At 67.6% G+C, this 55,554-nt stretch carries 56 protein-coding genes, 1 other RNA gene and 1 pseudogene (2 of these 58 only partly in view); 40 read left to right on the plus strand and 18 right to left on the minus strand.

Features of this window, described 5'->3' with window-relative positions; all coding sequences use genetic code 11:
• A protein-coding gene (locus tag D893_RS01355) for an FAD-binding oxidoreductase (protein ID WP_110618976.1) crosses the window boundary here: on the plus strand, positions 1-651 show its 3' portion. 81 nt of this gene lie to the left of the window's left edge; 651 of the gene's 732 nt are visible here — the last part of the coding sequence; its start codon lies off the left edge, out of view; the stop codon is at positions 649-651.
• Between the two features lie 4 nt (positions 652-655).
• Here D893_RS01355 and nadC read toward each other — a convergent pair whose 3' ends face one another.
• The 3 genes from nadC to D893_RS01370 are packed head-to-tail and all read right to left on the minus strand — an operon-like array spanning position 656 to position 3,806.
• A complete protein-coding gene (nadC, locus tag D893_RS01360; protein ID WP_018947005.1) occupies positions 656-1,549 on the minus strand; it encodes a carboxylating nicotinate-nucleotide diphosphorylase in 894 nt (297 codons plus the stop codon).
• A complete protein-coding gene (xseA, locus tag D893_RS01365; RefSeq protein WP_110618977.1) occupies positions 1,546-3,045 on the minus strand; it encodes an exodeoxyribonuclease VII large subunit in 1,500 nt (499 codons plus the stop codon). The genes nadC and xseA overlap by 4 nt, the downstream gene beginning before the upstream one ends.
• On the minus strand, positions 3,042-3,806 hold the full coding sequence (locus D893_RS01370; protein WP_018947007.1) for a DUF4197 domain-containing protein: 765 nt from the start codon (positions 3,804-3,806) through the stop codon (positions 3,042-3,044). The genes xseA and D893_RS01370 overlap by 4 nt, the downstream gene beginning before the upstream one ends.
• Before the next feature lie 152 nt (positions 3,807-3,958).
• Here D893_RS01370 and guaB point away from each other — a divergent pair, with 152 nt between their 5' ends.
• Together guaB and guaA are read left to right on the plus strand one after the other, a co-directional pair.
• Complete coding sequence (guaB, locus tag D893_RS01375; protein WP_110618978.1) at positions 3,959-5,419, plus strand: IMP dehydrogenase; 1,461 nt, start codon at positions 3,959-3,961, stop codon at positions 5,417-5,419.
• A 65-nt stretch (positions 5,420-5,484) separates the two neighbouring features.
• Positions 5,485-7,062 carry a glutamine-hydrolyzing GMP synthase gene (gene guaA / locus D893_RS01380; protein WP_018947009.1) on the plus strand — a complete coding sequence of 526 codons (1,578 nt, stop codon included), beginning with the start codon at positions 5,485-5,487 and terminating at the stop codon, positions 7,060-7,062.
• An 85-nt stretch (positions 7,063-7,147) separates the two neighbouring features.
• On the opposite strand, the gene D893_RS01385 is transcribed toward guaA, so the two are convergent.
• From D893_RS01385 to D893_RS01400, 4 genes are all read right to left on the minus strand, one after another.
• Positions 7,148-9,277 (minus strand): hypothetical protein, encoded by a 2,130-nt coding sequence (locus D893_RS01385; protein ID WP_110618979.1) that lies wholly within the window; start codon positions 9,275-9,277, stop codon positions 7,148-7,150.
• A 242-nt stretch (positions 9,278-9,519) separates the two neighbouring features.
• On the minus strand, positions 9,520-10,371 hold the full coding sequence (locus D893_RS01390) for an HDOD domain-containing protein (RefSeq protein ID WP_018947011.1): 852 nt from the start codon (positions 10,369-10,371) through the stop codon (positions 9,520-9,522).
• 124 nt (positions 10,372-10,495) lie between these two features.
• A complete protein-coding gene (gorA, locus tag D893_RS01395) occupies positions 10,496-11,890 on the minus strand; it encodes a glutathione-disulfide reductase (protein ID WP_110618980.1) in 1,395 nt (464 codons plus the stop codon).
• A 184-nt stretch (positions 11,891-12,074) separates the two neighbouring features.
• The gene (locus D893_RS01400; RefSeq protein WP_018947013.1) at positions 12,075-12,824 is read right to left on the minus strand and encodes a glutathione peroxidase; all 750 of its coding nucleotides are present in this window, start codon (positions 12,822-12,824) and stop codon (positions 12,075-12,077) included.
• Between the two features lie 305 nt (positions 12,825-13,129).
• Between D893_RS01400 and ffs the strand changes: the two genes are divergently transcribed.
• The 6 genes from ffs to D893_RS01430 all read left to right on the plus strand — a co-directional run bounded on the left by ffs (position 13,130) and on the right by D893_RS01430 (position 17,380).
• Positions 13,130-13,226, plus strand: an RNA gene (gene ffs / locus D893_RS01405) — signal recognition particle sRNA small type.
• Between the two features lie 95 nt (positions 13,227-13,321).
• Complete coding sequence (gene dnaX, locus D893_RS01410; RefSeq protein ID WP_110618981.1) at positions 13,322-15,205, plus strand: DNA polymerase III subunit gamma/tau; 1,884 nt, start codon at positions 13,322-13,324, stop codon at positions 15,203-15,205.
• Entirely contained in the window at positions 15,202-15,528 is a 327-nt protein-coding gene (locus tag D893_RS01415) for a YbaB/EbfC family nucleoid-associated protein (protein ID WP_018870167.1), read from the plus strand. Before dnaX ends, D893_RS01415 begins: the two co-directional genes overlap by 4 nt.
• Positions 15,529-15,539: 11 nt before the next feature.
• The gene (recR, locus tag D893_RS01420) at positions 15,540-16,130 is read left to right on the plus strand and encodes a recombination mediator RecR (protein WP_018947015.1); all 591 of its coding nucleotides are present in this window, start codon (positions 15,540-15,542) and stop codon (positions 16,128-16,130) included.
• Between the two features lie 35 nt (positions 16,131-16,165).
• Entirely contained in the window at positions 16,166-16,510 is a 345-nt protein-coding gene (locus tag D893_RS01425) for a histidine triad nucleotide-binding protein (RefSeq protein ID WP_077243849.1), read from the plus strand.
• Between the two features lie 87 nt (positions 16,511-16,597).
• Positions 16,598-17,380 carry a hypothetical protein gene (locus tag D893_RS01430; protein ID WP_077243850.1) on the plus strand — a complete coding sequence of 261 codons (783 nt, stop codon included), beginning with the start codon at positions 16,598-16,600 and terminating at the stop codon, positions 17,378-17,380.
• A 36-nt stretch (positions 17,381-17,416) separates the two neighbouring features.
• Here the strand turns inward: D893_RS01430 and rsgA are convergent, their stop codons facing one another.
• Genes rsgA through D893_RS01445 form a run of 3 tightly spaced genes read right to left on the minus strand, consistent with a single transcriptional unit; the run spans position 17,417 to position 19,015 of the window.
• A complete protein-coding gene (gene rsgA / locus D893_RS01435; RefSeq protein WP_110618982.1) occupies positions 17,417-18,349 on the minus strand; it encodes a ribosome small subunit-dependent GTPase A in 933 nt (310 codons plus the stop codon).
• A gap of 18 nt (positions 18,350-18,367) precedes the next feature.
• Positions 18,368-18,703 (minus strand): 4a-hydroxytetrahydrobiopterin dehydratase, encoded by a 336-nt coding sequence (locus tag D893_RS01440; RefSeq protein WP_018947019.1) that lies wholly within the window; start codon positions 18,701-18,703, stop codon positions 18,368-18,370.
• Positions 18,704-18,709: 6 nt separating this feature from the next.
• Positions 18,710-19,015, minus strand: coding sequence for a cytochrome c (locus D893_RS01445; protein ID WP_018947020.1), 306 nt, complete (start codon positions 19,013-19,015; stop codon positions 18,710-18,712).
• Between the two features lie 131 nt (positions 19,016-19,146).
• Here D893_RS01445 and orn point away from each other — a divergent pair, with 131 nt between their 5' ends.
• Entirely contained in the window at positions 19,147-19,716 is a 570-nt protein-coding gene (gene orn / locus D893_RS01450) for an oligoribonuclease (protein ID WP_018947021.1), read from the plus strand.
• On the opposite strand, the gene nadB is transcribed toward orn, so the two are convergent.
• Positions 19,683-21,332, minus strand: a complete 1,650-nt coding sequence (nadB, locus tag D893_RS01455) for an L-aspartate oxidase (RefSeq protein ID WP_024329067.1) — start codon at positions 21,330-21,332, stop codon at positions 19,683-19,685. The genes orn and nadB overlap by 34 nt on opposite strands.
• 144 nt (positions 21,333-21,476) lie before the next feature.
• Between nadB and rpoE the strand changes: the two genes are divergently transcribed.
• From rpoE to D893_RS01565, 22 genes are all read left to right on the plus strand, one after another.
• Entirely contained in the window at positions 21,477-22,055 is a 579-nt protein-coding gene (gene rpoE / locus D893_RS01460) for an RNA polymerase sigma factor RpoE (RefSeq protein WP_018870158.1), read from the plus strand.
• A gap of 14 nt (positions 22,056-22,069) precedes the next feature.
• Positions 22,070-22,675 carry a sigma-E factor negative regulatory protein gene (locus D893_RS01465; protein ID WP_024329068.1) on the plus strand — a complete coding sequence of 202 codons (606 nt, stop codon included), beginning with the start codon at positions 22,070-22,072 and terminating at the stop codon, positions 22,673-22,675.
• Between the two features lie 3 nt (positions 22,676-22,678).
• Positions 22,679-23,674: a MucB/RseB C-terminal domain-containing protein gene (locus D893_RS01470; protein WP_110618983.1), complete on the plus strand. Its 996-nt coding sequence runs from the start codon at positions 22,679-22,681 to the stop codon at positions 23,672-23,674.
• Positions 23,667-24,146 (plus strand): SoxR reducing system RseC family protein, encoded by a 480-nt coding sequence (locus tag D893_RS01475; protein ID WP_110618984.1) that lies wholly within the window; start codon positions 23,667-23,669, stop codon positions 24,144-24,146. Before D893_RS01470 ends, D893_RS01475 begins: the two co-directional genes overlap by 8 nt.
• An 82-nt stretch (positions 24,147-24,228) precedes the next feature.
• The gene (locus tag D893_RS01480) at positions 24,229-25,650 is read left to right on the plus strand and encodes a DegQ family serine endoprotease (protein ID WP_110618985.1); all 1,422 of its coding nucleotides are present in this window, start codon (positions 24,229-24,231) and stop codon (positions 25,648-25,650) included.
• Between the two features lie 49 nt (positions 25,651-25,699).
• Positions 25,700-25,939, plus strand: coding sequence for a glutaredoxin family protein (locus D893_RS01485; protein WP_026288980.1), 240 nt, complete (start codon positions 25,700-25,702; stop codon positions 25,937-25,939).
• Positions 25,936-27,738, plus strand: coding sequence for a translation elongation factor 4 (lepA, locus tag D893_RS01490; RefSeq protein WP_018947027.1), 1,803 nt, complete (start codon positions 25,936-25,938; stop codon positions 27,736-27,738). Before D893_RS01485 ends, lepA begins: the two co-directional genes overlap by 4 nt.
• A gap of 47 nt (positions 27,739-27,785) precedes the next feature.
• On the plus strand, positions 27,786-28,556 hold the full coding sequence (gene lepB, locus D893_RS01495) for a signal peptidase I (RefSeq protein ID WP_110618986.1): 771 nt from the start codon (positions 27,786-27,788) through the stop codon (positions 28,554-28,556).
• 42 nt (positions 28,557-28,598) lie between these two features.
• Positions 28,599-28,955, plus strand: a complete 357-nt coding sequence (locus D893_RS01500; RefSeq protein WP_018947029.1) for a DUF4845 domain-containing protein — start codon at positions 28,599-28,601, stop codon at positions 28,953-28,955.
• 41 nt (positions 28,956-28,996) lie between these two features.
• Positions 28,997-29,677 carry a ribonuclease III gene (gene rnc, locus D893_RS01505; RefSeq protein ID WP_018947030.1) on the plus strand — a complete coding sequence of 227 codons (681 nt, stop codon included), beginning with the start codon at positions 28,997-28,999 and terminating at the stop codon, positions 29,675-29,677.
• On the plus strand, positions 29,674-30,594 hold the full coding sequence (gene era / locus D893_RS01510; protein ID WP_110618987.1) for a GTPase Era: 921 nt from the start codon (positions 29,674-29,676) through the stop codon (positions 30,592-30,594). The genes rnc and era overlap by 4 nt, the downstream gene beginning before the upstream one ends.
• Positions 30,595-30,610: 16 nt before the next feature.
• A complete protein-coding gene (locus D893_RS01515) occupies positions 30,611-31,270 on the plus strand; it encodes a recombination protein O N-terminal domain-containing protein (protein ID WP_110618988.1) in 660 nt (219 codons plus the stop codon).
• A 16-nt stretch (positions 31,271-31,286) separates the two neighbouring features.
• Positions 31,287-32,063 carry a pyridoxine 5'-phosphate synthase gene (locus tag D893_RS01520; RefSeq protein WP_110618989.1) on the plus strand — a complete coding sequence of 259 codons (777 nt, stop codon included), beginning with the start codon at positions 31,287-31,289 and terminating at the stop codon, positions 32,061-32,063.
• Between the two features lie 19 nt (positions 32,064-32,082).
• Positions 32,083-32,460 (plus strand): holo-ACP synthase, encoded by a 378-nt coding sequence (gene acpS, locus D893_RS01525; protein WP_018947034.1) that lies wholly within the window; start codon positions 32,083-32,085, stop codon positions 32,458-32,460.
• Positions 32,461-32,507: 47 nt separating this feature from the next.
• A complete protein-coding gene (locus D893_RS01530) occupies positions 32,508-32,918 on the plus strand; it encodes a nucleotidyltransferase domain-containing protein (protein WP_110618990.1) in 411 nt (136 codons plus the stop codon).
• Between the two features lie 367 nt (positions 32,919-33,285).
• A complete protein-coding gene (gene sufB / locus D893_RS01535; RefSeq protein WP_110618991.1) occupies positions 33,286-34,734 on the plus strand; it encodes a Fe-S cluster assembly protein SufB in 1,449 nt (482 codons plus the stop codon).
• Between the two features lie 51 nt (positions 34,735-34,785).
• Positions 34,786-35,208, plus strand: coding sequence for a SufE family protein (locus D893_RS01540; protein WP_019589665.1), 423 nt, complete (start codon positions 34,786-34,788; stop codon positions 35,206-35,208).
• A 49-nt stretch (positions 35,209-35,257) separates the two neighbouring features.
• Positions 35,258-36,007, plus strand: coding sequence for a Fe-S cluster assembly ATPase SufC (gene sufC / locus D893_RS01545; RefSeq protein ID WP_110618992.1), 750 nt, complete (start codon positions 35,258-35,260; stop codon positions 36,005-36,007).
• Positions 36,004-37,344, plus strand: a complete 1,341-nt coding sequence (sufD, locus tag D893_RS01550; RefSeq protein WP_110618993.1) for a Fe-S cluster assembly protein SufD — start codon at positions 36,004-36,006, stop codon at positions 37,342-37,344. The genes sufC and sufD overlap by 4 nt, the downstream gene beginning before the upstream one ends.
• A 28-nt stretch (positions 37,345-37,372) precedes the next feature.
• Entirely contained in the window at positions 37,373-37,918 is a 546-nt protein-coding gene (gene sufT / locus D893_RS01555) for a putative Fe-S cluster assembly protein SufT (protein WP_018870138.1), read from the plus strand.
• Positions 37,918-38,238, plus strand: coding sequence for a non-heme iron oxygenase ferredoxin subunit (locus tag D893_RS01560; protein ID WP_019021928.1), 321 nt, complete (start codon positions 37,918-37,920; stop codon positions 38,236-38,238). Before sufT ends, D893_RS01560 begins: the two co-directional genes overlap by 1 nt.
• Positions 38,239-38,265: 27 nt before the next feature.
• The gene (locus tag D893_RS01565) at positions 38,266-38,661 is read left to right on the plus strand and encodes an iron-sulfur cluster assembly accessory protein (RefSeq protein ID WP_018870136.1); all 396 of its coding nucleotides are present in this window, start codon (positions 38,266-38,268) and stop codon (positions 38,659-38,661) included.
• A gap of 10 nt (positions 38,662-38,671) precedes the next feature.
• On the opposite strand, the gene D893_RS01570 is transcribed toward D893_RS01565, so the two are convergent.
• The 6 genes from D893_RS01570 to trxB form a co-directional block, all read right to left on the minus strand.
• Positions 38,672-41,890 carry an error-prone DNA polymerase gene (locus tag D893_RS01570; protein WP_110618994.1) on the minus strand — a complete coding sequence of 1,073 codons (3,219 nt, stop codon included), beginning with the start codon at positions 41,888-41,890 and terminating at the stop codon, positions 38,672-38,674.
• Between the two features lie 98 nt (positions 41,891-41,988).
• Entirely contained in the window at positions 41,989-42,489 is a 501-nt protein-coding gene (gene gloA, locus D893_RS01575; protein WP_018870134.1) for a lactoylglutathione lyase, read from the minus strand.
• Between the two features lie 76 nt (positions 42,490-42,565).
• On the minus strand, positions 42,566-43,195 hold the full coding sequence (locus tag D893_RS01580; protein WP_018947037.1) for a hypothetical protein: 630 nt from the start codon (positions 43,193-43,195) through the stop codon (positions 42,566-42,568).
• A 117-nt stretch (positions 43,196-43,312) separates the two neighbouring features.
• A complete protein-coding gene (gene aat, locus D893_RS01585; protein ID WP_110618995.1) occupies positions 43,313-44,092 on the minus strand; it encodes a leucyl/phenylalanyl-tRNA--protein transferase in 780 nt (259 codons plus the stop codon).
• A 186-nt stretch (positions 44,093-44,278) separates the two neighbouring features.
• Positions 44,279-45,568: a GNAT family N-acetyltransferase gene (locus D893_RS01590; protein WP_110618996.1), complete on the minus strand. Its 1,290-nt coding sequence runs from the start codon at positions 45,566-45,568 to the stop codon at positions 44,279-44,281.
• A gap of 13 nt (positions 45,569-45,581) precedes the next feature.
• Positions 45,582-46,622, minus strand: coding sequence for a thioredoxin-disulfide reductase (gene trxB / locus D893_RS01595; protein ID WP_018947840.1), 1,041 nt, complete (start codon positions 46,620-46,622; stop codon positions 45,582-45,584).
• A 377-nt stretch (positions 46,623-46,999) separates the two neighbouring features.
• Here trxB and D893_RS01600 point away from each other — a divergent pair, with 377 nt between their 5' ends.
• A complete protein-coding gene (locus D893_RS01600) occupies positions 47,000-49,900 on the plus strand; it encodes a ribonucleoside-diphosphate reductase subunit alpha (RefSeq protein WP_110618997.1) in 2,901 nt (966 codons plus the stop codon).
• Positions 49,901-49,956: 56 nt separating this feature from the next.
• Complete coding sequence (locus tag D893_RS01605) at positions 49,957-51,195, plus strand: ribonucleotide-diphosphate reductase subunit beta (RefSeq protein ID WP_110618998.1); 1,239 nt, start codon at positions 49,957-49,959, stop codon at positions 51,193-51,195.
• 96 nt (positions 51,196-51,291) lie between these two features.
• On the opposite strand, the gene D893_RS01610 is transcribed toward D893_RS01605, so the two are convergent.
• Entirely contained in the window at positions 51,292-51,594 is a 303-nt protein-coding gene (locus D893_RS01610) for an integrase (protein WP_110618999.1), read from the minus strand.
• A 33-nt stretch (positions 51,595-51,627) separates the two neighbouring features.
• Between D893_RS01610 and D893_RS01615 the strand changes: the two genes are divergently transcribed.
• From D893_RS01615 to D893_RS01645, 6 genes and pseudogenes are all read left to right on the plus strand, one after another.
• Positions 51,628-52,500 (plus strand): lipase family protein, encoded by an 873-nt coding sequence (locus D893_RS01615; RefSeq protein WP_246863861.1) that lies wholly within the window; start codon positions 51,628-51,630, stop codon positions 52,498-52,500.
• Between the two features lie 80 nt (positions 52,501-52,580).
• Positions 52,581-52,892, plus strand: coding sequence for a type II toxin-antitoxin system Phd/YefM family antitoxin (locus D893_RS01620; RefSeq protein ID WP_231363083.1), 312 nt, complete (start codon positions 52,581-52,583; stop codon positions 52,890-52,892).
• Positions 52,889-53,191, plus strand: a complete 303-nt coding sequence (locus tag D893_RS01625) for a type II toxin-antitoxin system RelE/ParE family toxin (protein WP_110619000.1) — start codon at positions 52,889-52,891, stop codon at positions 53,189-53,191. Before D893_RS01620 ends, D893_RS01625 begins: the two co-directional genes overlap by 4 nt.
• 412 nt (positions 53,192-53,603) lie before the next feature.
• Positions 53,604-54,617: a virulence RhuM family protein gene (locus D893_RS01635; RefSeq protein ID WP_024329711.1), complete on the plus strand. Its 1,014-nt coding sequence runs from the start codon at positions 53,604-53,606 to the stop codon at positions 54,615-54,617.
• Positions 54,618-54,839: 222 nt separating this feature from the next.
• Positions 54,840-54,974 (plus strand): annotated as a pseudogene (locus tag D893_RS01640) (CopG family antitoxin); the annotation flags it as partial.
• 81 nt (positions 54,975-55,055) lie between these two features.
• Positions 55,056-55,554, plus strand: partial view of an NERD domain-containing protein gene (locus D893_RS01645; protein ID WP_024329710.1) — the 5' portion only. The gene runs 281 nt beyond the window's last position; 499 of the gene's 780 nt are visible here — the first part of the coding sequence; its start codon is at positions 55,056-55,058; its stop codon lies beyond the right edge, outside the window.

Consider the following 55,554-nt stretch of genomic DNA (forward strand, 5'->3'; position numbering starts at 1 on the left):
CGCAGCTTCACCCTGGCGGCGGACCCGCAGCGCTTCGTGTCGCGCGCCGGCCAGTGGCTGGACCTGGTGATCCCGCAGGGCGATGCCAAACCCTTCGTCGGCGGCTATTCGGTGGTCTCCGCGCCGCGCGATGACGGCCGCCTGGAGCTGGCCATCAAGTACGCCGATCACCATGCGGCTACCCATCACCTGCATACCGCGGCGCGCGAGGGCGACACCGTCTACATCACGCCGGGGCAGGGGGGGTTCTTCTTCGAGCGCGGCATGGCCGACAACGTGGTGCTGCTGGGGGCCGGCATCGGGGTGACGCCGCTGTTCAGCATCCTGCGCTACGTGCACGAATCGGCCCCCGACGTGAATGCGCACCTGGTCTACAGCGTGGCGCGTCAGGACGAGGTCCTGTTCCCCGAGGAGCTGGAGCGCCTGGCGCAGGCCGACAACATCGACGTGACCCTGACCGTGACCCGCGAGGCGGAGGACTGGCTGGGGCACACCGGGCGGATCTCGCATTCGTTGCTGGAGTCGCTAAAGCTGCCGCGCGATGCGCTGTTCTATTTCTGCGGCTCGCGCGAGTTCATCGAGGACATGGCCACGCTGCTCGGCGAGTGGGGCATCCCCGAGGCGCAGCTGAAATACGAGAAGTGGTGGTAGGGCGTCAGACGTCGCTGTCGAGACGCAGCGACAGGTCCACCGCCCGCAGGTGCTTGGTCAGCGCCCCTACCGAGATGTAGTCCACCCCCGAGTCGGCCACTTCCAGCAGGGTCGCGGCGGAGACCCCGCCGGAGGCCTCGGAGATCGCACGCCCGCGGATGCGCCGCACCGCTTCGGCGCGATCCGCGGGTTCCAGCTCGTCCAGCATGATCACGTCGGCCCCGGCGGCCAGCGCCTGGTCGACCTCGTCGAGGTTTTCGGTCTCCACCTCCACCCAGCGCCCGGCGCCCAGCGTGCGCGCCTGCTGCACCGCGGCGGCGATGGAGCCGCAGGCGGCGATGTGGTTTTCCTTGATCAGCACCGCGTCCCACAGGCCCAGGCGGTGGTTGTGGCCGCCGCCGATGCGCACCGCGTACTTCTGCGCGTGGCGCAGGCCGGGCAGGGTCTTGCGGGTGTCGAGGATGCGCGCATGGTGGTCCTGCAGGCGCGCGACCCAGCGGGCGGTTTCGGTCGCGGTGCCGGACAGGGTCTGCAGCAGGTTGAGGGCGGCGCGCTCGCCGGCCAGCAGCGCGCGGGCCGGGCCCTCGATGCGGGCGATCCGGGTCTCGGCCGCGCAGGCCTCGCCCTCGGCGACCGCCCATTCGATGCGCAGGTTCGGGTCCAGGCGGGCAAGCACGCGTTCCGCCCAGGGCTGGCCGCAGATGACGGCGTCCTCGCGCAGCCACAGCGAGGCGCGCGCATGGCGCCCGGCCGGCACCAGCGCTGCGGTCACGTCGGCGGCCATGCCTCCGGGGCCGAGATCCTCCTCCAGTGCCGCGGCCACCTCGCGTTCCAGTGCGGCGGGGTCGGGTGCGGCAGGGCCGCGGACGAACGGGTCGCGGGGGGCGGTGTCGGTCATGACGGGTCTCCGTCGGAGCGGGATGCCGGGCGGTTGCTGGCGGTCCCGGGGGCTGCCTTGCGGTCTGACTCGGCGCCGGCATCCGTTCCCTGCGGATGTGTACCCGTTACGGCCAGCTCCAGCGAGCCGCGGGACAGGCGGGCATGGACCGCGCTGCCGGTGGAGACCGCCGCGGCATCGCGCAGGAGCTCGCCGGCCTCGGTGGCGAGGATGGCGTAGCCGCGTTGCAGCACCGCGGTCGGGTCCAGGGAGCGCAGCTGGCGCCGGCTGGCCTCGAACTGGCGTCGTTGCGCGTCCAGTTGCCGGCGGGTCGTCCCCTCGAGACGTGCCTGCAGGCGTCGCAGGTGTTCGCGCCGCGCGGCCAGATCCCGATCGGGCCGCTGGTGCTGCAGGCGGTTGTGCAGGTGCTCCAGGCGCAGCCGGGCCTGCTGCAGGCGCGCCCCGGGGGAGGCGCCGGCCAGCCGCAGCCGAGCCCGATGCACCCGTTGCTCGGCCCGTTCATGGTTCAGGCGCCAGGCTCTTTGCAGGCGTTCGCGCTGTTCATCCAGGCGCTGGTCGTGGCGCTCGAGGAGCTGGCGCGGATGGCGGCGCTGCAGCCGTGTGGCCAGGGCCTCCAGGCGCGCGCGGTCGGTGGTGATGCGGCGCTCCAGGCGTTGTTCCAGGCGGGCGCGGATCTCGCCGAGCTGCTGGCGCAGGGCCGGGCCGTCGGGGCTGACCGCCTCGGCCGCGGCAGTGGGGGTGGAGGCGCGCAGGTCGGCGACGAAATCGGCGATGGTCACGTCGCTTTCGTGGCCCACGCCGGTCACCACGGGGATCGGACAGGCGGCGATCGCGCGCGCCACGTTCTCCTCGTTGAATGCCTGCAGATCCTCCAGCGAGCCGCCGCCGCGGGCCAGCAGTAGTACGTCCACTGCCTGCTCCGCGCCGGCGCGTTCCAGCGCGGCGACGATCTGGTCGGCGGCGGCCGCGCCCTGCACCGCGGTGGGGTAGAGGGTGACCGGCAGCAGCAGCGGGAAGCGCCGCGCCAGGGTGCGTTCGATGTCGTGGCGCACGTCGCCCTGGGCGGAGGTGATGACCCCCAGGCGGTGGGTCCAGGCGGGCAGCGGGCGCTTGCGCGCCGGGTCGAACAGGCCCTCGGCTTCGAGCTGCTTCTTAAGCCGCTGGAAGGCGGCCAGCAGCCGGCCCTCGCCGGCTGGCTCCAGGCGTTCGACCACGATCTGGAACTGCCCGCGGGCCGGGTAGATGCCGGCGCGCCCGCCGACCTGCACCGCGTCGCCGTCGGCGAAGGGCGCCGCGCGCCGGGCGTTGCCGCGGAACAGCACGCAGTTGACGCTGGCGTTCTCGTCCTTCAGCGAGAAGTACTGGTGGCCCGACGGGTAGCGGCGCAGGTTGGAGACCTCGCCCTCGACCCGCACCGATCCCAGCCCGTCGCGCAGCAGTCCGTCCGCGCACTGGTTCAGCTGGGCCACGGTCAGGACCGCGGCGGTATCGCTCATTCGCCGCCTCCGAATACGCGTTCCAGCAGTTCGGTGCCGCGCCCGACGGGATCGGCGCGCAGCGCCGCCTCTTCCTTCGCCAGGGTGTCGAACAGACCGGACATCGCGTAGCCCAGTACGTGGTCCACCGGATCGAAGGCGATGTCGGCGACGAACGGGATGTCCTCGACCTCGGCCAGCAGGTCGTTGTAGGCGCTGATGGCACCGGATTCGCGCAGGGCCTCGTCGATGACCGGCTCCATGCGCGCGGCCAGCGGGTCGCTCATGCGGGTCTCGAAGTGGCGGGTGGCGGCATCGTCGGGGCCCCGGATGATCTCGCGGGCCTCGTCCAGGGTCAGGTCCTCGATGGCGTCCAGGAACAGCTCACGGGCCTGCGGGGCGGCATCCTCGGCGGCGCGGTTCATGCGTTCGTGCAGGTCGTCGACCGGGCCCGCCGCACCGAAGCGGTCGAGGGTGTCGCGCGTGGACTGCACCAGCCCGGGCAGCGGGATGCGCACCTCCGGATTTCCCCAGAAGCCGTCGTGGCGCGCCAGTTCGCCGGTGGCGTTGCGGGTGGCGATGGACAGCGCCTCGCGCAGGGCGTCGATGCGCTCGTCCTGGCTTAGAGCGCTGCCATTGTCGCCCCCGGTCAGGCTTCCCAGGGCCTCGCGGCCGCGTTCCCACCAGTCGGCGCCGGCGGGTGCGGCGGCCAGCAGCGCGGTTGCCGGCAGGAGGCGGAACAGGAACCGGCGGCGGCCGGCAAGACGGGATGTCGATGACATGTCTGGACCCTTCGGAATGCGGAGATACAAGGGTAACTTCGCAGCGCTGCGGATGCGACGCACCTGCCCGATCCGCCTTTACCCGTCAAGCCCCGGATTCTATACTGTTCGGCTCTTTCCTCCCGGTCCCCGGGCCCTGTCTGGAGTGGTGCATGCGGATACTCGGTGAAGCCCTGACCTTCGATGACGTTCTGCTGATTCCCGGGCACTCGAACGTCATCCCGCGCGACGTCGATATCTCCACCCGGATCAGTCGCGGCATCACCCTCAGCGCGCCGCTGGTCTCCGCGGCCATGGATACGGTGACCGAGGCCAGCCTGGCGATCGCCATGGCGCAGGAGGGTGGCATCGGCATCGTGCACAAGAACATGCCGGCCGAGGCCCAGGCCCGCGAGGTCTGGCAGGTGAAGAAGTACGAGAGCGGGGTGATCAGCGAGCCGATCACCGTGGGGCCCGACGCTTCCATCGGCGACGTGGTGCGGCTGACCCGGGACAGCCACATCTCCGGCGTGCCGGTGGTGGACGGCACCGATCTGCGCGGCATCGTGACCTCGCGCGACCTGCGCTTCGAGACCCGCATGGAGGCCCCGGTCTCCGAGATCATGACCCCGCGCGAACGGCTGGTGACGGTGCGCGAGGGTGCCGGGCGCGAAGAAATCCTTGGTCTGCTGCACAAGCACCGCATCGAGAAGGTGCTGGTGGTCAACGACGCCTTCGAGCTGCGCGGCATGATCACCGTGAAGGATATCCAGAAGTCCACCGAACACCCGTATGCCAGCAAGGACGAGCGCGGCCGCCTGCGCGTGGGCGCTGCGGTGGGCGTGGGCGAGGGCACCGACGAGCGCGTCGCCGCGCTGGTCGAGGCCGGCGTGGACCTGATCGTGGTGGATACCGCGCATGGCCACTCGCAGGGCGTGCTCGACCGCGTGGCCTGGGTGAAGAAACACTACCCGGACGTGCAGGTGGTGGGCGGCAACATCGCCACCGCCGATGCGGCGAAGGACCTGGTGGCCGCCGGTGCCGACGGGGTCAAGGTCGGCATCGGCCCGGGCTCGATCTGCACCACCCGCGTGGTGGCCGGGGTCGGCGTGCCGCAGATCACCGCGATCTCCGAGGTGGCCGGGGCCCTGGAAGGGACCGACGTGCCGCTGATCGCCGATGGTGGCGTGCGCTTCTCCGGCGATCTCGCCAAGGCGGTGGCCGCCGGCGCCCATTGCGTGATGCTGGGCTCGATGTTCGCCGGCACCGAGGAGGCGCCGGGCGAGGTCGAGCTCTACCAGGGGCGCTCGTACAAGATCTACCGTGGCATGGGTTCGCTGGGGGCGATGCAGCAGGGTTCCTCCGACCGCTACTTCCAGGATCCGAACGCCCCGGCCGACAAGTTCGTCCCCGAAGGCATCGAGGGCCGGGTGCCGTACAAGGGCTCGATCGTCGCCATCATCTATCAGCTGATGGGCGGCCTGCGCTCCTCGATGGGCTACGTGGGCGCGCAGAACATCGCCGAAATGCGCAGCAAGCCACAGTTCGTGCGCGTGACGGCCGCCGGCATGCGCGAGAGCCACGTGCACGACGTGGCGATCACCAAGGAAGCCCCGAACTATCGCATGGACTGATTCGGCCCGCCGGCCGGATCCCCGACACAGACCCCGGCCACCCGGCCGGGGCAGTGGATGACCTCATGACCCAGGATCTGCACGCCCACCGCATTCTGGTACTGGACTTCGGTTCCCAGTACACCCAGCTGATCGCCCGTCGCGTCCGCGAGACCGGAGTCTATTCCGAGGTCCATGCCTGGGACATGCCGGCGGAGGACATCCGCGCGTTCGCGCCCACCGGCATCATCCTTTCGGGCGGGCCCGAATCGGTGAACGTCGAGGCACCGCCGCGCGCCGAGGACGTGGTGTTCGAGCTGGGCGCGCCGGTGCTGGGCATCTGCTACGGCATGCAGACCATGGCCGCACAGCTGGGCGGGCGCGTCGAACCCTCCGAACGCCGCGAGTTCGGCTATGCCCAGGTGCGTGCCCGCGGCCATACCCCGCTGCTGCGCAATATCGAGGACCACACCACGCCCGAGGGCTACGGGATGCTCGACGTGTGGATGTCGCACGGCGATCACGTGACCGAGCTGCCGGAAGGCTTCCGCCTGATGGCCTCCACCGACTCCGCGCCGATCGCCGGCATGGCCGACCCGGACCGCGGCTTCTACGGCGTGCAGTTCCACCCCGAGGTCACGCATACCACCCAGGGGCAGCGGATCCTCGAACGCTTCATCTACGAGATCTGCGGCTGCGAGGCGCTGTGGACCGCCGACAACATCATCGAGGACATGGCCGCGCGGGTGCGCGAGCAGGTCGGCGACCAGCGCGTGGTGCTGGGCCTGTCCGGCGGGGTGGATTCCTCGGTGGTCGGCGCGTTGCTGCACAAGGCGATCGGTGATCAGCTCACGTGCGTGTTCGTGGACACCGGCCTGCTGCGCGAGGGCGAGGGCGACCAGGTGATGGCGACCTTTGCCCGTCATCTGGGCGTGAACGTGATCCGCGTGGATGCCGAGGACCGCTTCATGAGCGCCCTGGCCGGTATCGAGGACCCCGAGGCCAAGCGCAAGATCATCGGCGGGCTGTTCATCGACGTCTTCGACGAAGAGGCGGGCAAGCTCGAGAACGTGAAGTGGCTGGCCCAGGGCACGATCTACCCGGACGTGATCGAGTCGGCCGACTCCAAGACCGGCAAGGCCCACGTGATCAAGTCGCATCACAACGTGGGCGGCCTGCCGGAGAACATGAAGCTGGGGCTGGTCGAGCCGCTGCGTGAGCTGTTCAAGGACGAGGTGCGCAAGATCGGTGTCGAGCTGGGCCTGCCCACCGAGATGGTCTATCGCCATCCGTTCCCCGGGCCGGGTCTGGGCGTGCGCATCCTCGGCGAGGTGAAGAAGGAATACGCCGACCTGCTGCGTCGGGCGGACGCGATCTTCATCGAGGAACTGCGCAAGGCCGACCTGTACGACAAGACCTCGCAGGCGTTTGCGGTCTTCCTGCCGGTCAAGTCGGTGGGGGTGATGGGCGACGGCCGGCGCTACGACTACGTGGTCGCGCTGCGCGCGGTGGAGACCATCGACTTCATGACCGCCCGCTGGGCTCATCTGCCGTACGAATTCCTCGACCACGTCTCGCGGCGCATCATCAACGAGATCCCCGGGATCTCGCGCGTCACCTACGACATCTCCGGCAAGCCCCCCGCTACCATCGAGTGGGAGTGACCGGAACGGGCGGGCATCGCAGCCGGGGCTTCATGATCCGGCAGTCGAGCGATGCCCATGCCGCAGGTGACGGCCAGGACAGCCATTACCGGCTCGTCCCGTCTTGCTCTCCCTCCTCCTTCTCGGGCTCTGGTTCGCCCGGCTGCGGGTCGGGCCAGGGCGGGGCAACCGGGACGGCGACCTCGACGTCCTCGGCCATGCCCTTGCCGGTCGCCGATTCCATCGCGATGTAGTAGTACAGGTCGTCGAATTCGTCGCCCTGTATGTCCCGCCGGCCCTGCGCATCCAGCCACTTGCGGAACGCCTGCTCGTCCATGGCCCCCAGGTCGTCGATGGTCTCCCGGCCGAAATGCCCGTTGCCGCGCGGCCCGTGGACCAGCTCCAGCGCCGGGCGGTACGGGGACGGCGCACGCCGGAAGGCACGGCGACCGCGCTTGTACCTGGCGTTGTTGATCTTTGGGTCGCTCTCGCGTTTGCGAGTGACACGCATGAGGCCGGTATTGCCCCCGTACCACATGGCGCCGCGCCCGACGATGCACAGGTTGTTGTATTTCATCCGGCTGGCGCGGTTCCAGTCGCGGTCATAGCCCCCGCCGTCCGGAAAGAAGCTGGGGATGCCGAGGTTCTCCCCGTCTACGCTGAACAGCACGTCGGAACGGTCGTCGCCGGCGGTGACGATGAAGTCGTCCACCGCGTACAGCGAACCCTCCCGGTCCACCGAGACGGTCATGTACTCCTTCCGGTAGTACTGGACGTCGCCCAGGTGCTCGATCGTCACGGGATCGCCCAGGCGGATCCTGGAGATCGAGAATTGCAGGTCGTGCGTGCAGATCAGGTCGCCGGTGGAGGTGAAGTCGATCTGCGTCGGGTACAGGAACGCGGCCTTGCCGGCTTCGCCCCACACCGCCCGCTCGCGCATCACTTCGACGTCCTGGTCGAAATGTACGTCGATCTCCTGGGTGCCGTCCCAAAAGGGGAAGTCCTGTCTCCGCGACAGGCCGCTCGGACGCATGCTGGCAATGACTTCCTCGAGGTCTCCGCTGCCGTCCAGGGGCGTCCGGACGATACGCAGGTTGCGGTAGTCGCTGATGTAGAGCCAGCCGTCGCGGGCGGCGACGCCGCGAGGCTCGGACAGGCCGCGCTGGTAGCCCTTTTCGTGCTCGGTCCCGGCGAACACCTCGATCTCGCCCGTGCGCCGGTCGCCCCGATAGATGCAGTGATGGTGGGACGCCGCGATGAACACGATCCCCTCGTCGTCCGGGTGCGGGCAGATCTGCCAGCAGTGCCCGATGTCCTTGCGAACCGTCTCGAAATGGTCGGGGTGGTGCACCGTCCAGACATGCGGGTTGCCCGGCGCCGGAGTGATCAGGTCTTTCTTGTTCCGGACCCCCCACAGGGTTTTCATCGTGCCGTGGACGTCCACCTCCACCACACGCCCCGGGGCGCTCAGGATCACGGCGGTCTGGTCCTCGTCGATGAATCCGGAGCAGGTGGACTGGATCGTGCTTTGATTCCGGTGGCCGTCGCGGAACAGGCCTACTTGCAGGTGCAGGGGTTTGAAGTAGTCGTGCCGGCGGTACTCGTGCTTGAAGTGACTCGCGACGTGGCCCTTGTCGGTATACTGGAATTCCGAGCGCTGATAGACGGTGCAGAACGTCATGCGCTGCGCCCACAGGTCGTGCTCGCCCGGCCGGCCCCGGACAATCAGGGGGTCACGGCGCTTGTGGTAGCTGGGGGTGATGTCGGGGAACCGCCCCGGATACCAGACGTAGCCGACACCGCGCCAGATGTCTCCGTCGCCCGGATTCCGGGTAAAGCGCACGGCTACCCAGCGCGGGGTTTCCAGCGACGCAGGCGCCCCGATGTAGACCGGCTCGCAGCGCGGCCAGACGGCAAAGTCGCCGTTGTCGCGGATCTCGGTCGTCAGGATGAGGGCATCGGTCGGCTCGAACTCCAGGTCGGCAGGGAGCGTCCCGGTAAAGGTCGTCCCGGTCTGCCACTCGCCTGCCCAGATGCGCTCCTGTTCGGGGCCCTTGTAGAGGACGACACGCCCCGTGCGGGCTTCGTCGACATTCTGTCCGCGCTCCCGCGTGATGCGGGCCTCGATGTCGTAGGGAAGGTCGATCTCGGTGGCGCGCCCGCGACGCTGCGTTTGTCGATAGGACCTGGTCCCGGTTTCGGGGCTGTAGAACTGAACAAGATGGCGTTCACTCATGGGGATCTCCGGACGGCGCTGGCAAACCGGATCCGCTTACCCGCGCGTTACCTCCGAACAGAGAGCTGGCCGGAGCGATTCGGGCGTCGATCTCCCTTATGTAGCCCGGGCTCGCGCGCGAGCGTGCGCATTCATCCGTGTTTCCTTAGACCAATTCGGGGCGATTTTCCGCTGTCGGCGGATTTGACGTTGTGGGTGGCCTGCCGGAGAACCTGTAGCCAGGGCGGGACGAGCGCGCTGCGCTACTCGAAGATCTGGTTGATGTGCTTGAGCCCGGCCTCGTCGGTGTCCCAGTCCAGGGTCAGACGGTCGGGATCGCCGGTCAGCCGGCGGAAGGCCGGGATTTCGTGGCGGTCCACCGCCGCCAGGCGGTGCCCGGTAGCGCCGTAGGATTCGACGTTGGCGGCCTGCAGGATGTCGGTGTAGGAGACGGGTTCGCTGTCTCCGGGATCCTGGCGGATCTTTTCGTGGTCCCCGACCGCGCGCACGATCTCCGGGTCGAAGTTCCAGCTCTTGAGCATGGCACGGCCCATCGCGACGTGGGCCGCGTCGATGGCCGCCTGCACCGCGCGCGGGTCCTCGTAGATGACTTCCACCTTCTCCGCGCGCCGCAGGATCGGAACCGCGCCGATGTCGTGGACCAGTCCCGCGAGCAGCGCGATGTCCGGGTCGAGGTGCCGCTGCTTGCGCGCCAGCAGGTAGCTGAGTATGGCGACCTCCAGGCTGTGTTCCCACAGCTGCTCCATGCGCTCGCGGATCGCCTCGTTGCCGGTCTGGAAGACCTCTTTCATGGAATGGGTCAGCACGACCTGCCGCACCCGCTCCATGCCCAGGCGGGTGACCGCCGAGTGGATGGTGGAGCAGCGATGGAGTCCGCGGTAGGCGGGGCTGTTGGCCTGACGTACCAGGCGGGAGGCGAGTGCGGTGTCGCGCGAGATCAGGTTGACCAGATCGGCGATCGTGCTGTTGTCGTCCTGCACGATGAACAACGCCTGGACCGAGATGTCCGGCAGGGTTGGAATATCCACCAGCTGCCGGTCCAGGTCCCCGCGCAGTTTTTCAAGGAAGTTTTCGACGTCCGTGCGGGTAGCCAAAAGATGCACTCCGGGCGGCTTTTTCCGTAGCGCGGAGTATGCCACAGGCGTGCGCGTTCGGGGGGTCCCGGGCCTGCCGGACGTCTGTCCGGGCGCGACCCGCGACCCTGTGGCGCGGGGGAGCTCAGGCGGCTTCGGCCAGACCCTCGGCGCGACCGGGACGGCCCTGCTTGAGGGTCACCAGTTCCTCGGCGCTGGTCGGGTGCAGCGGGATGGTCAGGTCGAGGTCGCGCTTGGTGGCGCCCATGCGCACCGCGACCGCGAAGCCCTGCAGCATCTCGTCAACGTGGGGGCCGATCATGTGGATGCCGACCACCCGTTCGTCGTCCCCGGCGCACACCAGTTTCATCACCACCGGCGGGACCTCGCCCTCGGCAAACGCCCGGTCCAGCCCCCCGAAGCTCGTCTCGTAGACCCGCACCGAGTCGCCGTGGCGCTCCACCGCCTGTGGCTCGGTCAGACCGACCATGCCGGCGGTCGGGTGGGTGAAGGTCACCGTGGGGATCTGTTCGTAGTCCACCGGCACCGGGTCGTTTTCGGGGGCATACCAGTGCTCGGCCAGACGCCGCCCGGCGGCGATCGCCACCGGGGTCAGCGGGGCCTTGCCGATGATGTCGCCCAGGGCGTAGATCCCCTCGACATTGGTGGCCTGCCACTCGTCCACCGGGGTGGTGCCGTCGCGTGCGAGCTCGACCCCGGCTTCTTCCAGCCCCATGTCCGCGGTGGCCGGTTTGCGGCCGACGGCCCACAGCACCTGCTCGAACGGGCCCAGTTCCTGTCCGCCTTCCAGCTGCACGGTGACCGCGCCCGGTTCGCCGCCCAGCCCGGCCACCTTCACCCCGAGGTGACGGCCGATGCCCTGGTGCTCCATGTGCTGGTCCAGGGCCGCGCTGATGGCGGGATCGAACATCTCCAGCACGCGGTCCTCCATGGCGACCACGTCGGTCTTCACGCCCATGGAGCGCAGCATCCCGGCCATCTCCAGGCCGATGTAGCCGGCCCCGATCACTGCGATGGATTCCGGCAGTTCGGTCCACTGGAAGAAGTCGTCCGAGGTCGCGCCCAGTTCGGCCCCCTCCAGCGGCGGCACCACCGGCGCGCCGCCCATGGCCAGCACGATGCGGTCGGCCCGGTATTCGGCCCCGCTTTCGCTGATCACGCGGTCGCTTCCGTTCAGCCGGGCACGCTCGGCGATGTGGGTCACGCCCAGCTTCTCCAGGTGGCCAGCCCAGAAGTCGTTGAGGTTGCCGAGCAGCTTTTGCCGACGCTCGGCCAGCTCGCCGTAGCGAATGCCCCGGATGTCCACGTCGACGGCAAATTCGCCGGCCTGGCGGGCCTGGCCCATGTGTTCCGCGGCGTACCAGGTGAGCTTTTTGGGCACGCAGCCCTCGTTCACGCAGGTCCCGCCCAGCGGCTTCGGGTCGAACACGGCGACGCGGGCGCCATGGGGCGCGGCGCGCTCGGCCACCGCCAGGCCGCCGCTGCCGCCGCCGATCACGATGATGTCGTAGTGTTCCATGCTCTGTTCCCTGTTCGTTGTCGGTCTGATTCGAAGTCTGCCACGGCGAGCGCTCAAGGAGCGGTCGCCGGGGTCCGCCATCCGTGTCCGCACGTCCGGCGAACCGTCGTGAAACCTGCGGACACGGATGGCCACCCGGGGTGGCCGGGGCCGGAACGGGCGCGGGCCCGTCCCGGCCGGGGGGTTACGCTGCCCGGCGCTCGCGGTGGATCCACTGCTCCAGATCTTCGGAGCCGCCGATGCGGTGGCCGCCGACGAACACCTGGGGCACGGTCATCGCGCCGGTGGCGGCGCGCAGGCTGCGCAGACTGGCGTCACGGCCGAGGACGATCTCCTCATAGTCCAGGTCCGCGTCCTCCAGCATCTGCTTGGCGCTGGCGCAGTAGGGGCAGCCCGGCTTGGTGAAGACCACCACGTCCTCGGGGCAGGCCGCATCCGGCGCCACGTGCGACAGCATGGTGTCGGCATCGGAGACTACGAAGGGGTCGCCCGGTTCATCCGGCTCGATGAACTGTTTCTCGATCACGCCGTCGCGCACCAGCATGGAATAGCGCCAGGAACGCTCGCCGAAGCCCAGGTCGCTCTTGTCCACCAGCATGCCCATCTTCTCGGTGAACTCGCCGTTGCCGTCCGCCAGGAAGGTGATGCGGTCGGCCTCCTGGTCGGCCTGCCAGGCTTCCATCACGAAGCCGTCGTTCACCGAGATGCAGACGATCTCGTCGATGCCGTGTTTCTTCAGCACCGGTGCCAGCTCGTTGTAGCGCGGCACGTGGGCCGAGGAGCAGGTCGGGGTGAACGCGCCCGGCAGGGCGAACACCACCACGTTGCGGCCGCTGAAGATGTCCGCGCTGCGGACGTCGTTCCAGTCGTTGTCCTTGCGGCAGCGGAAGGTGACTTCCGGGACGCGCTGACCTTCGCGATTTTCCAGTTCCATGTTCTCTCTCTCCTGTTGCAGATTGCGGTTACGGAAACGGGTGAAAAGTCATGTGCCGGCCTGTGGCCGACGACAGGTGCAAGATTAAGGGCGCTCGATTGGTAAATCCAATCTTGATTAGTTAATTGATAGTTAGGCTCATCCTATCGTCGCGGCTCCGCCCGGCTTGTGCCCATGATGCCGGGGTCGGCGTTCGGGCGGAATCCTCTCCGGAGTGGAGGTCCACGGAACTTGACGCAATGGCCCGAAACCCGGACCCTTGCGCATCTGGCCGGACTCGCGGCCAACAGCGTTATGGTGGTCCGTATCAGTCCCCTCGCGACGACAGGTTGTGAACCCCGCCAGGCCCGGAAGGGAGCAACGGTAGCAACTGCGTCGGGCGCCGGGGTGTGGCGGGTGCGGGCCACCTCCCTTCCAGTTTCGCTTTCCGGTGGGGCCGTGTGCCCGGAGGTCACGGTGACTGCTCCATTAATCAGCGTTTCCTTAATGGGGGAGGCATGAGTCACCAGGTTCTGGCCCGCAAGTGGCGGCCCGCGCGTTTCGGGGATCTCGTCGGTCAGCCGCATGTGGTGCGCGCACTCACTAACGCCCTGTCCGGGGAGCGGCTGCATCACGCCTATCTGTTCGCCGGCACCCGCGGGGTGGGGAAGACTACCGTCGCGCGGATTCTCGCGCGCTGTCTCAACTGCGAGACCGGGGTCACCGCCGAGCCCTGTGGTCAGTGCCGTTCCTGCGTGGAGATCGCCGAGGGGCGGCACCTTGACCTGATCGAGGTCGACGCCGCCTCGCGCACCCGGGTGGACGACACCCGTGAGCTGCTGGACAACGTGTCCTACGCCCCCACCACCGGCCGCTTCAAGGTGTACCTCATCGACGAGGTGCACATGCTGTCGGAGAAGAGCTTCAACGCGCTGCTCAAGACCCTGGAGGAACCGCCGGAACACGTGAAGTTCCTGCTGGCGACCACGGATCCGCAGAAGCTGCCGGTGACGGTGCTGTCGCGCTGCCTTCAGTTCAATCTCAAGCCGATGCCGGCGCCCCTGATCGCCGAATACCTGACCGGGGTGCTGGAGACCGAGGGCGTGACCGCCGAATCCGGCGCCCTGCTGCGTCTGGCCGAGGCGGCCGAGGGCTCGATGCGCGACGCCCTCAGTCTTACCGATCAGGCGATTGCCTACGCGGGCGAGGAGCTGACCGAGGGCGCGACCTGCGACATGCTGGGGCTGCTGCCGCGCACCCGACTTACGGGGCTGCTGGATGCGGTGTTCGCCGGTGACGGCGCGGCCCTCGTCCACGGTCTTGCCGAGCTGGATGCCCTGGGGCCGGACTGGTCTCGCCTGCTGGACGAACTGGCCGCGCTGCTGCACCGGGTGGCGGTGCTGCAGGTGGCGGGCGAGGTGGCCGACAGTGGCGAGGCGGGGCTGGATTGGGTCCGGGATGCCGCCGGCCGCGAGGATCCCGAGCTGATCCAGCTCGCCTATCAGATCCTGATCCACGGCGTCCGTGACCTGCCGTATGCCCCGGACCCGCGAATGGGGGTCGAGATGACCCTGCTGCGGCTGCTGGCCTTCCGCCCCGAGGGGGCGCCGGACACGGAGCCCGGGGGCGCCCCGTCGGGAGGTACGACTGCCGGCCGGAGCGCGGGCACGGGGAGCTCCCCGGCTGCAGCGCCGGTATCCCCCTCGGGATCGGGATCGGGATCGGGGTCGGCGGTCGCATCGCGCCCGGTCCCGCCGGCGGAGGAAGAGGAAAAGGCCGGAGATGCGGCCGTGGCTCCGGACCGGGATTCGGTGCCCGCGGCGTCGCGCGCCAGCCCCCGGTCGGAATCCGGGGGGGCGGCCGCGGTACGGGAACCGCGGGCCGAAGCGAAGCCGGAACCGGCCGCGGGCGCCGGTGCCGTGCCACCGTCGTCGGAGCCCGTCGGGGATCCCGACGGTCCGGCCGTGCCTGCCGGCGAGTTCGACTGGCATGCGTTCGCTGCACGTCTTCCCGCAGGCACCGCGCGCGAGCTCGCGTTGCAGGCCGAATTTCGTTCGCTGGACACGGAGCGGCTGACCCTCGCCCTGCCACCCGACTACCGCATGCTGTGTACGGAACGGGCCAGGGAACGCTTGTCCAGGTCCCTGGAGGCGCATCTCGGTCGCAGTGTGCGTCTGGAGATCGTGGACCAGGAAGAAGCCGGCGGCGACACGCCGGCCGCGCGTCTTGCGGCAAATGCCGAGGCGCGTCAGGCTGAGGCCGAGTCCGCCATGCGGCAGGATCCGGTGGTGCAGGCGCTGCATGAACGCTTCGGCGCCGAGCTTGGCCCGGTGCGCCTGCACGATGACGACCCGACACTTAATCAGGACCCCGGAGCAGCGGGACAGGAGAACCGAAAATGATGAAAGGCGGCATGGGCAACATGATGAAGCAGGCCCAGAAAATGCAGGAAGAAATGCAGCGCGTGCAGGCCGAGCTGGCCGAGATGGAGGTCGAGGGTCAGGCTGGCGGCGGGCTGGTGAGCGTGACCCTGACCGGCAAGCACGAGGCGCGCAAGGTTCGGATTGATCCGAGCCTGTTTCAGGATGATCCGGACATGATCGAGGACCTGGTGGCCGCGGCGATCAACGATGCGGTGCACAAGGTGGACACCACCAGCCAGGAACGCATGAGTGAACTGACCAGCGGCATGGGCCTGCCGGCGGGCATGAAGCTGCCTTTCTGAGCCGGGTCGCGGTGGATACCGAACTCGACGATCTGGTGCAGGCGCTGCGCTGTCTGCCGGGCGTGGGCGGCAAGTCCGCCCGGCGCATGGCGCTGCACCTGCTGGAACGCGACCGCGAGGGCGCGCGGCGCCTGGCGCGGGCAGTGGACGCCGCGGTGGAGAACATCGGCCACTGCTCGGTGTGCCGGACGCTGACCTCGGCCGAGACCTGCGAACGCTGCCTCGATCCCGATCGCGACGACCAGGTCCTGTGCGTGGTCGAGAGCCCCGGCGACGTGATGGCGATCGAGGCGGCCACCGATTTCAACGGTCGCTTCCACGTGCTGCTCGGACGGCTCTCGCCGCTGGACGGGATCGGCCCGGAGGAGCTGGGGCTGGACCGGCTGGAGGAACGTCTGCGCCAGCAGGGCACCGAGGAGCTGATTCTCGCCACGAACACCTCGGTGGAGGGTGAGGTTACCGCTCACTATCTGGCCGAGATGGCCGGGCGCCTGGGAATCCGCGCCACGCGCATCGCGCAGGGGATCCCCAGCGGCGGGGAGCTGGAATACACGGATGCGGGGACCCTGGCGCACGCCTTGTCGGGGCGCCGCGATTACTGATATAAACCGCGCCGGCCGGGCGCGGTGGAGGCACCATGGAAGACTGTATCTTCTGCAAGATCGTCGCCGGGGAGATCCCCGCGACCATCGTCCGCGAGACCGATGACGTGATCGCCTTCGAGGATCTGCATCCCCAGGCGCCGCACCATGTGCTGGTGATTCCGCGGCGGCACATCGCAACCCTGAACGACCTTACCGCCGAGGATGCCGTGACGGTGGGCAACATGGCCCGGGTTGCGGCGGAGGTCGCGGCCGAACGCGGCTTTGCGGAGGCCGGATACCGGACTGTGATGAATTGCAACCAGCAGGGCGGTCAGACGGTCTATCATATACATATGCACCTGCTCGGCGGTCGGCCCCTCGGCTGGCCCCCGGGCTAGCGAACGCGACGGTCCGGGGAGGCCGGCGCGGTAACAAACGGGGGAACGGGCGTGACACAACGCGGATATCATGACGGGACAACGGCCATGGGCGGGGGGGGGAATGCCCCGGGCCGCGCGCGCGTCGTTGCCCGGCTGGCGGTGCCGCTGATGCTGGTCGTGGTTTTCGCGACGCCGATGGTTGCGGCGGCCGAAGACGACACCACCCGCTATTCTCTGACCCGCACCCTGAATCTCGACGGCGGCGATCAGGTTGCGGCCGTGGGCGACCTGTCCTCCTTTTCCGGCGCGGCGGGTGCGGGCGGGGAGGCGCGGCCCGACCCGCGTTACCGCCTGATGCTGGATGCCGACGCGGTGTCGCGTCCGGCGGACGACATCACCGGCCTGGGCGATCGTTTCGAGGCGACCGGGGCTTTCCGTCAGCGCCTGGGGGCCAGTGGCCTGGGGTACGGGATCGATCTGGGCTTCGGCATGGAGTCGCGCAGTGCGCCGGGGCAGCTGCGGGAGGATGCGGGTACCACTTCCTATTTCACCGACTTCAGTTTCGGACCCACCTTCGAGTCGGGCGGTTTTGACAGCCAGCTGCGGGTCGGCGTGCGTCAGCCGCTGGCGGGCGATTCGCGGGAAACGGTCGGTGCGGGGACTGGCCTGCAACCGCGCGACCACACGCGCGGCGCCAGCTATCTGAGCCTGGACGGCAGCCTCCGCCTGCGCAACGACAGCGAGCTGTCGATGAGCCTGTTCTACGATGACTATTCGCTGGAATCGTCCGAAGGCTGGATGGAGGAGCGGCTGGAATTCGACGGCATGCGTCCCGAATCCGGCGGTTCCTCGTCGGTGTTCGGCGTGGAGATGGGCCTGACCTTCTGATTCGTTCTGAATCGTGCCGCGGGGCCGCTGCCGGGCTCAGTCCCGGCGCCGGGTCTCCGCCCGCAGCTCCTGCCAGGCCTCCAGCCGTTCCCGCGGCAGCTCGCAGGCGGCGACCGCCGCTCCCACCGCACACCCCGGTTCGGCCGCGTGCCGGCAGTCGCGAAAGCGGCATTCCCGGGCCCGTTCGGCGATGTCCGGGAAGCCGCGCTCGAGCGCGTCAGCGTCGTCCAGCTCCGGTGTGAAGTCGCGCACCCCGGGGGAATCGATCCACGCGCCATTGCCCGCCAGCGGATACCAGCGCGCCGTGGTCGTGGTGTGACGCCCTTCGCCGGTCTGCCCCAGGGTCGCGGTTTGCAGAGCCTGTTCCGGCGCGTTGCCGGCGCGGCGCAGCAGCGCATCGATCAGCGATGACTTGCCGGTTCCGGACTGGCCAACCAGGATGTTGCTGCCCCCCTCGGCGGCCGCCGCCAGGGCGTCCAGCCCGGTGCCTTCGTGCACGCTGACCGGCAGCGCGTGCAGGCCCAGATGGCCGTACTGCCGGTCCAGCCGCCGCGCGCCCCCGGGGTCCAGTTCGCATTTGTTGAACAGCAGTCGTGGCTCGGCCGACAGGTTGTGGATTGCGACCAGGAAGCGGTCGATCAGGAAACGTGCCGGGGCCGGTTCCGGCGCCACCACGATCCAGACCCGGTCCACTCCGGCGGCGATGGTCTTGCGGCGGCCGTAGCCGTCGCGCCGCACCAGCGCATTGCGGCGCGGCTCGCGGCGCAGGATGCGGTGGCCGTCGGTTTCCACGCGGTCCCCGCAGACCAGATCCCCCGTGCGGCGCTGCAGCTGCACGCGATGCAGATGGCCGTCCTCGTCGAGGAGGTCGGCCCTCTGGTTGAGGCGGGCGGCGACACGCGCGCGGGCGGGCAGGGGATCCGCGGTCGTGCTGTCCGCGGATCCCGGGTTCCGGGCGGACCGGCTCATGCAGGCTGCATCGACGGGTCAGTCGAACAGCGCATCCACGCGCGCGGCGCAGATGAAATCGTTTTCGGTCAGTCCGCCCACCGCGTGGGTGGAGAACTGGACCCGGCAACGGTTGAAGCCGACTTCCATGTCGGGATGGTGATCCTCGACATGGGCGATCCAGGCCACCGCGTTCACGAAGGCCATGGTCTCGTGGAAGTTGCGAAAGCGGAACTCGCGCCGGATGTCCTTCGTGTCGCCGCCCAGTTCCCAGGATTCGTGCAGCTGGCCCAGGGCCCGGGTCGCCTCCTCGGCCGGCATCGGGTCGGTAAAGCCTTCGCAGGCCTGGCAGTGACGCGTCTTCAGGTCGCTCATGGGGGTTCAGTCGAATCCGTAGTATTCATCGTTGAGGTAGGCCACGATGGCTTCGATCTCGTCATCGAAGAAGGCGGTGCCGATGTTGGCATCGCATCGCCGGACCATCGCGACGAGTTCTTCGCGGTCACCGACCATGCGTCCGTCGCGGGTATAGATGTCGGAGCCGTCACCGCCGTGCATGTCGGCATGGCAGCTGACGCAGTTGTTGTCGTGCAGATCCTGGCCCATCCGGATGTCGTCGGCCTGCGCGGTGGCGGCCATGCCGCCGGCCAGCGTCAGGGCGGCCAGAGAGGTGGTGAGGTGTCGCATGTGGCCCTCCTTCTTCGTCGGTGCCGGTCTTGTTCGTTGTTCGATGCGACGGGCCCCCGGGGCCCGTCCCCATGATGATAGACTGCATCGCGCCATCATAGGGCACCACCGAGTGCCGCAGAGGAGAGACAATGACGGCGAGTGCGGAAAATCTGATCTGGATCGATCTGGAAATGACCGGCCTGGAGCCGCAAACGGACCGGATCATCGAAGTGGCGACCATCGTAACCGACAAGCACCTCGAGATCCTGGCCGAGGGCCCGGTGATCGCGGTGTTCCAGTCGCCGGAGGTCCTGGACGGGCTGGACGCCTGGAACCAGCGCACGCACGGCGAATCGGGCCTGCTGGATCGCGTCCGCCACAGCGACCACGACGAGGCCGCCGCGGAGCGCGAGACGCTGGCGTTTCTGGAAAAGTGGGTACCGAAGGGGCAGTCGCCGATGTGCGGCAATTCCATTTGTCAGGACCGGCGTTTCCTCGCCCGCTGCATGCCCGAGCTGGAGGCCTGGTTCCACTATCGCAACCTCGACGTATCCACGCTCAAGGAGCTGGCGCGGCGCTGGGCGCCGGACGTGCTCCAGGGGCTGTCGAAGAACGCTTCGCACCAGGCCCTGCAGGACATCCGTGACTCGATCGACGAGCTGCGCCACTACCGCGAAAAGTTCATTCAGCTCCCGCCGGCCGCGCGCCCGGCCAGCTGACCGGCGGGCGAGGGCGGCACCAGAACCGTGGGGATGCCGTCCAGTTCCGGGTCACGCTCGGGGTAGTCCAGCAGATAGTGCAGGCCGCGGCTCTCGCGTCGGGCCAGCGCGCTCTGCACGATGATCTCGGCCACCATGCCGAGGTTGCGCAGCTCGATCAGGTCGGGCGAGATCCGGTAGTGGCTGTAATATTCGTGGATCTCTTCCTGCAGGATGCGGATTCGGCGCTGCGCGCGCAGCAACCGGCTACGGGTGCGCACGATCCCGACATAGTCCCACATCAGCCGGCGCAGTTCGTCCCAGTCGTGCGCCACCACCACTTCTTCTTCCGATTCGGTTACCCGTGATTCGTCCCAGGCCGCCGGTACCGGCAGGGCCTCCGGAGCGGGCAGATCGGTCTGCGACAGGATGTGCTCGGCCGCGGCGCGGGCGTAGACCAGGCATTCCAGCAGCGAATTGCTGGCCATGCGGTTGGCGCCGTGCAGCCCGGTGCACGAGACCTCGCCGGCGGCATACAGGCCCGGAAGATCGGTCTGGCCGAAATGATTCACCACAACCCCGCCGCAGGTGTAGTGCGCGGCGGGAACCACCGGCAACGGCTCGCGCGTCATGTCGAAGCCGTATTCGAGGCAGCGTTCGTGAATGGTAGGGAAGTGCTCGCGGATGAAATCCGCCGCCTTGTGGCTGATGTCGAGATAGACATGGTCGATCCCGAGGCGTTTCATCTCGTGGTCCACCGCGCGCGCCACGATGTCGCGCGGGGCCAGTTCGGCGCGCTCGTCGAAGCGCGGCATGAAGCGTTCCCCGTCCGGCAGCTTCAGTAGCCCGCCTTCGCCGCGCACTGCCTCCGAGATCAGGAACGACTTGGCCCGGGGGTGGTACAGGCAGGTCGGGTGGAACTGCATGAATTCCATGTTGGCGATGCGGCAGCCGGCGCGCCAGGCCATCGCAATCCCGTCGCCGGTGGCGCCGTCGGGATTGGAGCTGTAGAGATAGACCCGGCTGGCGCCCCCGGTAGCCATGATCACCGTGGGCGCCATGATCGTCTGTACCTCGCGGGTCGCGGTATCCTGGACATAGGCCCCGACCACACGGCGCACGCCGTCCACCCGCGAGGTGATCAGATCCACCGCCACATGGCGTTCGAGTACGTCGATGCTGGCGGTGTCGCCGGTGCTGCGCACCAGCGCGTCCTCGATCGCGCGGCCGGTGGCATCGGCGGCATGTGCCACGCGGCGGGCGCTGTGCCCGCCCTCGCGCGTCAGATGCAGCCGGCTGCGGCCCTCGAACGATTCGCGCGTGAACGGCACCCCGAGGTTGAGCAGCCACTGGATCGCCTCGGGCCCGGCCGCGACGGTGCGGCGCACCGCGTCCGCATCGCACAGCCCGGCACCGGCGTCGATGGTGTCGTCGATATGGGCGTCGAAGGAATCCTGGCGGTCGAGCACTGCCGAGATGCCGCCCTGGGCATAGCGGGTCGAGCCCTCGTCCACCGGGCCCTTGCTGAGGACCACGACCCGGCGATGCGGGGCGAGATGCAGGGCCGCGCTCAGTCCGGCCGCACCGCTGCCGATTACCAGCACGTCGGCTTTGCGGGCTTGTTGTGCTGTATCCATGCGTCAGGTAACGTTTTGCGCTTGTTGCGCAATGGCCGGGAAGCCGGGAGCAATCCCCGGCGAGCGGGTTTCGAACTTCATGCAGGTCAGGCGGTCCATGAACCCTAGAATACTGGAGACGAGTCGCCGAACGGGAGTCCCCGGATGAGCGAGAAGGCTTCCGACGAGGCCCTGGTTCGGCGTGTCCAGAATGGCGAGAAAGAGGCCTTCGATATCCTGGTCCTGAAGTATCAGCACAAGATCGTGAATCTTGTCGGCCGCTATGTGCACGACCACGCCACGGCCCTGGACATCGCCCAGGAAGCCTTTATCAAGGCCTATCGCGGTCTCGCGAACTTTCGCGGCGAAAGTGCGTTCTACACCTGGCTGTACCGGATCGCCATCAACACCGCGAAGAATCATCTCGTCTCCCAGGGGCGCCGCCGGCCCGAATCCGAAGTCGATGCGCAGGATGCCGAACAAATGGGGGGCGATTCCGCTCTCAAGGATAATGCAACCCCCGAGGGGGAAGCGCTGTCGCAGGAGATAGAGGCGGCCGTCCAGCGCACGATCGACGAGCTGCCGGACGATTTGCGGACCGCGATCACTCTGCGCGAGATCGAAGGTCTGAGCTACGAGGAAATCGCGCAGACCATGGGATGTCCGATCGGCACGGTCCGGTCGCGCATCTTCCGGGCGCGCGAGGCCATCGACGAGACCTTGCGACCATTGTTGAACGACTGAATGAGCATGATCGTATGAGTGAACAAGTCAGCAAGACGGAGCGTCTCTCGGCCCTGGTGGACGACGAGACCGAGGCGTTCGAGACGCGTCGCCTGGTGGACGAGCTGCTGCAGTCGGAGGAAGATCGCAAGCAATGGGAACGCTATCACCTGATCGGGGACTCGCTGCGCGGCGGGATGCGCATGACCGCGCCACCGGACCTGCTTGAGGGCGTGCGCGAACAGCTGGCCGAGGAAGAGCCGCTGCATGTCGCGCCGGCTCCCGCCGGCGTCGAGCAGGCAACCCGTTCGCGGTGGTTCCGGCCGGTGGTCGGTACCGGGGTCGCGGCCGCCGTGGCGGTGGTGACCCTGGTGGGCATGCAGATGATGGGTGCCGGCCAGCCCGGTGGTGACGCGACGCCCGGTATGGCCGAAGGCGGGGCGCCCCCGGCCGAGGTGCAGACGGCGCGCTCGGCCGAGGGCCCGGAGCAGGCGTCCGCCGGCGCCGGCATGCCCGAGGCCGACGGACCTGGCGAGGAGCTGGACCCGCGCTTCGTGCGCTACTTCGAGAACCACGCCGATCTGACCGGTCCGGGCTCCGCGGCCTTCGGGCGCGTACGTTATTCGGTCGGCGAAGAGTAAACCATGATGTACGGAGGTCTGCCCTGGGTGCTGGCGGCTTCCGTCGCCCTGCTCCCGCTGCCGGTGATCGCCAGTGATCCCGGCCCCGCCGAGTGGCTGGAACGCATGTCCGCGAGCGTCCACTCGGAAAGTTACCGGGGGACATTCGTCCTGCAGCGCAAGGATCGCCTCGATACGGTGCGCGTGATCCACGCCGTCGAGGACGGAGGCTATCGCGAGCGGCTGCATACCCTCAGTGGCCAGGAGCGCGAGGTCGTGCGCTCGGTGGACCGTCTCAGTGCCCAGTCCGGGACCGGGGCCGCCTCCGGCGGGCAGGCTGCGGAGGCCGGCTCCACCCCGCGCTGGCCGGTAAGTTCCCCGGTTCACCTGCTCGCGGAACACGATGGCTATTCCCTCAAGGATCAGGGTCGCAGCCGCGTGGCCGGGCATGCCTGCCGCATGCTGCTGGCCCGCGCCGGTGACCTGCTGCGCTACAGCCACCGCTACTGCCTGCACGAAGACACCGGCCTGCCGCTGCTCAGCGAACTCTATTCCGGGAGCGGCCAGCTGCTCGAACGCCTGGCGTTTACCGATCTCGAACTGCTGGACCGCGTGCCGGACGCCGCCCTCGAGCCGGTCAGTGAAGGGGCCGACCGCATCGAGGTGCGCGCCGAGCGCGGACATCTGCGCCCCGACCCCGACGGCCGGGACTGGAGCTTCAGTGAACTGCCGTCGGGCTTCCGCCTGGTGGTGGCGCGCGAACGCAGCAGCGATGATCCGGAACAGCCCGGCCGCTATTTCGTGGTCAGCGATGGCCTGGCCTCGGTCTCGGTGTACGTAGAGCCGGTGGAAGGTGAGCGCCGGTTCGAGGGCGCGACCCGCGCCGGTGCCACGCACGCGGTGGCCCGGATCGAAGGCGATTATCAGATCACGGCCGTCGGCGACGTGCCCCGCGAAACCGTGGAGCGCCTCGCTGCTGCCATGCATCCGCCGCAGCCCGTTGGGGGGCGGCATGAGTGACTGGATCGAGGAACAGGGTGAAGTCATCGAAGTGGACGGGCACATCGCCCGCGTGCGCATCCAGCGCCGTTCCACCTGTGGCAGCTGTTCCGCGCGCAGCGGTTGTGGCAGCGGGATTCTGTCGGACGTCCTCGGGCGCAAGCCCATCGAAGTTCGGGTCGGCCATTCCGGCGACCTGCAGGCCGGCGATACCGTCACTCTCGGCGTGCGCGATACCGCGCTGGTTGCGGGTGCGCTGATGATGTATCTGCTGCCGCTGGCCGGACTGATCGGCGTGCCCTTACTGGGCATGGCCCTGTTCCCCGGGGCCGGCGAGGGCATGCTGCTGCTGGCGGGCCTCGCGGGACTGGGGGCAGGCCTGCTCAGCGTGCGCCGCTGGATGAGCCAGCGCGATGCCGCGTTCCAGCCGGTGGTGCTCGCGCGCCAGCCGGGCAGCGGCGTAGTGCGGCCGGTTGCCACCCGCACCGGCTGATCCTGCCGCGGCCCGCGGGGAACTTGCGCGCTTTCGCGGCGTCCAGAGGCATGTCCTTTCAAGCTTCCCGGAGAGGGATTCAATGATGCTGAAACCGATGCAATGGGCGCTGGTCGCCCTGGTCTTTCTGGCCCTGTCCCTGCCCGCTTCGGCGCGGCCTCTGCCTGATTTCGTGCCGCTGGCGGAAGAACACAGCCCGGCGGTGGTGAACATCTCGGCCACCCGCACCACCGAGGTGCCCGAACACGGCGGCATGCGTCAGTTCGAAGGGACTCCGTTCGAGGACCTGTTCGAGCGTTTCTTCGGCGAGCCCCCGGGTTCCGGTGGCGACCCGCGCCAGCGCGAGCGTGATTCGCTCGGCTCCGGCTTCATCTACAGCGAAGACGGCTACATCGTGACCGCCAACCACGTGGTCGAGGGTGCCTCGGAGATCGTGGTCCACCTGTCCGACCGGCGCGTGTTCAATGCCGAGGTCGTCGGTACCGACCCGCAGAGCGACGTGGCCCTGCTGAAGATCGACGCCGAGGACCTGCCCACGCTGGAGCTGGGTTCCTCCGAGGAGCTCCGGGTCGGGGAATGGGTCCTGGCGATCGGCTCGCCGTTCGGCTTTGACCACTCGGTCACCGCCGGGATCGTCAGCGCCAAGGGGCGCAGCCTGCCGAGCGAGAACTACGTACCCTTCATCCAGACCGACGTGGCCATCAACCCGGGCAACTCCGGTGGTCCGCTGATGAATCTCGACGGCAAGGTGATCGGGATCAATGCCCAGATCTACAGCCGTACCGGCGGGTTCATGGGGCTGTCGTTCGCAGTGCCCATCGAAGTGGTGGGCGACGTGGTGACCCAGCTGCGTGAACACGGCGAAGTGACCCGCGGATGGCTGGGTGTGCTGATCCAGGAGGTTACCCGGGATCTGGCCGAGTCGTTCGACATGGACAAGCCCTCCGGTGCCCTGGTCGCCCGAGTGCAGGCGGACAGTCCCGCGGAGAAGGCGGGGTTCGAGGCCGGTGACGTGATCCTGCGCTTCAATGGCCTGGACGTGCCGAATTCCAGCGCGCTGCCGCCGATCGTCGGCCGCACGCCGGTGGGTGCCGAGGTCGAAGTGGACATTCGGCGCGGTTCCGAGGACAAGACCCTCGAGGTCACCATCGAGGCGCTGCCCGAAGACATTGCCGAACGCCGCGCGGCCCCCGAACAGCCGGGCGAGGCCCGGCCCGAGCCGCAGAGCCTGCTGGGCATGCGCCTCGAGCCGCTGGACGCCGAAACCCGCGAGGAGCTCGGCGTCGACAACGGCCTGGTGGTGCTGGAGGTCGAGGACAACCCCGCGCGCAGCGCCGGCGTGCGGCCGGGCGACGTGATCGTGCAGTTCGCGCGGCAGCCTGTGGGATCGCTGGAAGAGCTGGAAGAGCGCGTCGAGCAGGCCGGCCCCGGCACGACCGTGCCGGTGCTGATCCAGCGCGGTGGCAACCCCACCTTCATCGCCCTGCGCATTCCGCAGGATTGACGGCCATCACGCGCCGGCCTCGGGCGCTCCCGGGGCCGGCCCATCGCACATGAAGCAACTGACGGTGTACCATCGAGAAGGTTGCGGGCTCTGCGAGCACATGCTCGCGGAGCTTTTTGCTTTGCAAAGCCGTTATACTTTCACGCTCGACGTCGTCGACATCGACGAGGACCCGGATCTGCGGGAGCGCTACAACACCAAGGTGCCGGTGCTCGCGGTCGACGGCGACATTCTCTGCTGCCACTTTCTTGACCGAGAGGCACTGCTGGACCTGCTGGGGCCCGCATGAGTGATACCCGTCTGACCCGCAATTTTTCCATCATCGCCCACATCGACCACGGCAAGTCGACCCTGGCGGACCGCCTGATCCAGGGCTGTCGCGGGCTGACCGAGCGCGAGATGTCGGAGCAGGTGCTGGACTCCATGGATCTCGAGCGCGAGCGCGGGATTACCATCAAGGCGCAGAGCGTGTCGCTGTACTACGACGCCAACGACGGCCAGCGCTACCAGCTGAACTTCATCGACACCCCGGGCCACGTGGATTTCTCCTACGAGGTCTCGCGCTCGCTGTACGCCTGCGAGGGCGCGCTGCTGGTGGTGGATGCCTCCCAGGGCGTGGAGGCGCAGAGCGTGGCCAACTGCTACACGGCCATCGACCAGGGGCTGGAGGTCGTGCCGGTCCTCAACAAGATCGACCTGCCCGCGGCCGAACCCGACCGCGTGGCCGACGAGATCGAGGACGTGATCGGGATCGAGGCCACCGACGCCCTGCGGGTGTCGGCCAAGACCGGCGAGGGCATCAGCGAGCTGCTGGAGGAGCTGGTGCGGCGCATCCCCCCGCCGCAGGGCGATTCGGAGGCCCCGCTGAAGGCGCTGATCATCGACTCGTGGTACGACAACTACCTGGGCGTGGTGGCCCTGGTGCGGGTCAAGGCCGGGCGCCTGCATGCCGGCCAGAAGATCAAGGCGATGGCGGTGGAACGCCCGCACGAGGTCAATCGCGTGGGGGTGTTCACGCCCAAGCCGGTGGATCGCGAGTATCTGGACGTCGGCGAGGTGGGCTACATGATTGCCACCATCAAGGACATCTCCGGGGCCAAGGTCGGTGACACGATCACCGACTTCAACAACCCGGCGGACGAGCCGATCCCCGGGTTCCAGGAGATCCAGCCGCGGGTGTTCGCCGGCCTGTTCCCGGTCTCCGCGGACGACTTCAACGACCTGCGCGACGCGCTCGACAAGCTGCGCCTGAACGATGCCGCGCTGTCATTCGAGCCGGAGACCTCGGCGGCCCTGGGCTTCGGCTTTCGCTGCGGCTTCCTCGGCATGCTGCATATGGAGATCGTGCAGGAACGCCTGGAGCGCGAATACGGCCTGGACCTGATCAATACCGCTCCCACCGTGGTCTACGAGGTGGAAAAGAACGACGGCAGCGTGGTGTCCGTGCACAATCCCTCGGAGCTGCCGCCGAACAACGAGGTCGCCGAGATCCGCGAGCCGGTCATCGAGGCGAATATCCTCGTGCCGCAGGAGTACGTCGGCGCGGTCATGACCCTGTGCGTGGAAAAGCGCGGGGTGCAGACCCGCATGGCCTATCACGGGCGTCAGGTGCAGCTGTCCTACGAACTGCCGATGGCCGAGGTCATGCTGGACTTCTTCGACCGGCTCAAGTCCGCAACCCGAGGCTATGCCTCGTTCGACTACCACCCGCTGCGTTTCCAGGCGGCCCCGCTGGTGCGGGTCGACATCCTGATCAACGGCGACCGGGTGGATGCGCTGTCGGCCATCGTGCACCGGGATCAATCCGAGTCGCGTGGACGCGAGATCACCGAGCGCATGGCGAAGATCATTCCGCGGCAGATGTACGAGGTGGCCATCCAGGCGGCGATCGGCTCCAAGATCATCGCGCGCTCGACGGTCAAGGCGATGCGCAAGAACGTGCTCGCCAAGTGCTACGGCGGGGACGTGAGCCGCAAACGCAAACTGCTGGAGAAGCAGAAGGAAGGCAAGAAGCGGATGAAGTCCATCGGCAAGGTGGACGTTCCGCAGGAGGCCTTTCTCGCGGTACTCTCGGTGGACGAGAAATGACGGGAACCACCGGGCCGTCGGGCCGGTAGCGGGGGCGGGGAAACAACATGGCGAATCTGGAACTGATCCTGGTCGTGGCGACCGCGGTAACCGGCCTGATCTGGCTGGCATGGGCGGTGCTGCGCCGACGGCTGAGCCCCGAACGTCGGGCGAAGATGCCGTGGTACGTGGACTACTCGCGTTCGTTTTTCCCGATCCTGCTGATCGTGCTGGTCCTGCGCTCGTTCGTTGCCGAACCGTTCCGCATCCCCTCGGGCTCCATGATGCCGACCCTGCTGGTGGGCGATTTCATCATGGTGAACAAGTTTTCCTATGCCGTACGCCTGCCGGTGACGCGCACCAAGATCCTCGACACCGGGGCCCCGGAACGCGGCGAGGTCGCGGTGTTCAAGTATCCGCGCAACCCGGCCGAGGACTACATCAAGCGCGTCGTGGGCCTGCCCGGCGACGAGATCGAGTTTCGCGACCGCGTGCTGTACGTCAACGGCGAGCCGCAGCCGGCCGAAGAGGTCGGTACCTTCGACGGCGAGGGCTCCGGTGCGGTGATGTCCGGTGCCACGCTGTTCGAAGAAAACATGGGCGACCGGACGTACAACACCCTGATGCGCGAGGATCGCCCGGCCGCGGATGGCCGGGTGGTCGTGCCGGAGGGGCACTACTTCATGGTCGGGGACAACCGCGACAACTCCAACGACAGCCGGTCGTGGGGCTTCGTGTCCGAGGAGCTGCTGGTGGGGCGCGCGCTCTTCATCTGGCTGCACTGGGATTACAATGGTAATCATAGGGACTTTTCCCGAATCGGACAGACCATACGCTGATACATGACAGGGACGGGGGTAACCATGCAATCGAAGACCAGAATGAAGGGCGCCGGGGCCACCACCATCATGGCCATGATCTTCCTGGCCCTGATCGTGCTGACCTTCATCATCCAGATGGGCACGCAGTACACCCAGTACATGACGGTGCGCTCGATCATGCAGGACGTGGCGGAGCAGCCGGGCGCGGCCGACAAGAGCGAAGACGAGCTGTGGAGCGAGATGAACCGGCGCTTTCAGCTGAACACGGTGCCGGAGGAGATCGAGGAGGAGCACTTCTCGGTTGGCGAGGGCGACGAAGGCCCGGCGATGATGATCGACTACGAGATCCGGCGCGGCTTTCTGGGCAACATCGACATCGTCGCGCAGTTCTCCTATTCCGCGACCCTGGCGGACTGACGACATGCGACCGGGACGGGAACGGAAGGATCCAGACGTGCATGGCTGAACGGGATTTTCGAACCCTGCTGCCCGAGGCGGTGCGGGATGGCGAAGGCATGCGCCAGGCGCTGACCCATCGCAGTGCCGGCGGGCGCAATAACGAGCGCCTGGAATTTCTCGGTGACGCGGTGCTCGGCCTGGTGGTCGCCGATGCCCTGTACGAGCGCCTGCCGGACTCGCCCGAGGGGGACCTGACCCGGCTGCGGGCCGCGCTGGTGAATCGCGAATCGCTGGCGGCCCTGGCGCGCGAGACCGGCCTGGAAGGGACGCTCAATCTGGGCCAGGGCGAGCGCAAGAGCGGCGGCCAGCGGCGCGACTCCATCCTTGCCGATGCGGTCGAGGCCCTGATCGGGCTCACCTATCGCGAGGCGGGCTTCGACGCCGCGCGCGACTTCACGCTCGCGCTCTACGCCGAGCGTCTGGAAAACCTCCCCGCCGCCGAGACCCTGAAGGACCCGAAGACCCGGCTGCAGGAGAAACTGCAGGGCCGCAACGCGGAACTCCCGGTCTACGAGGTTCTGGAGGTCTCCGGACCCGACCATCAGCGCCATTTCACCGTGGCCGTGCATCTGCCCACCCAGGGCTGGGGACAGCACGGACGCGGCTCCAGCCGTCGCCGGGCCGAACAGGCCGCGGCCGAAGCGGCCCTCCACCGGCTCCAGCAGACCCAGGAACAATGAATACACCCGAGAACGAGGCACGCGACGGCACGCGTTGCGGGCTGGTCGCGCTGATCGGCCGCCCCAACGTGGGCAAGACCACCCTGATGAACCGCCTGGTGGGCGAAAAGCTGGCGGCCACCACTCGCCGGCCGCACACCACGCGCAACCGCATCCTCGGCATCGTCACCGAGGGTGACGACCAGATCGTGCTGATGGACACCCCGGGGATCGACCAGGAACGGACCAAACTGGTGAACCAGGTGCTCAACCGCACGGCCAGCCAGGCGCTGGCGGATGCCGACCTGATCTGTTTCCTGACCGAAGCGGGGCGTTTCGGCGAGGGCGACGAGCGCATCGAGGCGGCGATACGCAGCTCCGGGCGCCCGGCACTGCTGGTGATCAACAAGGTCGACCGGCAGAAGAACAAGGAAGAGCTGCTGCCGTTCATCGAACAGCGCATGGCCGCGTTTCCGTATGCCGGGGTGGTACCCATCGGCGCACGGCGGGGCACCAACCTGCCGGGGCTGATCGAGGAGATCCGCAACCACCTGCCCGAGGGCCCGTTCCTGTACGACCCGGACCAGCTCTCCGACCGCCCGGAGCGTTTTCGCGCCGAGGAGATGATCCGCGAGGCGATGCTGGAACAGCTGGGCGAAGAGGTCCCGTATTCGGTCGCCGTGCGCGTCGAGAACTGGGAAGACACCCCGCGCACCGCGCATGTCGACGCGGTGATCCTGGTCGAGCGCGACAGCCAGAAGGGTATCGTCATCGGCAAGGGCGGGCGCCGGCTCAAGCAGATCGGCCAGGCCTCGCGCCATCAGCTCGAATCGCTGCTGGAGCGCAAGGTCATGCTCAACCTCACCGTGCGCGTCGAGGCGGACTGGTCGCGCAGCCCGCGGGCGCTGCGCGAGCTCGGGATCGAGGAACCGCGGTAGCCTCCGGAATCCGTACATGAGCAGCGCCGCCAGCGAGGTCACCCCGGGCGTGGTCCTGCATGCGCGCCCGCTGCGCGAGAACAGCCGCGTGGTGGAGCTGGTCACCGAGCGGGCGGGGCGCGTTGCCGCGGTGGCGCGCGGGCGCGCCGGCAGCGTGCGCCCGTTCGTGCTGCTGGATCTCGCCTGGCGCGGGCGCGGCGAACTGCCCAGCCTGAATGTGGCCGAGGAACGCCGGGTGTACCCGCTGACCGGTCGCCGGCTGGTCTGCGGCCTGTATCTGAATGAACTGGTGCTGCGGCTGTTCCCGCGCGACGCCCCGCTGGAGGACACCCTGCAGACCCTGACCGGGGCCTACACCGAGCTTGCCGGCGAGCGGCCCGCGGACCGCATTCTGCGCCGCGCCGAGTGGCAGCTGCTGGGGGGGCTGGATTCCGGTCTCGCGTTCATCGACCCGGATGATCTCGAGCCGGAAGCCTGGTATCGCTACGAACCGGAACACGGCCTGCACGACGTGCCTGCCCGCACCGCCGGCGCCGTGCCCGGCGCCGCGCTGCAGGCACTGGCCAGCGGCCGGGACGTCCCGGATAATCTCGCCCGGGCCAGCCGCGACTTCATGCGCGCGCTGATCGACGCCCATCTCGACGGCCGGCCGCTGCAAACCCGCGGTCTGCTCTGAACAGGAAACCGATACCATGACCGACGCCGCATCCGTTCCCGCGCTCAAGCTGGGGGTCAACCTCGACCACATCGCGACCATCCGCCAGGCGCGGCACACGCCGTACCCGGACCTGATGCAGGCGGTGCGCCTGGCCGAGGCCAGCGGGGCCGACTCCATTACCCTGCATCTGCGCGAGGACCGCCGGCACATCCAGGACGACGACGTGTTCGGCATCAAGCCGCGCCTGACCGTGCCCATGAACCTGGAGATGGCCGCCACCGACGGGATGCAGGCGATCGCCCTGGACCTGCGGCCGGAATACTGCTGCATCGTCCCCGAGCGCCGCGAGGAACTGACCACCGAGGGCGGACTGGATGCCGTTGGCCAGCGCGAACGGCTGACCGCCTTCGTCGGCCCGCTGCGCGAGGCCGGCATCGCCGTGTCGCTGTTCGTCGAGCCCGACGTGCGGCAGCTGGAGGCCGCGGTTGCCATTGGCGCCCCGGTGGTGGAACTGCACACCGGGGCCTATGCCAACGCCACCGATGCCGGCGAACGCGAGCGGCTGCTGACGCAGATCAACGAGGCCGCCGAGGCCGGGCGGCAGATGGGGCTGGTGATCAACGCCGGCCACGGCCTGGACTACGACAACGTGCGCGCGATCGCCGCCAACCCGGTGTTCAACGAACTCAACATCGGCCACTCGATCGTTGCCCGCGCGCTGTTCACCGGGCTGCCGGAGGCGGTCAGCCACATGCGTGGCCTGATGGACGCCGCGCGCGAGGGCGCGCCGGTCGGCCAGTACCCGGTGTGACCCGGGCGAGGGCTTCGGCGTGATCCTCGGGATCGGCACCGACCTGGTGCAGGTGGCGCGCATGCAGGCGCTGTGGACGCGCCACGGCGAACGTTTCGCCGAACGTATCCTGCACCCGGTGGAACGCGCCGATCTCCCCGCACAGGATCCGGCCGGCTTCCTCGCGCGGCGCTTCGCTGCCAAGGAGGCCCTGTCCAAGGCGCTGGGCTGCGGCGTCGGCGCCGGCATGGCCCTGGTCGACGCCGGCGTCACCCACGATGCCCGCGGCCGCCCGGAATTCGTGCTGGAAGGCCGCGCCCGCGCCACCGCCGAACGCCTCGGCGCCGGCCCCGTCCACCTCAGCATCTCCGACGAACGCGACTACGCCCAGGCCTTCGTCATCATCGAACGCGCCTGAGCCTGCCCGGCGTTGCACGCTCCTGCGTGGAGCCGGATACTCGAGGCATGATTCTCGAGATGAGCGACAGTCCGCTGGCGACACTCCTGCGCACCCGGCTTGCGGAGCAGGACGCGGTGATTGCGGCCTATCTGTTTGGCAGCCATGCGCGGGGGGAGGCCGGTCCCGACAGCGACATCGACCTCGCGGTTCTCACGACGGAGCCGATGTCCCGCTCGCTGCTCGATCCACTGGCGCGCCTGGAAATGGATCTGTCGGACACGCCGGGCCGCCGGGTCGATCTGGTCGACCTGCATTCCGCTCCGCCGGATCTCGTGCACCGGATCCTGCGCGACGGCCATCTGCTGCTGGACCGCGACCCGGATCGCCGCGCCGTGTTCGAGGTGGCGGCGCGCAACGCCTATTTCGACGTCCTCCCCTATCTGCAGGAATACCGCCGCGGAGCACGGAGCCATTAGCCGAAGTCGCGGGAGCGGGTGACCTGCCCGGTCGGGTCATCGGTGCTCGCCCGGCATGCGTCCGGCCCCATGCCGCGGTGCGCCGTCAGGTCGGTGACCCAGCCTTTCTCCCCCCAAGCATTTCCCCCTCCGCCCCACAAGCACATGACTTCCCGCGGGGCTTGTATCAATGCTCGGTATAATCCTTATTGAATTACTCAGGAATTCTCTTATCGTCGGAACCGAAGACAGAGGGCGGAGGTGACCCCCTGATTCAGGCGACGACGGGATGTAACGCCAATCCCGGTCGGCGTCTCGGGAGCGCGGGCTGCAACCGGATCCTGCTCTGCCCTCGCGTGAGTTCAACCGCACAACCGAGGCAAGGCTTATGTCGACCCAGCCGAAGGACATCGAGCAACTCGTCAAGGGCGAGTACAAGTGGGGCTTCTCCACCGATATCGAGCAGGACATCCTGCCCCCGGGATTGAACGAAGACGTCATTCGGGCGATCTCGCGCAAGAAGCAGGAACCCGAGTTCATGCTCGAATGGCGGCTTGCGGCCTACCGCGACTGGCTCCAGATGCGCGAACCGACCTGGGCGCATGTGCATTATCCGAAGATCGATTTCCAGGCGATTTCCTATTTCGCGGCGCCGAAGTCGAAGGACGATGCACCGCAGAGACTGGACGAGGTCGACCCCAAGCTGCTGGAAACCTACGAGAAGCTCGGCATCCCGCTGGACGAACGGGCGCGCCTGGCCGGCGTCGCGGTGGATGCGGTGTTCGACAGCGTGTCGGTGACCACCACGTTCAAGGAAAAACTGGCGGATGCCGGCGTGATCTTCTGTTCCTTCTCCGAGGCGCTGCAGGAATACCCGGAACTGGTCGAGCGCTACCTCGGATCCGTCGTGCCCCGCAATGACAATTATTTTGCTGCCCTGAACTCGGCGGTGTTCTCCGACGGCTCGTTCGTGTACGTGCCGAAGGGCGTGCGCTGCCCGATGGAGCTGTCGACCTACTTCCGCATCAATGCGATGGACACGGGCCAGTTCGAGCGCACCCTCATCATCGCCGAGGAGGGTTCGCACGTGAGCTACCTCGAGGGCTGCACGGCGCCCCAGCGTGACGAGAACCAGCTGCACGCCGCAGTGGTCGAGCTGGTCGCCGAGGCGGATGCGGAGATCAAGTACTCCACCGTGCAGAACTGGTTCCCGGGCGACGAAGAAGGCAAGGGCGGCATCTACAACTTCGTCACCAAGCGCGGCGAGTGCCGCGGTGACAACAGCAAGATCGCCTGGACCCAGGTCGAGGCGGGGTCCGCCATCACCTGGAAGTATCCGAGCTGCGTGCTCAAGGGCGACAACTCGGTCGGCGAGTTCTACTCGGTGGCCGTGGGCAACAATTTCCAGCAGATCGACAGCGGCACGAAGATGATCCACGTGGGGCGCAATACCCGCAGCACGATCATTTCCAAGGGCATTTCCGCCGGCCGCGCCAACAACGCCTACCGCGGCCTGGTCCGCATGACCCCCGGGGCCGAGAACGCCCGCAACTACACCCAGTGCGACTCCTTGCTGCTCGGGGAGACCTGCGGCGCGCACACCTATCCGTACATCGAGGCCAAAAACCCGAGCTCGAACATCGAACACGAGGCGACGACCTCCACGGTCAGCGACGATCAGATCTTCTACCTCAAGCAGCGCGGTCTGTCCGAGGAGGACGCCGTCAACATGATCGTGAACGGTTTCTGCAAGGAGGTCTTCGGCGAGCTGCCCATGGAATTCGCCACCGAGGCCGAGGCCCTGCTGAGCGTTTCTCTGGAAGGGGCGGTCGGCTAGCCGCTGTCCCGGCAGCCCGTTCGCACACGCGTCCGACAAGAGGGGTCCGATATGAACAAGCAAGAACTGTTAAGCGCATTCGAGATGATGCCGGACTGGGATGACCGCTTCCGCATGATCGAGGATCTGGGACGCCAGATGCCGACCCTGCCGGAGGAGGCGCTCACGGAGGAGAACCGCGTCAAGGACTGCAACACGCAGGCGTGGCTGATCGCCCATCTGGACGACCAGGAGCCCCCGCGGCTGGTGCTGGAGGCGGACGCGGAGACGTCCATGGTGCGGGGCCTGATGGCCCTGATGCTGCTGCCGTTCCGGGACAAGACGCCGGAGGAAGTCCTGAACACCGACCCGTATGAACTGCTGGGCGAGGTCGGCATGGACGAAGCCCTCAGCCCGACCCGGCGCGCCGGCATGGAGGCGCTCATGCTCCGGGTCAAGGAGCTGGCCCTCGAGCATGCCCGGACGAACGCCTAGGGCGCGCCAAACCGACACTGAATTTCCAGGTACCCGGAGGACAACGCACATGCTGAAGATCAACGACCTGCATGCATCGATTGACGACAAGGAGATCCTCAGGGGGATCGACCTCGAGGTAAAACCGGGCGAGGTCCACGCCATCATGGGACCCAACGGCTCCGGCAAGAGCACCCTGTGCCAGGTGCTGGGCGGCCGCGACGGTTATGAAGCCACGTCGGGGTCGGTCACCTATCAGGATCAGGACCTGCTGGCGATGGAACCCGAGATCCGCGCCCGCGAAGGGATGCTGCTGGGCTTCCAGTACCCGGTGGAGATCCCCGGCGTCAAGAACATCTATCTGCTCAAGGAAGCCTACAACGCCCAGCGCAAGCACCGCGGCGAACCCGAGGCGGACACCTTCCAGTTCCTGACCCTGGTGCGGGAAAAGATGCAGATGATGCAGATGGACGAGAGCTTCCTGCATCGCGCGATCAATTCCGGATTCTCCGGGGGCGAGAAGAAACGCAACGAGATCCTCCAGATGCTGGTGCTGGAGCCGCACCTGGCCCTGCTGGACGAGACCGACTCCGGGCTGGACATCGACGCCCTGAAGATCGTGGCGGAAGGGGTGAACCACCTGCGTTCGGCGGACCGGGCGATCGTGCTGGTGACCCATTACCAGCGCCTGCTGAGCCACATCGAGCCGGACTACGTCCATGTGCTGTCCGGCGGCCGGATCATCAAGTCCGGTGACAAGACGCTGGCCCAGGAGATCGAGCGCGAAGGCTACCAGGGGATCATCAAGGAGGCCGCATGAGCGCGAACGCACTGGATACCCATTACATCGGGCAGCTCGAGCAGCTGCAGGGAACGTTGAGTGCGGATCTCCCGCCGTGGCTCGCGCAGCAACGGCGGGCGGCGGCCGAGCGGTTTGCGGAGTCCGGCTTCCCCGACCCGCGTGCCGAGGAATGGAAATACACCAACGTTCGCCCGATCGCCAACAAGCCGTTCTCGGTTGCCAGCGAATGCGGGCTGCTTGACGCCGCGACGCTCGAGGAGCATGTCTTCGGCGAGCTCGAGCCCTGGCGCCTGGTGTTCGAGAACGGGTTCCTGCGCGACGACCTGTCGCGACTCGACGGACTGGCTCCGGGGGTCCGCATCGACGGCCTGAATACGGCGATCCGGGAGGGGGCGACCATCCCGGAGCAGTGCCTGGACGGGCTTGCCCATGACCAGTACTCGTCGTTTGCGACGCTGAATACCGCGTTCCTGACCGACGGGGCCGTGATCCACCTGGAGCCCGGTGTGGTGCTGGAGCGCCCGATCCATCTGGTGTTCTACGGAACTTCGTCCAGTGAGAATGTCTGGTGCCACCCCCGGGTTCTCGTCGTGGGCGAGTCCGGTTGTGAGGCCACCATCATCGAGCACTACGTGGACGGAGAAGGGGCGCGCAGTTTCACCAATACGGTTACCGAGATCGAGGCCCATGCCGGGGCTCACCTGCACCACTACCTGGTGCAGGAGCATGCGGATACCGCCTATCACGTCGGCAATGTCTTCGTCCGCCAGCGGCGCGACAGTGTGGTGACCTCGCACAACGTGAATCTGGGCGGGCGCCTGGTGCGGCACGACCTGAACGTGGACCTGGTGGAGCCCGGCGCCGAGACCCATCTCAACGGACTGTTCCTGGTCGGTGACCGGCAGCATGTGGATACCCACACGCGGGTCCACCACGCGGTCCCGCATACCACCAGCCGCGAGCAGTATCGGGGTATCGCGCAGGGCCGGGGCCGCGGGGTATTCAAGGGGCGTGTCCTGATCCGTGAAGGGGCCCAGAAGACCGCCGCGGAGCAGCACAGCGCCAATCTCCTGCTGTCGCCCAACGCGGAGATCGACGCCAAGCCGGAGCTGGAGATCTACGCGGACGACGTGAAGGCCGCGCACGGGGCCACCGTCGGCCAGCTGGATCCCGATGCGCTGTATTACCTCGCCAGTCGTGGCATCGGGCCGGAGATCGCCCGGGGCATGCTGGTCTACGCCTTTGCCGAAGAGGTGCTGGAGCCGATGAAACTGGATCCGGTCCGGGCGGTGGTGGAGAACCGGCTCGCGCAGCGTCTCCCGGAGGCCGTGCCCGCCACTCTTGCACAAGCGTGATGACACCCGAACATTCGGAGGAATGACGATGGCGTCTCAGGAAATCGTGAAACTGGAGCGGGACACGCTGGCGGTTGCAGTGCCATCGGGCCAGAAGGTGATGATCGGAGAAGGCAGCCAGGTGGCCCTGATGCAGGCGCTCGGCGGCTCCTTCACCGTGACCGCGCAGGGGCGGATGTTTCGCATCAGTGGTGAAGACGCGGATGCACTGGGCAAAACGCCGCCACCGCCGCCGCAACTGCCCGAAAACGCCTCGGACGAAGATGTCGAGCAGCTGGTGTGGGAGCAGATGAGGACCTGCTACGACCCGGAGATCCCCATCAACATCGTGGAACTGGGGCTGATCTACTCCTGCACGGTGGAGAAAGAGGAGGACGGCTCGCGCTCCGTGTGGGTCGAGATGACGCTGACCGCACCCGGCTGCGGGATGGGAGACACGCTGGCCAACGATGTATGGCAGCGGATCATGGAGGTTCCCACCGTCGAGCAGGCGGGGGTCGAGATGGTGTTCGATCCACCGTGGGATGCCTCGCGGATGAGCGAGGCGGCGCGCCTCGAAACGGGGATGTTCTGATGGAAGACTGGGTCGATGTAGCCGCAGTGGACGATATCCCCCCGGGCGAGCGCCGGGTGGTGGAGGTCGATGATGTCCCGATCGCGGTCTTCAACCTGGAGGGGTCCTTCTACGCCATCGAGGACCTGTGCTCGCACGAGGAATATCCGATCGCCGAGGGGGAGTTGCGTGATGACCGACTGGTGTGTCCGCACCACGGTGCCGAGTTCTGTCTGCGCGACGGCAGTGCACTCACCGCCCCGGCGGTGGAGCCACTTACCTGTTTCCCGGTGCGCGTCCGCGACGGGCGCGTCGAGGTCCGTGACGACCGCTGGGATTGACCCGTTTCACGCCAGAGAGGTGTAGCCATGAATTCGAACATCGCCGACGCGACCGCCGAGACCGCCCGCATTCCGGAGAGCGACCGGATTCGCGCGACCGACGATGCGGTCCGGCACATCCTCGCACAGATGGAGAGTGACCCCGAGGCCGTCGGATTTCGCGTTGAAGTGAAACGCACCGGGTGCTCCGGGTGGATGTATTCGGTGGACCTGGTCCGCGAGCCGCGACCCGATGATCTGGTGTTCCGCGTGGATGAACGCCTCGACGTCCATGTCGATCCGAAGAGCTTCGAATTCATCCGCGGAACGGAGATCGATTTCCAGGCGGAGGGGCTGACCCGGCAAATCGTCTTCCACAACCCGAACGTCACCGCCGAATGCGGTTGCGGCGAGAGCTTCTCCGTGGATACCGCCGCTTCCTAGGAGCTGGTCCTTAGCCGAAGTCGCGGGAGCGGGTGACGAGGTCGCCCAGCCAGGTGCTGCGGTCGGTGAGGCGGCGGGCGACCAGGTGGCCGACGCCGTCGGCCCACTGCCATTCGCCGTCGATCTCCAGCAGCTGGCCGTGCAGGACCTCGGCGCGGAAGCGTTCCACGCGGTCGGGCCAGACGATCACGTTCAGCGTGCCGTGTTCGTCCTCCAGGGTCAGGAACACCGTGCCGTTGGCCGAGCCCGGGCGCTGGCGGGTGATCACCAGACCCGCGTAGCGCGCCGGGCCGGGGCGCCGGCGCGCGGAAAGCGTCGCGGAATCCGGCAGGCGTCGGCGTTCTAGCTGCGGGCGCAGCAGGGCCAGCGGGTGCGGCCCCAGCGTGAGGCCGGTGGTGGTGTAGTCCTGGACCAGGTCGTCCACCGCGTCGGGCACCGGCAGCAGGGGCGTGCGGGCGTCGTCCCCGGCCTGCCCTGGCTCGCGCGGCTCGCGTGGCTCGTGCGGGGCGTCGGCGGGCTCGGCGTGTTGCGGCAGGCCGTCGAACAGCGGCAGCGGGGCCTCCACCGCATCGGCGGCCCAGCGCGCCTGATGGCGGTTGCCGGCCAGCCCGGCCAGGGCCCCGGCGCGCGCCAGCCGGCCGGCCTCGGCCCGGCTCAGCCGGGCGCGTGCGACCAGCTCGGGCACGTCGCTGAACGGGCCCTCGGCGCGGGCCGCGTGGATGCGTTCGGCGACCTCCCGACGCAGGCCCTGGACGCGGTTGAAGCCCAGGCGCAGGGCCAGCGGGGCATCCGGCGCGTCCGGCGTATCCGGTGAGTCGCCGGCGGCCTCGAGGCTGCATTCCGGCTGGCTGTGGTTCACGTCCACCGGGCGCACCTCCACGCCGTGACGGCGGGCATCGGCCACGATCTGCGCCGGGCCGTAGAAGCCCATCGGCTGGCTGTTGAGCAGCGCGCAGGCGAAGATCGCCGGCTCGAAGCACTTCAGCCAGGCCGAGACCCAGGTGATCAGCGCGAAGCTGGCGGAGTGCGATTCGGGGAAGCCGTATTCGCCGAAGCCGCAGATCTGGCGATACAGCCGCTCGGCGAACTCCGCCGAATAGCCGCGCTCGCGCATCCCCTCCAGCAGCCGCTCGCGCCAGCGGCCGAGATCCCCGCGGCGGCGCCAGGCGCCGATGGAGCGGCGCAGCCCGTCGGCCTCGCCGGCGGAGAACCCGGCCGCCACCATCGCCAGTTCGATCACCTGTTCCTGGAAGATGGGCACGCCCAGGGTGCGCCCCAGCACCCGCTCGATCTCCGCATTGGGGAAGCGCACCCGTTCGGGGCGCGCCCGGCGCTTGAGGTAGGGATGCACCATCTCGCCCTGGATGGGGCCGGGACGCACGATGGCGATCTCGATCACCAGGTCGTAGAAATTCTTCGGCTTCAGGCGCGGCAGCATGCTCATCTGCGCGCGCGACTCGATCTGGAACACCCCCAGGCTGTCGGCCTTCTGCAGCATCGCGTAGACCGCCGGGTCCTCGGCCGGGATGTCGGCCAGGCCCCAGTCGCGGCCGCGGTGCCGGTGCATCAGCTCCAGCGCGCGGCGCACGCAGGAGAGCATGCCCAGCGACAGCACGTCGATCTTCAGCAGGCCGGCGGCGTCGAGGTCGTCCTTGTCCCACTGGATCACGCTGCGTTCGGGCATCGCCGCGTTCTCGATCGGCACCAGCTCGTCGAGCCGCCCGGCGGCGATAACGAAGCCCCCGGTGTGCTGCGACAGATGGCGCGGGAAGCCGACCAGCTCGGCGGTCAGGGCCTGCCACTGGCGGGCCAGGCCGCCGTCGGGTTCCAGGCCGACCTCGCGCAGGCGTTCGGGCGGGATGCCCTCGTCCCAGCCGGCGAGGTTGGCGGTCAGGGCATCCAGCCGCGCGCGCGAGATCCCCAGCGCCCGGCCCACGTCGCGCAGAGCGCTGCGGCGGCGATAGCGGATCACGGTACAGGCCAGTGCCGCGCGGTCGCGGCCGTAGCGCCGGTAGATGTACTGGATGACTTCCTCGCGCCGTTCGTGCTCGAAATCGACGTCGATATCCGGCGGCTCGCCGCGTTCGGCGGAGATGAAACGCTCGAACAGCATGTTCGAGCGCGACGGGTCCACTGCGGTGATGCCCAGCACGTAGCACACCGCCGAATTGGCCGCCGACCCGCGCCCCTGGCACAGGATGCCGCGCTCGCGCGCGAAGCGGACGATGTCATGGACCGTCAGGAAATACGGCTCGTAACCCAGCTCGGCGATGATGCCCAGCTCGCGCTCGATCTGCGCCTGCACCGCCTCGGGGATGCCGTCGGGCCAGCGCTTGCGGGCCCCGCGCAGGCTCTCTTCGCGCAGGTACTCGGTGGCCGTGCGCCCGGGCGGCAGCGGGTCGGTGGGGTAGTGGTATTCGAGCTCGTCCAGGGAAAAGCGGCAGTCGGCGGCGATGGCGACCGCATGATGCAGCCAGGCGGCGGGATACAGCGTGGCCAGGTCCGCCCGCGGGCGCAGGCAGCGTTCGCCGTTGGGGAACAGCCGGTCGGCCGCCTGCGCCACGGTACAGCGGTGGCGCAGCGCGGTCAGCACGTCCTGCAGTGCGCGCCGCCCGCGCGCATGCATGTGCACGTCGCCGCAGGCCGTCACCGGCAGGTCGTGTTCCTGCGCGAGCTGCCGTGCCCGGGCGATCTGCGCCGGATCCCCGGGCGTGCGCAGCAGTGCCACCGCCAGATGTCCCTGGCCCGGCGCGGCCCATGCCCGCAGCCAGGCCGCCGCGTCGGAGAGGCCGGGGGCGTCGGTTTCCGGCCACAGGTGCAGCAGCACATGCCAGCCGGCGCGGGCCTGCGGCGGGACCGCCTCCAGATCCGCCCGGGTCAGGTGGTGCTCGCCCTTGTCCGCGGCCCCGCGTGCGGTGGTGATCAGGCGGCACAGCGCGGCGTAGCCCGTGCGCTCGCGCACCAGCACCGTCAGTTCGGGGCCGCCGGCCAGCTGCAGGCGGGCCCCCGCGATCAGGTGCACGCCGGTGCGCTGCGCCGCCTCGTGCGCGCGCACCAGGCCCGCCAGCGAGGCGATGTCGGTCAGCGCCAGCGCGCGATAGCCCAGCGCCGCCGCACGCTCCACCAGCTCCTCCGGGTGCGAGGCCCCGCGCAGGAACGAGAAGTTGCTCAGCGCCGTGAGTTCGGCAAAGGCCGGGGCGGTTTCGCCTTCGGGTGCGCGTTCGTCCATATACTGTATATTTGTACAGTATCACGGGCGAAGCAAGCCGCCCCCCGGATTCCGGGGGACGGCGAGGGGCTGTCAGGCGGCTTCGGGGTGGCGGGAGATCAGCGCCCCAGACCGGTGAGGCGCGCGGGCTCCAGGATCTCGATCCAGTAGCCGTCGAGGTCCTTCACGAAGGCGATGTCCTTCAGCCCGCCCTCGTCGGGGCGCTTCACGAACTCCACGTCGTTCTGGTCGAACCAGCGCACCGCGGCGTCGAGGTCGGGTACCGAGAAGCAGATGTGGCCGAAGCCCTGCGGTTCGGCATTGCCGTCGTGGTAGTGAAAGTCCGGATCCTTCTCGGTGCCGTAGTTGTAGGTCAGCTCGAGGATGCCGCGCTGGCTGAACATCCAGCGGGTGCGTTCTCCCTCGTCCTGCGGCGGCGCCGGCTCACCTTCGTCCTGGCGGGCGAGGAAATACAGCGTGAACTCGAATTCCGGGAAGTCCAGGGTCTTCACCAGCTCCATGCCGAACACGCGCCGGTAGAAATCCAGCGACGCGTCCGGGTCCTTCACGCGCAGCATGGTGTGGTTGAAGCGGAAGCCAGCGGTCGGGTTGTCGCTCATCATGCGTTCCTTTGGGACGTAGGGATGTGCAGGAGACTGGTACCGGGTCCGACCGGTTCCCGGGCCGGGCCGCGTGTCAGCTGCAGAACGGCCCGACCTGCCAGAAGCGGCGGCAGCGGAACTCCGATTCGCAGCCCTCCAGCTGGGTGGCATAGCGCCCGGCGCGCTCGCGAACCTGGCGCGCGGCCTGCTGCACCCCGGGCTTGCCGCGGTAGCTGCCCTGGTTATAGCCGCCCTGGCCCTCGTGGTAGGCCAGATACAGGTGCTCCGGGTTGTCCAGCGACACCCCGGTCATGCGGCGGGTGCGGTCGTTGTACCAGCCGATGAAATCGGTTGCATGCTTCATGTGCGTGCGCCGGGCGAAGCGGCTGCCGGCATCCTCGCGGTATTCGCCCCACACCGGGTCCTGGGCCTGGGCGTAGCCGTAGGCCGAGGACGGCCGCCGCCAGGGGATGATCCCCAGCAGGCGCTCGCGGTCGGGGCGTACGTGCGAGCGGAACGAGGATTCCTGCTGGATGATCGCCATCTGCGTGGCGATGGGCGTGCCCCATTCCTGCTCGGAATCCCGGGCGTAGTCGTACCACCGGGGCTCCTCGCGGAAGATCTCGCAGATGTTGCTCTGCTCCTGCGGCGGCGAGGGCGAGAACATCGCACAGCCGCTGGTGGCCAGGATCAGCACCAGAAGGACCAGGGTACGCAGTGCCATCGTCGAATTCACCCGGACCTCCCCGAGGTGGTTGCGTGGAATACCCGGAGTATAAAGCAGGGTGAACCGGGGTGACATCGGCCGGGCAAGCGCGCGGGAGCGGTGTCCGGGAGGTCGTCAGGGCCGCGCGGGCGTGGCGGGCCGGGCCAGCCAGTTCGCGTCGAGCGGGTGCAGTGCGGGGTCGAGGGTCCACGGGCCCGGGGGCGGTGCGCCGGGGTCGTGGACCAGCGGGCGGATGTAGCGCAGGAAGGTGTCGCGCGGGAGTTCCACGGCGCCCAGGTTCACCAGGTGTTCGGTGGCCATCTGGGTGTCGATCAGCGGCCAGTCCCAGGCGACCATGTGGCGGCACAGCCAGGCCAGGGCCACCTTGGAGGCGTCACGCTCGAGGCTGAACATGGACTCGCCGCAGAACAGCCGGCCGGCGGCCACGCCGTAGAGCCCGCCGATCAGCCGCGGGCCGTCCCACACCTCCACCGAATGCGCGTGGCCCACGCGATGCAGCGCGGTATAGGCCTCCTGCATGTTCTGGGTGATCCAGGTGCCGGCGGAGCGGGCGCGCGGTCCGGCACAGCCGGCGATCACGCGCTCGAAGGCGCGGTCGAAGGTGACCGTGTAGCCGGCGTTGCGCAGGGTCTTGCGCAGCGAGCGGCGGATGCGGATGGCTCGCGGTTCCAGCACCGCGCGTGGGTCGGGGCTCCACCACAGGATCGGCTGACCGGCCTCGAACCACGGGAAGATCCCGCTGCGGTAGGCGTTGAGCAGGCGCGGCACCGAGAGATCGCCGCCGGCCGCGAGCAGGCCGTTGGGTTCGTCCAGTGCCGTCTCTGCCGGTGGGAACGGCGCCTCCGGGTGATCCGGATCCAGCCAGGGGAGGGTGATGGGGCTGCGGGGGCTCATGCGGCGCCTGGTCGGTCGGTGCCGGGTCGGCCAGCGCCGGATCGGGCAGCGCCGGATCGGGCAGCGCCGGATCGGCCAGAGGGCTGGCCTCCTACGACGGTGGGAGGCCGGCCCTCCGGCCGATTGTGCGTCGGGGTGGTCTCCTGCGCCGGATCGGCCAGGGGCTGGCCGCCTGCGGATACGAGGTTAATCGGGGGCATTGCCGGATTCTCCCTGGCGAAACGGGGAATGCTCGTGCAGGCGTTCGCAGTGGCTGCGCATCAGGTCCGCCTCGCGTTCGCAGAAATCGCGCACCGGCCCGTCGAAGCCCGGGGTCAGGATCGCGTGGATCGACCAGGTGGGCGTGGGCAGGAAGCCGCGCGGGATCTTGTGCTCGCCCTGGGCGCCGGGCTCGAAGCGCGTGAGGCCCTCGCGGATGCAGAACTCGATGCCCTGGTAGTAGCAGGTCTCGAAGTGCAGGGCGTCCAGTTCCTCGGTGGCGCCCCAGAAGCGCCCGTACAGGGTGTCGTGGCTGCGGTAGCACAGCGCGGCGGCGATGGTCTCGCCGTCGCCATCCGCACCATCGCCATTCTCCAGGCGGCGGGCCTCGAACAGCACCACCTGGTCACCCAGTGCGGCGGCCGTCTCCACGAAGAACGCCTCGGTGAGCGTGGGGATGCCCATGTGCTTCTCGAAGGTGTCCACGTAGAAGCGATGGAAGCGTGCCCAGTCCTCCGGCGAACCGGTGGCTCCGGTCAGGGTGCGGAAGGTGATGCCGGCTTCCGCGACGCGCCGGCGTTCGCGCTTGATGTTCTTGCGCTTTTTCGACGACAGCGCGGCGAGAAAGGCATCGAAATCGGCATAGCCGCCGTCCGCCGCGTTGGTCCAGTGGTACTGGCAGCCCATGCGCTCGGGCAGTCCCAGCGGGGCCAGCGCCTCGCGGTCGGCGGACTCGGGGAACAGCACGTGGACCCCGGAGGCCTCCAGTTCGCGCCCACGGGTCACCAGCGCACGCAGCAGCTGGCGGCGCAGGCGGTCCGCGTCGGGGGCTTCGGGGTGCACCAGCAGACGGGGACCGGTGGCCGGGGTGTAGGGCACCGCGACCACCAGCTTGGGGTAATACTGCAGGCCCTGGCGCTGCCAGGCACCTTCCCAGGCGAAGTCGAAGACGAACTCGCCGTAGTTGTTGGTTTTGGCGTAGGCGGGGGCGGCGGCCACCAGCGCGTCGTCGTGGAAGATCAGCACGTGCTGGGGGAACCAGCCATAGGCCCGCCCCAGGCACTCGTGGCGCTCCAGCCCCTCCAGGAAGGCATGGCGCAGAAACGGCTCGCCCCCGCCGGTGAGGGCATCCCACGCGGCGGGGTCGAGTTCGCCCAGCCCGTCGCGCAGTTCGATGCGCTCGTTCACCCCGGCGGGCGGGGCGTCTTCACCGGTCGCCGCGCGGGCTTCCGTGCCCGGGGTCCCGGAATCGCCGCCGGACGAGTGCTCCTCGCTCACCGCCGTGTCCGCGTCACAGCTGCTCGTCGAGATACTTCTCGGCGTCCAGTGCGGCCATGCAGCCGGTGCCGGCGGAGGTCACCGCCTGGCGGTAGATGTGGTCCATCACGTCGCCCGCGGCGAACACGCCCGGCACGCTGGTGGCGGTGGCGCCGCCGTCCTGGCCGCCCTTCACCTTGATGTAGCCGTTCTCCATGTCCAGCTGGCCCTGGAAGATGTCGGTGTTGGGCTTGTGGCCGATGGCGATGAACACGCCCATCAGCTCGACGTCCTTCGTCTCGCCGGTCTGCGCATGCTTGATGCGCATGCCGGTCACGCCGGTCTCGTCGCCCAGGATCTCGTCGAGGTTGTGGTTCCACTCGATGTTCACGTTGCCGTTCTTTTCCTTCTCGAACAGCTTGTCCTGCAGGATCTTCTCCGCGCGCAGCGAATCGCGCCGGTGGACCAGGGTTACTTCGGAGGCGATGTTGGACAGGTACAGCGCCTCTTCCACGGCGGTGTTGCCGCCGCCGATCACCGCCACCTTCTGGTTGCGGTAGAAGAAGCCGTCGCAGGTCGCGCAGGCGGACACGCCCTTGCCGGCGAAGGTCGTCTCCGACTCCAGCCCCAGGTACTGCGCCGAGGCGCCGGTGGAGATGATCAGCGCATCCGCGGTGTAGGTCGCCTGGTCACCGGTCAGGCGGAACGGGCGCTGGTTCACGTCCACGGTATGGATGTGATCGTTGATCACCGTGGTGTCGAAACGCTCGGCGTGCTTCTTCATGCGCTCCATCAGCTCGGGGCCCTGCACGCCGTCGGGGTCGCCCGGCCAGTTGTCCACGTCGGTGGTGGTCATGAGCTGGCCGCCCTGTTCCAGACCGGTCACCACGACCGGATTGAGGTTGGCGCGCGCGGCGTACACCGCGGCGGTCCAGCCGGCCGGGCCGGAGCCCAGGATCAGCAGCGGGCAATGGCGTTCGCCGCCATCGGACTTCTTCGAGTCATCGGTGCCGGTGGAAACCTGTACCGCACCGGTGGCGGCCGCGATGCCCGCGGGCTGCTTCTCGTCGCTCATGTACTCTCTCCTTGAAGTCGGGAAACGTTCGTATGGGCGGGATTATTGGGGCGCGGGGCGGGCTTGTCCAACATCCTCACCGCCGAAGTCGGGGCGGCCTCGCGATAAGCGAATTTCATGAACGCCTTCGCAACCCGAACCGGGGCCGGGGCATCACTACATGGAGCGGGCGGTGGACAACTCGGGGAGTGTCCACAGCCGCGACAGGACGCGAAATCCCCTGTCTTGTCCACAGGTTGTTCAGCCGTTGTTCCTGGATAGAGTACTATATGTTGTGGCTGGCAAGAGCCGCATCCCCGATCTATAGTATCCAGCGTCATCGCCACCGATGACACCCGAATTTCCCGGAACGACCGTAGAGCGCGAGGCCTGCCCCCATGTACAGCGACACCCAGACTGCCGAATCCGTACAGGACACCACCTATCCGCCGCAGTCCGAGCCCTCGGCGGAAATGATGGCCACCACCCCCGGTCAGCACCAGGTGATCCGCCGTAACGGCAAGGTCACCAGCTTCGACCCGGCCAAGATCGAGGTCGCCATCACCAAGGCCTTCCTCGCGGTGGAGGGCGGCAACGCCGCGGCCAGCCGGCGCATCCACGACATCGTCAAGGATCTCAGCGCCCAGGTCTGCGACAACCTGTTCCGCCGCGCCGGCACTCAGGGCACCACCGTCCACATCGAGGACATCCAGGACCAGGTGGAACTGGTGATGATGCGCGGCGGCCACCACAAGGTCGCGCGGGCCTACGTGCTGTATCGCGAACAGCAGGCGCAGAAGCGCGCCGCCGAGGCCGCCGAACACGGCCCCGCGGAAGCCGCCGAGGAGCCCACCCTGCACGTGACCCGTGCCGACGGCACCCGCGCCCCGCTGGACGAGCAGCGCCTGAAGGCCGTGGTCGACGAGGCCTGCGAGGGCATCGAGCACGTGGAAGGCGAGCGCATCCTCAAGGAAGCGCGCCGCAACCTGTTCGACGGCGTGGCCGAGAAGGACGTGGGCACCGCGCTGGTGATGGCCGCGCGCGTGATGATCGAACAGGAGCCGAACTACTCCGAGGTCACCGCCCGGCTGCTGATGGACAACCTGCGGCGCGAGGCCCTGAGCTTCGTCTCCGGGCGCCGCGAGGAGGCTACCCACGCCGAACTCGCCCAGCGCTATCCGGAATACTTCGGCGCCTACATCCGCCGCGCCGCCGAGCTCGAGCTGGTGGACGACGAGCTGACCCGCTACGACCTCGACAAGCTGGGCGCCGCGCTCAAGCCCGAGCGCGACCTGCAGTTCACCTATCTCGGCCTGCAGACCCTGTATGACCGCTACTTCATCCATAGCGACGGCACGCGCTTCGAACTGCCGCAGGCGTTCTTCATGCGCGTGGCCATGGGTCTGGCGATCAACGAGATCGACCGCGAGGCGCGCGCGATCGAGTTCTACAACCTGCTGAGCTCGTTCGACTTCATGAGCTCCACGCCGACCCTGTTCAACTCCGGCACCCTGCGTCCGCAGCTCTCCAGCTGCTATCTGACCAGCGTGCCGGACGACCTCGACGGCATCTACGGCGCGATCAAGGACAACGCCCTGCTGTCCAAGTTTGCCGGCGGGCTGGGCAACGACTGGACCCGCGTGCGCGGCATGGGCGCCCACATCAAGGGCACCAACGGCAAGTCGCAGGGCGTGGTCCCGTTCCTCAAGGTGGCCAACGACACCGCCGTTGCGGTGAACCAGGGCGGCAAGCGCAAGGGCGCGGTGTGCGCCTACCTCGAGACCTGGCACATGGATATCGAGGAGTTCATCGAGCTGCGCAAGAACACCGGCGACGACCGCCGCCGCACCCACGACATGAACAGCGCCAACTGGATCCCCGACCTGTTCATGAAGCGCGTGGCCGAGGACGGCCAGTGGACCCTGTTCTCGCCCAACGAGACCCCCGACCTGCACGACCTGGTGGGCGAGGAGTTCGAGAAGCGCTACTGCGAGTACGAAGAGAAGGCCGCGCGCGGCGAGATCAAGGTGTACAAGACCCTCAACGCGGTCGACCTGTGGCGCAAGATGCTCGGCATGCTGTTCGAGACCGGCCATCCGTGGATGACCTTCAAGGACCCGTGCAACCTGCGCAGCCCGCAGCAGCACGCCGGCGTGGTCCACAGCTCCAACCTGTGCACCGAGATCACCCTGAACACCTCGGATGACGAGATCGCGGTGTGCAACCTGGGCTCGATCAACCTGGCCGCGCACGTGACTGACAGCGGCGAGCTGGACGAGGCCAAGCTCGAGCAGACCGTGAACACGGCCATGCGCATGCTCGACAACGTGATCGACTACAACTACTACTCCGTGCCCCAGGCGCGGCGCGCCAACCTGCGCCACCGCCCGGTCGGGCTCGGGATCATGGGCTTCCAGGATGCCCTGTACAAGCTGCGCCTGCCGTACGCCTCCGAGGAGGCCGTGGAGTTCGCCGACGTGTCCATGGAGGCCATCTCCTGGCACGCCATCAAGGCCTCCACCGATCTGGCCGAAGAACGCGGCCGCTACGAGAGCTTCCCCGGCAGCCTGTGGAGTCAGGGCATCCTGCCGATCGACTCGATCGACAAGCTGGCCGAGTCGCGCGGTGACTACCTGCAGATGGACCGCACCCGGCGCATGGACTGGGAGAGCCTGCGTGAGCGCGTGAAGACCACGGGCATGCGCAACTCCAACACCATGGCCATCGCGCCCACCGCGACTATCTCCAACATCTGCGGGGTCAGCCAGTCGATCGAGCCGACCTACCAGAACCTGTTCGTCAAATCGAACCTGTCGGGCGAGTTCACCGTCATCAACCCCTACCTGGTCCACGACCTGAAGGACCGCGGCCTGTGGGACGAGGTGATGGTCAACGACCTCAAGTACTACGACGGCTCGCTGCAGCCCCTGGACCGCGTGCCCGAGGACCTCAAGGCGCTGTACGCCACCGCCTTCGAGCTGGATACCCGCTGGCTGGTCGAGGCCGCCTCGCGCCGGCAGAAGTGGATCGACCAGGCGCAGAGCCTGAACCTGTACATGGCCGAGCCTTCCGGGCCCAAGCTGGATGCCCTGTACAAGCTGGCCTGGGTGCGCGGTCTCAAGACCACCTACTACCTGCGCTCCATGGGGGCGACCCACGTGGAAAAGAGCACCGTGGCGGACAGCAGCCGGGCCAACAAGCTCAACGCCGTGAGCGGCGGCCCCGGCGACAGCACCGCGGGCTCCGACTCCGCGGCCGCCTGCTCCGTACTCGACCCCGACTGCGAGGCCTGCCAGTAAGGCAGGCCTCCGACCTCAACCGAACACGTAACACCGAATCGACAAGGAGAACGCACATGCTGTCCTGGGACGATCCGATCGCCGCGATCAAAGGCGAAAACCAGCAGGAACCCAAGGTCCGTCCGGGCATGGGCTTCCAGGAAAACGAAGACCTGATGACCACCGCCGGCGCCGCCCCCAGCGTCTCGCCCGAGCCCGAGAACGCCGGCGGCCCCGCGCCCGACTACGACGAAGAAGCCCTGACCGGCACCGGCCTCGAAGACATCGAGCGCGGCGCCGAGCGCATCCGCGTGGACGACAAGAAGATCATCAACTGCAACGCCGACCTCAACCAGCTGGTGCCCTTCAAGTACCAGTGGGCGTGGCAGAAGTACCTGGACGGCTGCGCGAACCACTGGATGCCGCAGGAAGTCAACATGAATGCGGACATCGCCCTGTGGAAGGACCCGAATGGATTAACTGAGGACGAGCGCACCATCGTCAAGCGCAACCTCGGCTTCTTCTCCACCGCCGACTCGCTGGTGGCCAACAACCTCGTTCTGGCCGTGTACCGCCACATCACCAACCCCGAGTGCCGCCAGTACCTGCTGCGCCAGGCCTTCGAGGAGGCCCTGCACACCCACGCCTACCAGTACTGCGTAGAAAGCCTGGGCCTGGATGAAGGCGAGATCTTCAACATGTACCGCGAGGTGCCCTCGGTGGCCACCAAGGCGGAGTGGGCCCTGCCGTTCACCAAGCACCTGGCCGACCCGAACTTCCGCACCGGCACGCCCGACGCGGACCAGAAGCTGCTGCGCGAACTGATCGCCTTCTACGTGATCTTCGAGGGCATCTTCTTCTACGTGGGCTTCGTGCAGATCCTCTCCATGGGCCGGCGCAACAAGATGACCGGCGTGGCCGAACAGTTCCAGTACATCCTGCGCGACGAATCCATGCACATGAACTTCGGCATCGACGTGATCAACCAGATCAAGGTCGAGAACCCGCACCTGTGGACCGAAGACTTCAAGAACGAAATGCGCAACATGATCGCCGACGCGGTGGAACTGGAAGCCCAGTACGCCCGCGACACCATGCCCCGCGGCGTGCTCGGCATGAACGCCCCCATGTTCGAGGAGTACCTGCACTTCATCGCCAACCGCCGCTGCGCTCAGATCGGCCTGGCCGAGCTGTACCCCGGAGCCGAGAACCCGTTCCCCTGGATGAGCGAAGTGCTCGACCTGAAGAAGGAGAAGAACTTCTTCGAGACCCGGGTAACGGAATACCAGACCGGGGGCGCGCTGAGCTGGGACTGACCCGGCGAGGCCGAGACCCAGCGAAGCGGAGCCAGGGAAATGGCCACGCAGCAACAGAAGAGGGCGCCGCAAGACGGCGCCCTTTTTTGTGGAGCTTTACGCCAGGTCCAGCGGACTGCGTACCGCCTTCGCGATGCTAAACAGAATCTCTATAGCATCGACGGTCTGCCGGAACTGCCAGTCCTGAATCGACGACTTCTGCCCTTCGCCGGTCAGATACTGAGCGATGTCCTCCGCCCCGAGTTCCGCCAGGCGACGACCGGGATACGCCGCGATAAACCGTTCCGCCCGGACCACGTACCAGCGTACCGCCTTTGGCTTAACCCCTTGAGAAATCGCCACATTCCGGTATCGCTCCCAGAAACGGCGTTCCCTTTCGGCACGACTTCCTGTCGCCATCAGCCGACCTCCTTGTTTATCCATGATTCGGTCATGGGTATGCTGCAGGAACACCGGCTGCCAGAGCAAGGGACGGCGCCGCGAGAATCAGGTGCTATACATGTCAGGTTTCGCCTGATTGCATACCGCGAGATCGCCACAACCCTCACCGCCGCCGGCTACGAGCAGGTCGTCATCTTCCGCGACGGCGGCACCAACGCCTATCTGGCGCGCTGCGGTTCAACGCCGGGGGAGGGCGGCCGACGCTGGGTGCTGGCGTGGCGGGGCACCGAGGCCGACTATCAGGACATCATCGCCAGGGAAGTCGGCGAACAGGACCGACTCGTGGTCACCGGACACAGCCTCGGCGGCGCACTGGCCCAGCTCGCTGCCTTCTACCTCCACCGCGACCTGTTCGGCGACGGCGGCCAGCTCGCGGCCGTCTACACCTTCGGCTCTCCCAGAGTGTTCGGCGCCGAGCAGGCCAGGCACCTGGAGCGCGCGTCGCCTTACCCCCATTTCCGGGTGATCAACGGCGCCGACCTGGTGCCCCGGGTGCCGCCTGTGGCGCTCGGGTTCCGACACACCGGCGGCAACGTCTACATCGAGCGCAACGGCGATATCCGCAAGGACCCGTCCTGGTGGAGCGTCTTCAAGGATGTCGGCTGGCGTCAGGCGGTGCTGGTCGGCCTCACGCTGCTGCTGGTATGGGGCGGCCTCACCGGATTGGAGGCGCGCGGCATGGTGACCCTGCCATGGTACGCGAAGGGCATGGTCATGGCCGCGCTCGCCATCGCCGCGGTGCAACTGCTGCCGAAGCTGCTGCGCCTGTTCCCCGGCAAGACCCGCGCCCGCTGGCGCCTCGTCAGCGACCATTTCATGGAGGCGTATGCGCGTGGGGTGCGGGAGGGGCGGGTGATCGGGTAGTTCTACTGCGGGGACTCTTGAGCCCGGCTGTTCCTTCCGTCGGATACCTTGTTTGCCTTCAGGCAAGGTTGTACTCTTAAATGTACGCCAAAGCGTACTGGGTGGTTTCCATGTCAAGGGTTCGAGTCGATGAAGATATCCGTCCTCTGTCTGAATTTCGTGCAGGGGTAGCCACATTCGTAAAGCAGCTCCATGAAACCCGTCGTCCTATGGTGCTGACACAAAGAGGTCGGGGCGTTGCAGTACTGGTGGATGTTCACGAGTACGAGAAGATGCAAGAACGTCTGGAAATACTCGAAGAGGTGTACAAGGCGGAAGAACAAATAGCTTCCGGGGATGGTACAGGGCATGAAGATGCGAAGAGCCGGGTTTTGAGTGGGCTGACCCAATGAAGATCGTCTGGTCCCCGCTTGCGCTGGAGCGTGTCGAGGACATAGCGCGGTATATTTCAGAAGATAGTCCGGATGCTGCGGTACGGTGGGTTGATGATTTATTTGCCGCAGTAGAGCGGTTAGCTGATTTCCCCAAAAGTGGACGCATGGTCCCGGAGGTGGGATCACCTCGCATAAGGGAGCTGATATTTGGAGCGTACCGGGTGATTTATAGCATCAAGGATCAGATTGATATTCTGACTGTGCGTCGCAGTAGTCAGCTATTGCGTATGTCCGGTCTTGATGATGACGAAACATAACCATCGGCTCCGGCTACCCAGCGACCGATTTTCCGCCGCTTCTTGGCTCCAAACCGGCGTGTGAGCCGGGCGCTGGCTACGGTGAAGAGGGTGTGGGTCCTGCCCTGCATCAGTCCGGCAAGGGAAGGTTCGCGCGTACCATGGGCATAGGTGTCAGGTAGGCCTCCAGCTGGTTGGCCAGCCAGGTCACCACGGGGCCGCCATGGGCCTGTTCGGATTCCAGCACGCAGAAGGTCTTCCACCAGTTGGCGTTCGGGTGCGGGATGGTGCGGAGCTGTTCCTGGCTCGGGGCGTGGCGGATGAGGGGAAAGGGCAGGTCGGCCCAGCTGGCGCTGCGCCGTCTGGATTGTGTGCTGGCGCGCACCAGGGAGCAGGTGCTGGAGGACTACGAGATGCTGAAGAAGGTGACCGCATGAGCGGGGGAGAGCTGATCCTCTACCGCAGCGAGGATGGGAAGGCGGAGATCCAGCTTCGCGTCGAGGGCGACACCGTGTGGCTGACCCAGGCGGAGATGGCGGAGCTGTTCCAGACCTCGGTGCCCAACATCAACACCCACGTCAGGAACATCCTGGAGAGCGGCGAGCTGTCCGCCGAGGCAACTATTAAGGAAAACTTAATAGTTCGTCAGGAAGGGACGCGCCAGGTGCGGCGCAAGGTGAGTGTCTACAGCCTGCCGATGATCCTGGCCGTCGGCTACCGGGTGCGTTCCCCCCGTGGCACCCAGTTCCGCCAGTGGGCCACTGCCCATCTGGAGGAGTACCTGGTCAAGGGCTTCGTCATGGACGACCAGCGCCTCAAGGATCCCGGCGGCGCGGACTACTTCGACGAGCTGCTCGAACGCATCCGCGATATCCGCGCCTCGGAGAAGCGCTTCTACCAGAAGGTGCGCGACCTGTTCGCCCTGTCCAGCGACTACCGGCCGGACGACAGCGACGCCAACCTGTTCTTCGCCGAGGTGCAGAACAAGTTGCTCTACGCCGTCACCGGCCACACCGCCGCCGAGACCATCGTCCAGCGTGCCGATCCCGATTCCCCCAACATGGCGCTGACCAGCTGGAAGGGCAAACGGGTACGCAAGCAGGATGTCACCGTCGCCAAGAACTATCTCACCGGCGACGAGATCGACACCCTCAACCGCCTGGTCGTGATCTTCCTGGATCAGGCCGAGCTGCGCGCCAGGGGGCGCCAGGACCTGACCCTCGACTACTGGCGCAACAACGTGGATCGGCTGCTGGAATTCAACGAGCGGCCGGTTCTCGACGGGGCCGGCAGCATCAGCCGGGACCGCATGGAACAGATCGCCCATGAGCGGTACGAACAGTTCGACACCCGGCGGCGCAGAGACGAGGCACTGGAGGCCGATGCCGAGGACTTGCAGGAGCTGGAGGCGCTGGAGGAGCGGATCAGGAAGGAGGGCAAGTCATGAATGCTGCCTCCTCTGCCATGCGGCTGGAGGCCATGGGCCTTTGTAACTCACTGCCTTGTCCCGATGGCTGGCCCGCTCCTTCCGGGTTCAGGCGTTGCAGTTATTCTGTGAATTCAGGGATCGAGACGACGACGGTACCGTGCAGGGCGTGCAGCGGTTCGGGCGGTGGCTGCCGCGCGTGGCCCTGTGATGTTCCGGGTGGACCCCGGAAGGGAGCGAACGATGAGCGAAGACAGGAAGATCCCCGGGTTTCAGGACGCGGAGGAAGAGCGGGCGTTCCGGGAAAGCCATGATTCCAGCGATTATGTTGATTGGGAGCGCGCTGCTGCCGTCGAGCTTCCGGACCTCGAGCCCTCCGGCGACACGACGTAAAGTCGGCTTGATGTTCAACCTCTGGGGCAGGGGATGCCTGTTCCGGGGAACGACAAGGAAGACGTAATGGAGATCAACCTGGTTGAGATGTTTCTGGCGGCCGCGTCGCAGTTCTGGTGGGCGTGGCTGTTGCTGGCGCTGGTGGCGATCGCCCGGCTTCCGCAGGTGAAGGGCTGGCTCGGCGAGCTGTGGATACGACTGGTTCTGGCGGTTGGCCTGGACGGCAAGTCCGGCCGGGTAGTGCATGACCTGACGCTGCCGACCGCGGACGGCACCACGCAGATCGATCATGTGCTGGTGTCGCGGTTCGGGATCTTCGTCATCGAGACGAAGAACATGCGGGGCTGGATCTTCGGCAGTGAGCGTCAGGCCCAGTGGACCCAGAAGATCTACCGGCGGTCCTTCCGGTTTCAGAACCCGTTGCGCCAGAACTATCGCCACGAACGGGCGGTGGCCGAGGTGCTGGGTGTGGACCCGGAAAAGATTCACTCGGTGGTGGTTTTCGTCGGCGGCAGCACGTTCAAGACGCCGATGCCGGACAACGTGGTCCGTGGCCTGGGGCTCC

The organism is Thioalkalivibrio sp. ALE21 (genome assembly GCF_003208255.1).
GTDB lineage: Bacteria > Pseudomonadota > Gammaproteobacteria > Ectothiorhodospirales > Ectothiorhodospiraceae > Thioalkalivibrio > Thioalkalivibrio halophilus.

What these genes read in the sequence shown, in the direction of transcription:
- D893_RS01515 (WP_110618988.1), top strand. Translation starts at nt 30,611, where the DNA reads ATGAGCAGCGCCGCCAGCGAGGTCACCCCGGGCGTGGTCCTGCATGCG.
- D893_RS01485 (WP_026288980.1), top strand. Translation starts at nt 25,700, where the DNA reads ATGAAGCAACTGACGGTGTACCATCGAGAAGGTTGCGGGCTCTGCGAG.
- aat (WP_110618995.1), bottom strand. Translation starts at nt 44,092, where the DNA reads ATGAGCCCCCGCAGCCCCATCACCCTCCCCTGGCTGGATCCGGATCAC.
- D893_RS01480 (WP_110618985.1), top strand. Translation starts at nt 24,229, where the DNA reads ATGATGCTGAAACCGATGCAATGGGCGCTGGTCGCCCTGGTCTTTCTG.
- D893_RS01415 (WP_018870167.1), top strand. Translation starts at nt 15,202, where the DNA reads ATGATGAAAGGCGGCATGGGCAACATGATGAAGCAGGCCCAGAAAATG.
- D893_RS01540 (WP_019589665.1), top strand. Translation starts at nt 34,786, where the DNA reads ATGAACAAGCAAGAACTGTTAAGCGCATTCGAGATGATGCCGGACTGG.
- D893_RS01500 (WP_018947029.1), top strand. Translation starts at nt 28,599, where the DNA reads ATGAAGGGCGCCGGGGCCACCACCATCATGGCCATGATCTTCCTGGCC.
- D893_RS01635 (WP_024329711.1), top strand. Translation starts at nt 53,604, where the DNA reads ATGAGCGGGGGAGAGCTGATCCTCTACCGCAGCGAGGATGGGAAGGCG.
- era (WP_110618987.1), top strand. Translation starts at nt 29,674, where the DNA reads ATGAATACACCCGAGAACGAGGCACGCGACGGCACGCGTTGCGGGCTG.
- D893_RS01430 (WP_077243850.1), top strand. Translation starts at nt 16,598, where the DNA reads ATGGGCGGGGGGGGGAATGCCCCGGGCCGCGCGCGCGTCGTTGCCCGG.
- D893_RS01425 (WP_077243849.1), top strand. Translation starts at nt 16,166, where the DNA reads ATGGAAGACTGTATCTTCTGCAAGATCGTCGCCGGGGAGATCCCCGCG.
- nadB (WP_024329067.1), bottom strand. Translation starts at nt 21,332, where the DNA reads ATGGATACAGCACAACAAGCCCGCAAAGCCGACGTGCTGGTAATCGGC.
- D893_RS01470 (WP_110618983.1), top strand. Translation starts at nt 22,679, where the DNA reads ATGATGTACGGAGGTCTGCCCTGGGTGCTGGCGGCTTCCGTCGCCCTG.
- rpoE (WP_018870158.1), top strand. Translation starts at nt 21,477, where the DNA reads ATGAGCGAGAAGGCTTCCGACGAGGCCCTGGTTCGGCGTGTCCAGAAT.
- D893_RS01465 (WP_024329068.1), top strand. Translation starts at nt 22,070, where the DNA reads ATGAGTGAACAAGTCAGCAAGACGGAGCGTCTCTCGGCCCTGGTGGAC.
- D893_RS01530 (WP_110618990.1), top strand. Translation starts at nt 32,508, where the DNA reads ATGATTCTCGAGATGAGCGACAGTCCGCTGGCGACACTCCTGCGCACC.
- D893_RS01440 (WP_018947019.1), bottom strand. Translation starts at nt 18,703, where the DNA reads ATGAGCGACCTGAAGACGCGTCACTGCCAGGCCTGCGAAGGCTTTACC.
- D893_RS01560 (WP_019021928.1), top strand. Translation starts at nt 37,918, where the DNA reads ATGGAAGACTGGGTCGATGTAGCCGCAGTGGACGATATCCCCCCGGGC.
- D893_RS01565 (WP_018870136.1), top strand. Translation starts at nt 38,266, where the DNA reads ATGAATTCGAACATCGCCGACGCGACCGCCGAGACCGCCCGCATTCCG.
- D893_RS01570 (WP_110618994.1), bottom strand. Translation starts at nt 41,890, where the DNA reads ATGGACGAACGCGCACCCGAAGGCGAAACCGCCCCGGCCTTTGCCGAA.
- dnaX (WP_110618981.1), top strand. Translation starts at nt 13,322, where the DNA reads ATGAGTCACCAGGTTCTGGCCCGCAAGTGGCGGCCCGCGCGTTTCGGG.
- D893_RS01620 (WP_231363083.1), top strand. Translation starts at nt 52,581, where the DNA reads ATGTACGCCAAAGCGTACTGGGTGGTTTCCATGTCAAGGGTTCGAGTC.
- D893_RS01475 (WP_110618984.1), top strand. Translation starts at nt 23,667, where the DNA reads ATGAGTGACTGGATCGAGGAACAGGGTGAAGTCATCGAAGTGGACGGG.
- sufC (WP_110618992.1), top strand. Translation starts at nt 35,258, where the DNA reads ATGCTGAAGATCAACGACCTGCATGCATCGATTGACGACAAGGAGATC.
- lepA (WP_018947027.1), top strand. Translation starts at nt 25,936, where the DNA reads ATGAGTGATACCCGTCTGACCCGCAATTTTTCCATCATCGCCCACATC.
- sufT (WP_018870138.1), top strand. Translation starts at nt 37,373, where the DNA reads ATGGCGTCTCAGGAAATCGTGAAACTGGAGCGGGACACGCTGGCGGTT.
- D893_RS01370 (WP_018947007.1), bottom strand. Translation starts at nt 3,806, where the DNA reads ATGTCATCGACATCCCGTCTTGCCGGCCGCCGCCGGTTCCTGTTCCGC.
- lepB (WP_110618986.1), top strand. Translation starts at nt 27,786, where the DNA reads ATGGCGAATCTGGAACTGATCCTGGTCGTGGCGACCGCGGTAACCGGC.
- trxB (WP_018947840.1), bottom strand. Translation starts at nt 46,622, where the DNA reads ATGAGCGACGAGAAGCAGCCCGCGGGCATCGCGGCCGCCACCGGTGCG.
- D893_RS01385 (WP_110618979.1), bottom strand. Translation starts at nt 9,277, where the DNA reads ATGAGTGAACGCCATCTTGTTCAGTTCTACAGCCCCGAAACCGGGACC.
- sufD (WP_110618993.1), top strand. Translation starts at nt 36,004, where the DNA reads ATGAGCGCGAACGCACTGGATACCCATTACATCGGGCAGCTCGAGCAG.
- xseA (WP_110618977.1), bottom strand. Translation starts at nt 3,045, where the DNA reads ATGAGCGATACCGCCGCGGTCCTGACCGTGGCCCAGCTGAACCAGTGC.
- sufB (WP_110618991.1), top strand. Translation starts at nt 33,286, where the DNA reads ATGTCGACCCAGCCGAAGGACATCGAGCAACTCGTCAAGGGCGAGTAC.
- D893_RS01600 (WP_110618997.1), top strand. Translation starts at nt 47,000, where the DNA reads ATGTACAGCGACACCCAGACTGCCGAATCCGTACAGGACACCACCTAT.
- guaB (WP_110618978.1), top strand. Translation starts at nt 3,959, where the DNA reads ATGCGGATACTCGGTGAAGCCCTGACCTTCGATGACGTTCTGCTGATT.
- D893_RS01615 (WP_246863861.1), top strand. Translation starts at nt 51,628, where the DNA reads ATGGGTATGCTGCAGGAACACCGGCTGCCAGAGCAAGGGACGGCGCCG.
- D893_RS01605 (WP_110618998.1), top strand. Translation starts at nt 49,957, where the DNA reads ATGCTGTCCTGGGACGATCCGATCGCCGCGATCAAAGGCGAAAACCAG.
- D893_RS01580 (WP_018947037.1), bottom strand. Translation starts at nt 43,195, where the DNA reads ATGGCACTGCGTACCCTGGTCCTTCTGGTGCTGATCCTGGCCACCAGC.
- D893_RS01400 (WP_018947013.1), bottom strand. Translation starts at nt 12,824, where the DNA reads ATGGAACTGGAAAATCGCGAAGGTCAGCGCGTCCCGGAAGTCACCTTC.
- D893_RS01445 (WP_018947020.1), bottom strand. Translation starts at nt 19,015, where the DNA reads ATGCGACACCTCACCACCTCTCTGGCCGCCCTGACGCTGGCCGGCGGC.
- D893_RS01610 (WP_110618999.1), bottom strand. Translation starts at nt 51,594, where the DNA reads ATGGCGACAGGAAGTCGTGCCGAAAGGGAACGCCGTTTCTGGGAGCGA.
- D893_RS01520 (WP_110618989.1), top strand. Translation starts at nt 31,287, where the DNA reads ATGACCGACGCCGCATCCGTTCCCGCGCTCAAGCTGGGGGTCAACCTC.
- D893_RS01625 (WP_110619000.1), top strand. Translation starts at nt 52,889, where the DNA reads ATGAAGATCGTCTGGTCCCCGCTTGCGCTGGAGCGTGTCGAGGACATA.
- rnc (WP_018947030.1), top strand. Translation starts at nt 28,997, where the DNA reads ATGGCTGAACGGGATTTTCGAACCCTGCTGCCCGAGGCGGTGCGGGAT.
- rsgA (WP_110618982.1), bottom strand. Translation starts at nt 18,349, where the DNA reads ATGAGCCGGTCCGCCCGGAACCCGGGATCCGCGGACAGCACGACCGCG.
- nadC (WP_018947005.1), bottom strand. Translation starts at nt 1,549, where the DNA reads ATGACCGACACCGCCCCCCGCGACCCGTTCGTCCGCGGCCCTGCCGCA.
- gloA (WP_018870134.1), bottom strand. Translation starts at nt 42,489, where the DNA reads ATGAGCGACAACCCGACCGCTGGCTTCCGCTTCAACCACACCATGCTG.
- orn (WP_018947021.1), top strand. Translation starts at nt 19,147, where the DNA reads ATGACGGCGAGTGCGGAAAATCTGATCTGGATCGATCTGGAAATGACC.
- guaA (WP_018947009.1), top strand. Translation starts at nt 5,485, where the DNA reads ATGACCCAGGATCTGCACGCCCACCGCATTCTGGTACTGGACTTCGGT.
- gorA (WP_110618980.1), bottom strand. Translation starts at nt 11,890, where the DNA reads ATGGAACACTACGACATCATCGTGATCGGCGGCGGCAGCGGCGGCCTG.